This window comes from Gilliamella sp. Gris3-2, assembly GCF_001690345.1.
Lineage (GTDB): Bacteria > Pseudomonadota > Gammaproteobacteria > Enterobacterales > Orbaceae > Gilliamella > Gilliamella bombi.
The window spans coordinates 1-57,671 of record NZ_LZHB01000023.1 but is presented as its reverse complement, the minus strand read 5'-3'; the positions used below and the strand labels follow the sequence as shown (position 1 = coordinate 57,671).

The following is a 57,671-nucleotide window of genomic DNA, read 5'->3' as shown; positions in this document are numbered from 1 at the left end:
TAATGGAACCATCTAATGCTGACATTAGCACCCCTATCAATATGGCCGCAGCTGCAAAATAGCGCCTTGGTACATCAAAACCTTGCTCAAGAATACTGCTATTACTTACCAACGACATATTTACAGGTCCTTTATTATAATGAAATTATGCGCAAAGAATTTTTGTCTCTAAACTTTTGCTTTCGAGAAAGGTCATCATTCCAAGAGTCAATACTTCTTCTGGCCTAGCTATTACTGGATTACGAGGAGCTTTCCATTCCTACTTGCTACCGTTGATACGAATATTTCTGAGAAAGCAGTAAGCGGTGAGGACATAAAATAGATTGTGCATACTTTCACTAATCAGCTGAAGCATACCCGTAATCCCTCCTAAGGTCTTAACCATAGAGATCTATCTATAATGGGAATGCCCTGACTGTTTTTGCTGAATTGCACACTATTCATCAATCTCGAAAAATCGGCATCAGAAGAGGCAGCTATCGCACACCCTATCGAATCTAACAAACAAAAATGTGCCATGCGGATCGCATCATTATCAGAAATTGTTTGCTCGTAGGCATAATCAACCAGATTATTCATTACTCTATCAAACTTAGTGTGCACCATATTTTATCCTATTTACGAGTAGAAAGTTTCAATAATTAGCTGTAATTAACACTAGATAACGTATCAAAGTCTATTCGGTTTATCATGCAACTATTTGATTGTGTCACTATTACGTTATAGAATAGACAAACGTTATTAATGCTAAAATCATAATTCTCAGAATAATAAAAAACCAGTGAATAAAATCGTGATGTACATCGAAAAGATTGATACCCTAATAATATTATGTTGAGACAAGCTCATGGAATAGAGTTGTTAGATATGAAGGTTTATTTTTAGCCTAGTACTATTTTTGCTGCAACTATCCTACAAAAGCCCTCTTCTGATAACTAAAAATATTGTTGAAATATTTATTCAACACTTAGAAGGAGAGTTAAAATGAAGCTAGATGAACTTCTGGCGTTCGTAACAGTTGTAGACACAGGGAATATAACCCAAGCCGCAGAACGCCTAAATCGAGTGCAGTCTAGTATTTCTCATCGAATACGAAGTCTGGAGGAAAAGCTAGATGTTACATTATTAGATAGGAAAATCGAAGGATGTCTACCTACTACACAGGGTAAGATACTTTATGAATACGCACTTAAAATGCTGAACCTAGCGAATGATTGTAAAAATAACATTTCCTACTCCAAAGATGGTCAGTTGACCATAAGAATTGGAATAATTGAGTGCTTACCCCCCTATATAATTACTTCTTTGATTGATTTTGGTGAAGAGTTGGGTTGGAACATCGATATTTCAATAGGAAACACGATCAGTTTGCTCAACGCTTTTGATAAAAACGAATTTGATGCAGTCATCGTTGGAGCAGGTTTTTCTAACAAACGGCATACATGTTTCACATTACTCTCCAGCGAATTAGTGATTGTCACAGAAAAAAATCATTTACCAATCACAAATATATCTAGTCTAGACGGGGAAGTTTTTTTGTTAAGTAGTAAAAAATGTGCCACATCAACTCGCAATTTCAGTGTACTGTTTAATGAAGGTAACATTACGCCTAAACGAGTAATTGAATGTGGATCTTATCCTGTTTTGTTTTCAAACATAGCCACTGGCAAAGGGGTCTCGCTGGTTTTACGTTGCTCAATCAGTAATGAAATTAAGAACAAAATAAAAATTCATCAGCTAGCTAGAGAGTTTAATGATTTTAAAATTGAGCTTATCTACCGTGTTGATTGTCCCTATTTGGATACTGATAAATTCATTGATATGATGATATCAATATTCCAAGATCCTCGGTTGCACGATATCGGTTATTAACTGACCTGCACGCATGATACTAGCTCAGACTATGCTATTGAAATATTTTAACACGCAAACTGTTCCACATTGCTCAGATATTAAAGGAATGGGAGAGTATCTTATTGACACAATCCCTTTCTCTCACAATACTATTATCCAAATTCAGAATATAACATTTATTCCGTTTTCAAGAAGGTGTACGTATATTGACAAAGGTTCTTTCTCGAAACTTTGCCAAAATTATTTTCATCAGAGGGACCTCAAAGTATTTCCTTTAAGCGTTTGATATCCGAAGTTTCCATTCCGCCGTATTTTTCTCGTCATTTATAGAAAGTTGAATTACCCATGCCATATTTACGGCACAGTTCTTTAACCGGAATACCCGCTTCAGCTTTTTTTAAAATAGCGACAATTTGATGTTCAGTCATTTTTTTCATAATTAAATTCCCTTTTCTTTTATCATAGAGAATTTTCTACTTTTTTGCTGTACTATTTTAGGGGATGGTTACAATTGATAGCTTAAAAAATTATTAAATATGATTTGAAAAAACATTAGTTAATTAATCAGTAAGTACAATTTTATATCCTCTTTTAAGCTTTTGAATATAACCAAAACCTTCATATCCAAAATGAATCCCACCAACAAGAATGTGTTTAGAACTCACCATATCAAGGATGCGAATACGGGTTTCCGCTGCCAATTTAGGATCATAATCGAAAGCAATTGAGACATTCGGTTTTAAAAGTTGGATATGTGGAAAGTGGACAATATCACCCCAAATCAATAAACTACTATTTTCTCCCTCGACTTTATAACCAGTATGTCCTGGTGTATGCCCTTTTAATGGTAATGCACGTATACCAGCAAGTACCTCACCTTCATTAACTAACCGCAGATTTTCTTGATACTGTTTTAAAACATTGCGAGCAAAAATAAAATTACCTTTGACACGATCGCTGGAAGAAAAAAACTTTTTGTCATCTTTTAGATAATCATACTCATTTTGACTAATTACTAATTCTGCATTTGGAAATACTGCCTCTCCGTAGGAGTTGATCAAGCCACCTATATGATCGGGATGAGCATGTGTGAGTAATACGGCATCAATATCATTTGGTTTCACCCCAAGTTTAGCCAAATTATTTACTATCCTTCCTCCCCATCCTTTAAAACTACCTGCGCCACTATCAATTAAGATATTTTTACCTTTGTGTTGAACTAAAAAGGCATTAATGTGCACTGAATTAGGTTCATCTTGGCAGGCGTTTTGTTGAATGAAATAACACTCTGTCTCACTAATATTCGCCAGCATTCCAAAATCAACTTTTAAGTAGCCATCACTAACAGCAGTTACTTGTACCTCTCCAAGGTCCTTCATTGGCAATTTATCATTCATACAGTTACCTTTTAGTTTTTTGCGAAAATATTATTGGAATCATAAAGAAAGCAACGAATTCTCGCAATTACGCCGAACTTTTCTCTAATTAATAAATCAACCTGACGTGAGAATTCATTCATGACTGACTCACTACGAAAAACTTCTTGTCTAAGTTTAGCCTCAAAGTATACAGATTCCCCATAACCTACATCCGCAATTAGATAAGCTATATGGATATTATTATCTTTAGCTTTCAGAATCTCTTTGGTAAGTTTGGTCAAAGAAGTAGAAAAATCAGCAAAATCACAAGTTTCTAGGTGATGATCTGATGTTGTATAAATAGTAATACTGGGCATCGAATAACTTTTCCTATATGTAAGTATTTTAGTAATTGTGTGACTATATTATCCTTGATATTAATAAACGCATGCTTTTAATAACATCTAGATACCATTCCGAATTCGGCATCACTACTCCTTAGTTGATCAACATATCCAACCTGACTACCCGATAACGCTCGGTTAATCGCGGCATTTGCAAATCCCATAGGTGCAAATCCGTTCCCAGAAAGTGTAGAAGAATCAGCGTTGTTGCATTTTCAGGACCCTGTACATCATCGATATGCTGAGTTAATTTCAGTGGTCTAATAAACATTTATACCTCCATATAATTATTTTTACTTATATCATGTGGTTCCATATTGTTAATATTATTAGAATAATTTCTTTTCTTACGCTAATGGATAATTTCGATATCCGCATCGAAATGGTTGATGACCGGAAAAGAATTCATTAATTACAGTGGTACTGTCAAATTAATTTTTTTTGACTTTTTTAATAAACAGTTTAGCCGCTTTACTCTCTCTTTTTCTTGTATTAACAAATCAGAAGCAGATAATGTAAGATACTCTAACTGTGTTGATATTGCTGTTGTGCGCTTGAATCTATTGAGTGATGGAAGCATGATACATTACACTTACAAGGAAAAGAGACGGGTGTCGCCGCCAAACAGGACTATTTCATTTGTATGTTTTTTACAAAAAACCACCAAAAAACTAGCCAACTATTTTTAAACGGCTATACTTTTACGGTTATAGGAAAACAAGCTTATTAAATAAGTAAATAATTATAAAAAATCTAAATAAAACAAAACATTAATTGACAGGTGAACAATAATGCATTATCATTTCTGGCACAAGGCACAAGGCACAAGGCACAAGGCACAAGCACTGGCAAACCTACGATTTAAATTTATTAAATAATCCTATTTGCCGAGTTTTTGCACGAAACTCGTTTATATTTTCCAAATTATCTCTCAAATTACCCCGAAAACTCTTGTTGGTGTTGGGCGTGTTATTATTGCCATATTCATGGAGTTTAGAAGCATTAACTAGTAAAAATGGTCGCGTAAATAATCATCGTAGTGATGCCATAATATTACCGTCGTTCGAAAACCCGTGTCTAAAATATGGTACAGACGGAGATGCAGGTTCAGTTGATTTATGGATATGGATATCGAATCCTGATTATTTTGAACCAAGTGCGCCATTGGTTTGTTATGCTCAACCTAATTTATCAAACGATTCCAGTAATAATACTGAATACAAAGATTTAGATGGTCCAGATTGGGTAAAAGGAAAAGGATTTGTACCACAAGATATAAACAATCCACAACGTAATTTCCCATCGACAGGAACAAATAATGTTTATTTTTATTTATTATTAGCAAACGTAACGCCCGAAGAGATTATCTCAGCTAATGGCGCTAGAGTATTTCCGGAATCAGGGAGTGGAGTTAGTTTAGCTTTATCATCTGCAATAACACCAGGTTGGGGAAAAGGCTCACGAGATGTAGCTTTAAAGATAGTACTAAAAGGACCAGTAAACAGTAGTGCTAATAAAAATTTTAGTCCCTCTACATTTAAGCTTTATTCAGATAGAGCCAAAAGTAACGTCTTGTATAGCTTTAAAATTGAAAGATGGTATATAGTACAAGGGGTTGGTATAAATGCTTCAGCTAGTAAGGCAAAAGATTATTGCAATCAAATTGGTTATCGGATGCCGAGTGTTGCAGATTATACTAATGCAAATAATGATGATATTTGGACAGGAGGTATTCCTGGAAGAAATATCAATGGTTATCGCCGTCAATTAAGCTATCGCGGCGGTAATGGCAAGTGGATTGGTGGGCTATTTAATGAATGGGGAACCTTATTTAACAATCCTAATCACTATTTAGGTCTTGACGACTGGGAAACTAAGCATCCTTATGATTGGTATTGGACAATCGATACATACAAGGGAAAATCAATTCGAGTCGATCTAGGGGATGGGGATTTAGGTTATGAATTAACTTTTAACCTATATAGAGCTGCTTGTGTTAAGCCTTAGTTAAATTTGTTTTATCTGTTCTGTAAATAGTTTGACTCCGTAACTTTTTATCGTGCTTATGGTACAAGGCGTCTGCAAGCAGAGCTGAGAAAGCAAGGCATAACCGTATCTCGACGCCGAATAGGTCGAATCATGGCGAAAAATGGCTGGGTTTCGAAATACACCTGTAAAAAATATTGTATTCATACAGAAAAAAGCAATGAATCGCTGGTAGGGAATGAACTGAATCGAGAATTTGATATAGGTCAACCACGAAAGATATTGGTGACCGATTTAACCTATGTAAGGGTTAAACAACGTTGGCACTACCTTTGTGTAATTGTTGATATCAGTAATCGAGAAATAGTGGGGCGAAGTGCTGGCAGGCATAAAACAGCGGCACTGGTCATGCAAGCTATGAGTCAAATTCCAATGAACTTACAGACGATTGAGTTGTTTCATTCTGATAGAGGAAAAGAGTTTGATAATCATTTGATTGATGAAAGTTTAACAGCATTTGGAATTAAACGGTCGTTAAGTCGCAAAGGCTGCCCCTATGATAACGCAATTACAGAAAACACATTTAAAGCAGTGAAAACAGAATTTGTGTCAAATACTATTTTTGATTCACTGGCGCAACTTAAATTGGAATTTAATCACTATGTGGATTGGTTTAATTATAATCGAATTCATTCAACATTAAATTACCAGTCGCCGATTGAATACAAAAGAAATCGATGACCTTATCTTTTTGGTACTAAAAAGTGTGGACATACCAATGATAAATTGTAGTTGCTGTGCCCACGTTTTACGTGCCTTTGTGGGCACTAAAGCTTTTTTATAATTTCTTCCTGCAGCTGGGATTTTAAACTCAGTTCGGCAAACATCTGCTTAAGCTTGCGGTTTTCAGCCTCCAGCTCCTTTAAGCGTTTGATATACGAAGTTTCCATTCCGCCGTATTTTTCCCGCCATTTATAGAAAGTTGAATTACCCATGCCATATTTACGGCACAGTTCTTTAACGGGAATACCCGCTTCAGCTTCTTTTAAAATAGCCACGATTTGAGTTCAGTCATTTTTTTCATAATTAATCCCCTTTACTTTTATCATAGAGAATTTTCTACTTTTTTGCTGTACTCTTTTAGGGGATGGTTACAGTATTTGATGAAAAATACAAAATAATTCAAGTATATTTCGGTGGGCGTTTAAATAGTGGATTTAAGTGGACTTCTATGGACAACTGTGGAATTTGCCACAATAAGAAGATGGCGGAAGCGCAGAGATTCGAACTCTGGGAGGGTCGCCCCTCGCCGGTTTTCAAGACCGGTGCTTTCAACCGCTCAGCCACACTTCCGCAATGGCTGTGAATATTAAAGTAGACTTGCTTATTTGTAAATAGCTATTTTAATTTTTTTTATCGTTTGCTTTAAATTTCATCAAATTTCGAAGAAATTAAACAAACAATAACGTATTCGCCTGCAAAATTAGTGTTGGATTTTGATTAATTGAGTATAATACAACGCAAATAAAATAACGTACTTTGAAAAAATGTTAGAGCAGATAGAAACTGATGAGAAAGGCTATTTAAAAAATTGGCAGGATTGGACTGTTGATTTGGTTCCAGAATTGGCAGCCAAAGAGTCCATTGAATTAACCGATGCCCATTGGGAGGTTATTTTATTTGTTCGTGATTTTTACTTAGAATATAAAACCTCACCAGCTATTCGAGCTTTAGTCAAAGCAATGGAAAAAAAGTTTGGTGCAGAAAAGGGTAATAGTCGTTATTTGTATAAATTATTTCCAGACGGTCCTGCTAAACAAGCAACTAAACTTGCAGGCTTACCAAAACCAGTTAAATGCATATAGATAAAGGATAATACTAAATTCATGAGAAGATGGAAGCTACCTTTATTGTTATTAGCTGTACTGGGTTATCTGCAATATTCTTTATGGTATGGCAAAAATAATGTGTACGATTATCAAGATAATGTAGAAATGTTAGTCAATTTGCGTGCCGATAATGAGAAGTTAAAGACTCGTAACGAACAGATGTTTGCTGAAATTAACGATTTGCAACGTGGCTATGAAGCAATAGAAGAGCGTGCTCGTAGTCATTTGGGTATGGTTAAACCTGATGAATATTTTTATCGAATTATAATTGATTCGGATACTAAAAAACGATAATGCATAACTTGAATAATCTTAATGATATCATTGCTATTGTACCGGCAGCAGGAGTTGGTTGCCGTATGAATAGTCAAATCCCTAAACAATATCTAAAAGTTGGTTCGAAGACCGTTTTAGAACATACTCTAAATAAATTATTAACGCATCCTCAAATCGCTCAAGTTATTGTTGTGATTAGCTCAGAAGATAATATATTTAATACCCTTTCAATTGCTCAGCACGATAAGATTAAAGTTGCTTTAGGTGGCAAAACTCGAGCTGATTCTGTTTTAGCCGGATTAAAATTGCTAAATGATGAACAGTGGGCTTTAGTTCATGATGCGGCAAGACCTTGTGTGACTCATTGTGATATTACTCGGCTGATTGAAACAGTAACAACTAAAAAACAAGGCGGTATATTAGCCACTCGTGTTAGTGATACGATTAAGCGAGCTTGTCAAAATAATGATACCATTATTGATTATTCTGAAGATCGGACTTATTTATGGGGCGCTGCTACTCCTCAACTGTTTAATGCTGGCGAACTAAAATCATGTTTGCAACAAGCTCTAAATGATCATGTTGCCATCACTGACGAAGCTTCAGCCATTGAGTATTGTGGTGGGCATCCTTTATTAATTGAGTGTCGTGGGGATAATATAAAAATAACCCGTCCTGAAGATTTAGCATTGGCTACTTTTTATTTAACTAAGCAGATTCCAAATAGGTAAAAGTATGAGAATAGGTCATGGATTTGATGTTCATAAGTTTGGTGGAGAGGGTCCTATAACTCTTGCTGGGGTAAAAATTCCTTATCAATATGGCCTTGTTGCTCACTCTGATGGTGATGTTGTGTTACATGCAATAACCGATGCTTTAATTGGCGCATTGGCATTAGGTGACATCGGTAAGCTATTTCCTGATACAGATCCTAAATATAAAGGTATAGATAGTCGAATATTATTGAAAGAGGTGTATACCCTTGTTCAAGCTAAAGGTTATGAATTAGTTAATTTAGATACTACTATTATTGCCCAAGAACCTAAAATGCGACCGCATGTTGATCAAATGCGAGTTAATATAGCAGAAGATCTGAAAGTTCATTTTGAACAAATTAGTGTAAAAGCAACAACAACTGAACAATTAGGCTTTACTGGGCGTAAAGAAGGCATTGCTTGCCAAGCGGTAGTGTTATTAAGTAAAAAATCCGAAACAGTTTAAATTATACAATAGGCAATAATAGTGTTAGCACAACTTAATTATTTATATGGCAAACCGACCACTAAAGGACAATACAAGCAACAATACGAAGATTTTAATGTGACAGAAGATCTTGGCTTTGAGTTGACTGGTGAAGGCGAACATGTTTTAGTTTTTTTGCAAAAACGTGATTGTAATACCATTTTCGTGGCTGAGCAGTTGGCTAAATATGTGGGAATTTCAACCAAGCTAGTAAGTTATGCTGGTTTGAAAGATCGCCGAGCGGTGACTGAGCAGTGGTTCAGTTTACATATGCCAGGTCAACAAACACCAGACTTTTCTGCATTTAATTTGGCGGGTTGTAAAATATTAAAAGTCACACGGCATAATAAAAAATTAAAAATTGGCGCATTAAAAGGTAATTATTTTAAAATAATTTTAAAATCGTTAAATAGTCAATCTGAAATTGAATCTAAATTAGCATTAATCAAACAGCATGGCGTGCCTAATTATTTTGGTGAGCAGCGTTTTGGTCGTGATGAAAATAATATTACTCAGGCTATAAAATGGGCCAATGGCGAAATTTCGGTTAAGGATCGAAAAAAACGTAGCTTTTATCTTTCCGCGGCGCGAAGTGCGATTTTTAATAATATTGTCAGTCAACGCATTACCCAAAGTTTGCATCAAACCGTGCTCAATGGCGATATATTACAATTAGCGCATCGTGGTAGCTGGTTTATTGCTCAAGCAGACGAATTAGTTCAGTTACAAATGCGTTTAGAACAAGGCGAGATCAATATTACTGCACCAATGGTGGGGGATTCACCACTAGGTACATTATTTGATGCGCTGGAGTTTGAGCAAAAATGTTTAGAAAGTTGGTCTGAATTTAATGATCTATTTAAAAAAGAGCGAGTAGAAACAGCAAGACGGTCAATATTGTTACGAGCAGAGCAGCTTAATTGGCAATGGTTAGATGAGCATAGTCTCGAACTCAATTTTTATTTGCCATCAGGTTGTTATGCAACAAGTGTGATACGTGAACTAATAATAGAAAATGAGTAGCCCAAATGCAAAATCTAAAAATGCAATCCCTAATTGAATTCTTACGGCAACAAGGAATAAAAGACGAGCGCGTTTTAGATGCTATTGCGTCAATTCCTCGTGAACATTTTGTTGATGAGGCGCTTTCGCATCAAGCTTACGATAATCGTCCATTGCCAATAGGAAGCGGTCAAACTATTTCTCAGCCTTATATCGTAGCAAAGATGACTGAACTATTAAAATTAGAGCCTAATTCAAAAGTACTTGAAATTGGAACAGGGTCGGGATATCAAACGGCTGTTTTAGCAAAGTTAGTCGAAAATGTCTGCTCGGTAGAACGAATAAAAAGTCTACAATGGAATACTAAACGCCGTTTAAAGCAACTTGATATTCATAACATTGCAACACGCCATGGTGATGGTTGGTTAGGTTGGCCTGAACGTGGACCATTTGATGGCATCATTGTTACAGCCGCCGCATCTGAAGTGCCACAAAGCTTACTAGAACAGTTAGCCGATAAAGGACGTTTAGTTATTCCTGTTGGCGAAAATAAACAGGTTTTACAATTAATTGAGCGTGATGGAGATAATTTTGTAGCTAAAAATATGGGCGAGGTTATATTCGTGCCTTTGGTTAAAGGGGATGTTGAATAATTAGACTGCATCTCAAATAAAAAATAGAAAATAAAGCACTTATTTTCTATTTTTATACTTAAACACAGTCTTTCCTGAAACTTTTTAACAAAATTAGAATATTTACTCTGGCTGCTCAGAGCGTTTCCATTCACAAATTCCATAAATGGCATTAAACAGATAAATTAAATATTGTGTTGCGATAATGATATTGTCGGTATAGATATTTAAACCAATTACCAGTACATTTAATATAACCCATAAATACCAGTTAAACGCATATCGCATCATCAATAATAATTGAGCAACAATGCCTAGACCAAATATAAAACAGTTAGTTATTAGTTGGTAGGTTGTATTAGTTACACCAATTTTATCCGTTAAATAAATATTAATAAAAGCGGCAATAATAAGAAATATGATTGTATATAAAAATGTGGTTTCATTGAGTGAGCGAACTTTAACGTTTTTATTATTATCAAGGTTCTTTTGCCAAGTGAATAAACCATAGATGTGTGAACAAAAATAGTAGACTGGCGGTAGTCCTGCACCAATATTGCCGCCAAGAACATTAGCACAACATTCTGCAACTACGGCAAACATACCTAATACATTTCCCATGTTTTTACGTTTTGCTAATAAGATAACGCATAGCAGACCGCAAAAAGCGCCTATGTAAGAAGTAGCATAGCGTAAATCAAATTCAGTAAATGGGTCAGTGTATAAAAATGCTAGTGTTACACATAATATACAAAAAAATGGATAGAATTTATTACGTCCAATTAAAATGGCAAGATTGCTTAATTTATTCATAATTTATTACTCTTCATCATTAATAAGTTGATTAACTAGTTCAATGCAGCGTAAATAACGTTCTTCGTAATCGGGAGATTCTATTTCTATATATTTGATATTATTTTTTTCTAATAACGTTATTAATAGTTTTTGAAAATCTTTACGTTGTTTTGGACTGCCTAAATGACGTAAACCATCAGCGACCCATGGCGTGTTATTACCGAGTAAAATCACTAAATCAAAACGATAGTTATTGATCATAGCTTGTAAAAATGGATGTTCTTTACCTTCATATTTTTTACAAAAAGCTTGAGTTGTCACAAAATCGGTATCAATAAACGAAACTTTATTGGCATGTTTTATGGCAAAATCGATATATTGTGCATGCCCTAATGCGATTTTATCGTAGTCAGCATACTGTAATGCGCGTTCGTCCCCGCCAAGTTGAGAAAATACATAATCCCGACCATATTCCCATGCACTGGTTGTGTTAAATACGTTTGCGAGTTTATTAACTAAAGTTGATTTACCACTAGATTCTCCCCCTAAAATGGCAACTGTTCTAACAAAAAAAGGTCTAACTTCGGTTGGAATGTATTGCCAGTTTTTCAGCGGTGCTTGACGGATTTGAGTACCACTTATTTGCATAAATTGTCGTTTTGGATCAATTAAGACTGTTTCTAGATCAAACAAATCTTTATACATAGCGACATCTTGCGGTTCACTTGAATAAACATAATCTGGTTTTATGCCTTTTTCTTGAAATAGTTTCTTTACTCGTTCACTCCATTCATGCCAGCCATTTGGGTAAGCTGGAATACCGTCTTCTTCTAATAATTCAATGTGGATATTTTTTTGATATTTAAAAGTTTGCAGTAGCCAACGAATTCTATCATTAATAGTTGGTTGGCGAGACATAGCACTTTGTTTAAAAAGCGCTTCGTCGCGTTGTGTATCAGAGCAAAGAATAACATATAACTCATCAACCTGACTAATTGCTCGCTGAATAAGATAAATATGCCCAGTATGTAAAGGATAAAATTTGCCAAAAATCACACCCACTTTTTTATTTTTGGTTGGTTCTTCAATTTGTAAATATTGATGAAGTGATTGTAATTTTTGTGCGCTCGGATTTTTAATTTTATCATTAATGAGTTGACTAAGATAACCTTTAGTCATTTGGCAAGCATCAGCTACAGTTTGTAAAGATATATTCTTACGTTTGATTGCTTTTTTTAGATAACTGAAGTTACTCATAGAGCCCCCTTATTTTGTTTTTTATTTTAAACAAAATATAAATCATTTTTATTTTTTGTTCAATATATTAAACGAAAAATAATTTATTTTTTTTACAACTATGCTAAAATTAATAGCAATTAAACAGATAGAATAATTACTTTATTACCATTGTTAGAGAGAATCATGTGCCATTTAACTTATAACATAATTATTTTTAAATAGTTATGAATTAGTTTTTATTTCAAAGGAACTATATGAAAATTCAGGAATTAGCTTTTTTAATTGCATTTGCTTCTAGCAGTGTTTTTGCAAACAATAATGTAACACTTAATAAAGTCACGCTTTTTTTGCAAGGTGCAGAATTACAAGGGCAATCAACAGTGTCGTTGACCAAAGGGGAAAATGAAATTTTATTGACTGGAATTGCTGATGGTGTCAAGGCTAATTCAATTAATGTGGGATTTGGTAATGATGCTAATGTGAAAGTATTGTCAACGTCATTAGATGATAGTTATGAAGGTGATAATAAAGAAAGTGAAGATATTAAGCCTTTACTTAATGAGTTAAAACAGTTACAAGAAAAACTTGATACCACTGGAGTGCAATTAAAAGCCGTATCTGAACAAGTTAACCTTTTGCAAGGCAATCGTTTGGATCAATTGGTTAAAAATGCAAATGATAATTTTAGTGAAATGAAAAATACTTTGGATTTTGTCAAGAGCAATTTAGTTTCGACATTAAACGAACAAAACAGACTCCAAAAAGAAGTCAATCAAATAGAAGAGCAAATAGCACAATGCCAAGATAAGATCGATAAACAGAAAGCTTTGATAAAAAACACAACCAATGCAATTATCGTGAAAATTTATTCTGATAAAGATGTTACACTGCCAGTTACCTTGTCCTATGTTACGAATAAAGCTGGTTGGGCGCCGATTTATGATGTACGTGTTACTGATGTCAGTGCTCCGTTACAACTAACATATAAAGCCGATATTTATCAAAATAGTGGTTTAGATTGGCAAAATATTGATTTCAGTTTATCAACTTCTAAGCCAAGTGAAGGCATAACTGCTCCAAATTTAAACCCTTGGTATATTGACATGTATATTGAAAAAGGTGGGTTTTTCTTCTCTAAGAGTGAGAAAGATTATGATGAAATCAGTGCAAGAAAGTCAAGATCAGTTTACGCTAATGATGATAATGCATTAACCAATACATTGGGTATTAATACCCGTTTTGAGGTTAAATTACCTTATACCATTAAATCCAATAGTAAGAATAATATCCTTACATTACAAAATAAAGAAGTTCAAGCAGAATATCATTATATTGCTATTCCTAAATTAGATAACAGTGTGTACTTACAAGCACAAATTATTGATTGGGATAAGCTTAATCTTTTACCAGGAAGGTCGACAGTCTTTTTTAATGGTAATTATGTTGGCGAAAGCTTTATTACCACTAAAGATCTAAAAGAGACACTCGATATATCTTTAGGAAAAGATAAAAATATTTTTATTTCACGTGACCGTAATGTTAATGAAACATCAAAACCTTCGTTATTTGGTAATGATATTTCACAAAAATATGCTTATACCATTGATGTAAAAAATGCCAAAACACTGCCTATTGATATTGTTGTTTATGATCAACTACCAACGATAGTCAATAAATCAGTTTCACTTGATGATGCAAAATATGACGGTGCAAGCTACAATAAAGAAACAGGCGAATTAGCATGGAAATTTAAGTTAAACCCAAGTGAAAATAAAAATCTTAACTTAAGTTTTAAACTGACTTATCCAAAAGATAAAGTTAACGATATAATTGGTTTATAAGTTAATAACAGAAATAGAATATGTTAAACGAGTGGTTAAACCAATTTAAACAAGATAGCCAAAGTAGTTTGCTTGATATTCATTTGGCAACGTTTTTAACACATAAAGCAAGGTTAAATGATGATATTACTACCAAACGTTTTAGTTTTTTGGTTCTATCACTAAGTAAAGAGGTTAGATCGGGTCATGTTTGTCTAGATCTTGCTTATTTAGATGCATCAACGATTGAATCACAGCTTTGGTTACAATTAGATTCGCCAAATGTGCAAGATTGGAAAATTGCTCTTGAACAAGCTTATGATAGTCAGGTTGTGAGTGATGGAACAAATTTGTCTCCGCTTATTTTTATTGAAAATAAACTTTATTTTCAAAGAATGTGGTTAGATGAACAAAATGTAGCTCAATATTTCAATCATACAGCTTTAGATAAAGAACTTAGCTACAATACTGATTTAACCACTGTACTTAATCAACTTTTTATTCAGAATCAAACCGAAATTGATTGGCAAAAAGTAGCAGTTGCTGCTGCGTTAACGCGCAAAGTTGCTATTATTTCTGGTGGACCAGGTACGGGTAAAACAACTACTGTTGCCAAAATTTTAGCCGGAATTTTGTTAACCAATCCGCATGCTCGAATTATTACATCGGCACCTACAGGAAAAGCGGCATCAAGGTTAACCGAATCACTGAGTCGCACAATCGAACAACTCGATTTTGCATCACTAAATATAAAAGCAGAAGCAATCACTTTACATCGTTTATTAGGTGCAAAAGCAGATAATCGTTCATTTAAGCATGATAAGAATAATCCATTGCATGTCGATGTGTTAGTCATTGATGAAGCATCTATGGTTGATTTAAATATGATGGCAAGAGTAATTGAAGCATTACCTAATTCTGCTCGTTTAATTTTGTTAGGTGATAAAGATCAACTCTCATCAGTTGAAGCGGGAGCTGTGTTTGGTGACCTTTGTACCTTTATTTCGCATGGTTATAGCAAAGCACGGGCAAAAGAGCTAAGTCAATTGACTGGTTATGATGTACCAGCTTGCCAGCAAACAGCAAAAATTACTGATAGCATTTGTTTATTACAAAAAAGTTATCGTTTTAACGAATCATCTGGTATTGGCTTGTTGGCTAATGCGGTCAAAGCTGGGTGCTCAACTTCTGTTAAAAAATTATTATTAGATGAATCATTGAGTGATATTCAGTATCATGCTCTTTCTTCACAACAGGCTTATGAAGATGTTTTACACGAGAGTATTAATCATTATAAGCATTATTTAAATGCGATTAAGCAGAATGGTACTGATGATATAGCGTTGGTTTTATCTAAATTTGCTGAATATCGCTTACTTTGTGCTGTCAGAGAAGGACATTTTGGTGTCGAAGGTTTAAATAAACAAATTGAATTACTTTTAGCCAAAAATAAATTAATTTATTTGAAAAATAAAGAAGCATGGTATGTTGGTCGACCCATCATGATATTACGTAATAGTGCTTCATTAGGGCTATATAATGGTGATATTGGCATTACATTAAAAGCCGAGCATGATAGTTCAAAATTGCGTGTTTATTTCCCTTTTGCTGATGGATCTATTAAAGGATTTTCTCCATTCCGATTACCCGAACATGAAACGGCTTATGCCATGACAATTCATAAATCACAAGGTTCAGAATTCGATGATGTAAATATTATTTTACCAACTGATAATTCGCCGTTACTTAATCGTTCTTTACTTTATACTGCTATTACCCGTGCTAAAAAAACGGTTTCAATTTATGCGACTGAAGCTATCTTGTTACAAGCAATTAAATCACAAACGCAAAGACATAGTGGTTTAGTCAGTTTATTGCAAAATAATAGCTGATTCTGTTTTGATAAGCATATTTGAGTTTATTTTTTGAAAGATGATGTGTAATTCGAGGAAGAAATAATAAAACAGGGCTAAAAGCCCTGTAATAATTAAATTAATGGATAATTTTAGCTAAGAAGTCTTTAGCACGATCTGATTGTGGATTAGTAAAGAACTGCTCTTTTGAGGTATCTTCAATAATTTCACCAGCATCCATAAAGATAACTCGGTGGGCTACCTTACGCGCAAAGCCCATTTCATGAGTAACCACCATCATAGTCATACCTTCATAAGCCAGTTCAACCATAACATCTAGCACCTCGTTTACCATTTCAGGATCTAGTGCTGAGGTTGGTTCATCAAACAACATAACAATAGGATCCATACATAACGCACGAGCGATCGCTACACGTTGTTGTTGACCACCAGAGAGCTGAGCAGGGTATTTATCTGCATGGGCAAGTAAACCAACACGCTCTAAAAGATTAAGCGCTTTTTCTCGAGCTTCTTCGTCTGTTCGACCTAACACTTTAATTTGTGCAAGTGTTAGATTTTTTAAAATAGTTAAATGTGGAAACAGTTCAAAGTGTTGAAATACCATACCTACTTTGGAGCGTAATTTAGCTAAGTTAGTCGCTTTATTTGTAACTTCTGTTCCATCAATAATAATTTTGCCTTTTTGTACAGGCTCTAAACAATTTACAGTTTTTATCAGGGTTGATTTTCCTGAACCTGAAGGACCACAAACAACAACAACTTCGCCTTTACCAACTCGAGTGGTGCAGTTTTTTAATACCTGAAATTGTCCATACCATTTTGAAATATTTTCTAAGGAGATCATCGAGTAATCCTTTTCTTAAAATAATTAACTAGACGTGAAACGGTGAAGCAAATAACAAAATAAACTGCCCCTGTAAATAATACCATTTCAACAATTAAACCATCTCTATTGCCTACAATATTAACCGCACGATAGAAGAAATCCGCTAAATTTAATGTATAAATAAGCGTTGTATCTTGGAATAATATAATCCCCTGCGTTAATAATAATGGTGCCATAATACGAAATGCTTGCGGTAAAATCACCATTCTTAATGCCTGACCTTTAGTCATGCCTAGTGCTAATGATGCACTGATTTGTCCTTTAGATACACTTTGAATACCAGCCCGAATAATTTCTGAATAGTAAGCTGCTTCAAATAATGCAAAAGCGATCAATGCTGACACAAAACGTATATCTGTTGTAGGCGGAAGATTTAAAATTTTTTCTAATAGTTGAGGCACAAGCAAATAAAACCAGAGCAAAACCATCATTAATGGAATTGAACGGAATATATTTACATAGCATAAAGCAAACCAATGTAGCACTTTAATCGAAGAAAGTCGCATAATGGCAAGTAGCGTTCCCCAAATAATACCAAAAATTACAGCGGTAAGTGTTATCTCTAAAGTTAATAACATACCTCTCATGATATAAGGTAAATTAGGTAGGATTTGTCCCCATTCTAAATCCATCATGATTTACCTCCTAATACGCCAGGAAGTCGTACTTTTTTCTCAATATATTGCATAGTAAACATTATAACGACATTGATAAGTACATACCCAAATGTAATAGCTATGAATGATTCATAAGGTTGACCTGCATGTTCAAGCAATTGGTTTGCTTGTTTGGTTAATTCGACGTAACCAACAGTTGAAGCAACAGCCGAGTTTTTAACCATATTTAATATTTCAGATGTTAACGGCGGTAGAACACGTCGATAAGCGTTTGGTAATAAAATATATAAATAGGTTTGTTTTAGGGTTAATCCTAATGCAATTCCTGCACTTTTCTGACCTGTAGGGATTGACTGAATAGCAGCTCTCACTTGTTCACAAATACGTGCACCTGTGAATAATCCTAATCCTATGGTTGACATTAATAAAGTAAATATCATAGGGTCAAGACTATATAACCAGTCACGGATAGATTCTGGTACCAACGCTGGTACAACTTCAATCCAAAAGAATAAGTGAATGATTAACGGGATATTCCTAAAAACTTCAACATAACATGTACCTAAGCCAGATAAAAAGCGGTTAGGTAATGTTCTCAGCACACCAAATAGCGAACCAACCAAAAAGGCAACAGTTCCTGATGTAATAACTAGCAATATGGTCATTTGGAAACCTAACCACAACCAGCCTAGATACGTTGTATCCCCAAATGGTGCTGGTTGAAGAAAAATCCCCCAATTCCAACTTGTTGTCATAAATACTCCAACATGTAAAAAAAATGTAAATAGTACTAAATAAAATGATGGACGCAGTTACCTACGTCCTTATGGGAAAATATCTGCGTATTAATCTAATGCTTTATCATTAGGATGAGCGAAAAGTTCTTTCATCTCAGAAGACATATCAAAGTTCATATTTAACCCTTTTGGTGGAATAGGTTGTTTAAACCAACGGTTATATGACTTTTCGGCGACACCTGATGTTTGTGCTTCTGAAATAGTTTTATCGACTAAAGCTTTAAATTGTGGGTCTTGTTTACGCAACATACAACCATAGGCTTCATAAGATAATGGTGTACCTACAATTTCCCATTGTTCAGTTTTTTTTGCTTTGGAGCGTTCACCTGCTAATAATGCATCATCGATAAGAAATGCTGCTGCTCGTCCACTTTCAAGTGTGCGAAATGCATCACCATGATCTTTGGTTGCAATAATACGAATATTTAACCCTTTTTCAGTATTGATTTTGTTGAGCATAACTTCGGATGTTGTACCTGAAGTTACGACCACATTTTTACCTTTCAGATCGTCAATATCTTTAATATTGCTACTAGTTTTAACTAAAAAACGAGTGCCAACAATAAAGATCGTATTTGAAAAATCAACTTGTTGTTGACGAGAAAGATTATTGGTTGTTGAACCACATTCAAAATCGTAAGAACCATTTTGTAACAGTGGAATACGGTTTTGAGAAGTCAGCGGTAAGTATTTAACTTGCAAGTTAGGCATGTTTAACTCTTTTTTTACCGCATTAATAATAAGATCTGAGTAATCTTGAGAATAACCAACAACTGTTTGGTTATCACCATAATATGAGAATGGGACTGATGATTCTCTATGTCCTACGACAATCACACCATTTTCTTTTACTTTAGCTAGTGTACCAGTTAATTCATCGGCAAATGCGGTACTACTTACTAGACCTAACATTGCAAATGATAACACTAGTTTGGTTAATTTTGTCTTTTTGTTCATACTCATCTCCTACTGTTTATTTTGTATCATATTAAATAATTTTAACATTTTTACAAAGGGCATATATTATAACTTATTTTTTAGCATAAAAGTACTTTTTACTGTTTATTTATCTATTATTGGAGCTAGATGTAACCAGCAATTAACGCAATATTAGATTACTTGATTACATCAAGACTTATTAAAACCCAATTATATTTAAGCAATAATTATGCCAGTATAGTGAACTATAAACGTTTTTTTATAAAAAGTGAGATAAACATTAATGACATCACAACTAAATAAGGCCAATTCCCCCATATAGCATAAGGCGTTAGGCCAGTTGTTGGTGATACAGATGCAGATAATGCGCCTGTTTCAAATTGCGGTAATTTTTTAACAATATTACCATGTGGATCAATGATTGCTGTAATCCCTGTATTAGTACTACGAATTAAAGGTCTACCAAATTCAAGCGCTCTAGCTTGCGCCATTTGTAAATGTTGTTTAGGTCCAATACTATCACCAAACCAAGCATCGTTTGAAACAGTAAGTAAAAAATCTGTATCTGGAGAAAAATTTTGCCATATTAAATTAGATAAAATCACTTCATAACAAATGGCTGGGGTAAATTTAAAGCCTTTTATTTGTAATTGAGGTTGTTTTGTTTCGCCAGATTTCATTGAGGACATAGGAATGTTGAGCAATTCAGCAATTGGTTCAAGTACTGATTCTAACGGTGTAAACTCCCCAAAGGGCACTAGATGGTGTTTTTTATAACGGTTGATAGTTGGATATTGATAAGGCTCCTTTTCTCCTAATACTAATAAAGTATTGTAGATATATCCATTAGATTGATAACCTTCTTTACCAAAGCGATAATCAATAATACCAACAGCTATTTCAGAATCATGGGCTCGGGCTTCGTTATCTAGATATTGTAAAAAAGATTGTTGATTTATTTCGTAATCGGTGATGCTAGCCTCTGACCAAATGATAATTTTATCTTTACCAAAGTTTTTTTTAGTCAGTTTTGTATAGGTTTGTAGTGTGTTGTTAAGTTGTTCTCTTGTCCAACGAATTGACTGCGAAATATTTCCTTGAATTAAAACAAAATTAGCTGAACGAGTGTCATTAACTTTAGTCCAATTAATATTATTGAATAAAATTGGTGCAAATAAGATCGCAAGTAGTGCAATAAATGCACCAAGCGTGTGCCTTTTTGGCGTTTTGCTATTTATTGTCTTTATGCAATAAACAAATAATCCGCATAAAATTGTTAGCAGTAAATTAACACCATCAATCCCCAATATAGGAAAATAGCCTTTTAACGGACTATCTAGTTGGCTATAACCGAGTTGCAACCAAGCAAATCCGGTTAAAATATACCCTCGTAAGAATTCGGTTAATTGCCAAAGCACAGGAGCAAGAAATATAAGTTGTTTAAATGAAAATTGTCCAGCAAAACGATTTGCCATCCTTAATAGAAAAGCAAATAGCATAGGATAGAGTGACAAGTATAGGATTAAAAAACCTAAAATGATAATAGCAATGGGAGCGGGTAACTCTCCATATTGCTTAATACTGATATAAACCCAATGGATCCCAGCGGCAAAATAGCCAATGCCCCAACTTAATCCCAGTAACATAGCTTGTTTTTTAGAGCTATCGGCAATCAGCCATAAAAGACCGGCAAACGATACAAAAGCTAAAGGCCAAATATGAAATGGAGCATAACTAAAAACTGCTATACCACCAAAAATTAGGCTTAATAATATTTTTTTAAGCATTTTCAGGTAACTCTAAATTAGGCACGGTAGCCCCATCAGGAATAGTCACATGCAATTGAATGATTCGTCTTCGATCTGCAATGGTAACTTTAAATTGATAGCCGTCAATGGTAATGATTTCACCGCGTAAGGGTAAGCGTCCAAAATGTTGCATTACCAGTCCTCCAATGGTATCCATCTCATCATCACTAAAATCAGTTGAAAATATTTCATTAAAATCTTCCACTGGAGTGAGGGCTCGCACAGTATAAACCGATTGCGTTAAGCGACGAATATCGCGATCTTCAACTTCATCATACTCATCTTCAATATCGCCCACGATGAGTTCTAAAATATCTTCAATAGTCACAAGCCCCGAAACACCACCAAATTCATCAATAGCCATTGCCATATGATAGCGCTGCATACGAAACTCTTTTAACATATGATCGACACGTTTACTTTCGGGAACAACAACGGTTGGTCTGAGAATTTTTTTAAGATCGAAATTATCAATACCTTGGCGAATAAAAATCAAAAGATCTTTAGCCAATAAAATGCCTTCTATGTGATCTCTATCTTCACTAATAACAGGATAACGAGAATGCCCATGTTCAGAAATAATATCTAGACACTCATCAAGTGAATAATTGTCTTTTATGGTAACAATTTGAGAGCGGGGAATCATAATATCGCGAACGCGTTGTTCTGCTATATCCATTACCCCTTCAATCATATCCAAGGTATCAGGATCAATAAGTTCGTTTTCTTCCGCTTCGCGAATTACTTCGATCAATTCTTCTTTATCTTTGGGTTCTGAATGAAATAACTGACTTAACCATAATGCAAACCCTTTTTTAGGTCTCCGGTGATTATCATCACTCATTTGTGCTTTTCCTTTCTTACTTTATTATTAATTTACTATTTTTGGCTTAGTTTACTTAATTTACTTACTAAAAAAGTTTGCAAAATAGCATATAACTAAACGACCTATCGTACATTTCTATTCATCAATGGGTTGATAAGGATCTTCAAACCCCAACTGCAGCATAATATCAATTTCGATATTTTCCATTTCTTCAGCTTCTTCGTCAAGAATATGATCATAACCGAGTAAATGCAAACAACCATGCACAATCATATGTGCCCAGTGCGAAGTTAATGATTTATGTTGTTGCTCAGCTTCAGCTTCAACCACTTGCTTACAAATAATTAGATCACCCAATAAAGGAACATCGATCTCGATTGGGGATTCAAACGGAAAAGATAAAACGTTAGTTGGTTTATCTTTATGACGATAGGTACAATTTAATTGCTGACTTTCTTGTTTATCGACAATACGGATAGTGAGCTCGGCGTTATCCATAAACTGAGGTAAAATAACCTCTAACCATTGCATAATTTGCGCTTCGGTAGGCAAATTCTGGTTATCTTCTGTAGCAATTTGCAAATCTAAAATAATTGCGCTCATCATATTTACCTTACTTTATTATTCACGATGATAAGGATGATTAGTGGTTAAACTCCATGCACGGTAAAGGCTTTCAGCTACAATAACCCGCACTAAAGGATGAGGTAGGGTAAGTGGCGACAGTGACCAACTCTGTTCCGCCGCCGCTTTGCAAGAAGGAGATAACCCCTCAGGTCCACCAATTAATAAACTCACATCACGGCCATCTACTTTCCAACGTTCTAATTGTTCAGCTAAATTATGCGTTGTGTAAGGTTTACCTGGAATATCAAGAGTCACAATGCGATTGCCTTTACTACAGGCACTTAACATTGCTTCGCCTTCTTTATCTAAGATCCGTACAATATCTGCATTTTTGGTACGTTTTCCAGCGGGGATTTCAATAAGCTCTAAAGGCATATCTTTAGGAAATCGTGATTGATAATCATTAAAAGCAGTGGTAACCCAGTTTGCCATTTTATTGCCAACAGCAATAAGCTGTATCTTCACGTGATTAACTCCAAAGCTTCTCAAGTTCGTAAAGCTGACGGCTTTCTTCTTGCATTATATGTACAATGACCGCATCCATATCAACTACGACCCAATCGGCATCATTTTTACCTTCGCTACCTAACACCAAATGACCTTGTTTTTTTGCTTCATCAAGTAAATGGTTAGCAATAGAGGAAACATGACGGTTTGAAGTGCCAGTACAAATAATCATATAATCGGTAATACTTGATTTGCCACGAACATCAAGGGTAACAATGTCTTTTCCTTTTAGATCATCAATCTTATCAATAATAAAATCTTGTAACGACTGTTGCAAAATAATCTCTCTAATTAATATGCTTAAATTAAGTTGGTATTATAACATAATTTATTAAAATTATAGTTATGATAAAAACGAATTGAAAAGAACCCAAGCTATTTAAATAATGAAATATGTTTTAATTATAAAGAAATAAATATGTGTTATTTGTATTGTTAAGTTTTAGATGTATGATTTAATTAAGGTAACTAAAATGTAGATTATTTTAACATTAGTTTGGTTTGTTGTTCTAATCCTTAATTTCTTTACAAGTTTAATCTAGGTTAAAAAAATAAAAACTTTAATAAAATTAATTCTAAATCTGAGGTGTTTTTAGTCAAAGCCCACGGGCAAGTAAAATTGCTCACGTGGGTTTATTTCAGTTACGTACAATCTTATTTATATAGATCTATAAAAACAGTTTGTGCAGTGCTTGCGGGGTTAGATGATACTTCTTTTACATAATAAAAGTGCGCACCATTAGCAACTGCATGTTTTTGTGCGGCGGCACTGATTTCTGCTGTATTGTTAAATACACCATGGAAGCTAATAGTACTAAATGGCGTCATGTGTTTAAATGCTTCGCTACTAATTTCGTAGGCATCTTGACCTGCTATTGCTGTTGTGACGATATAATCCCTAACGGGTGCGTCTTGTTTGTATAAAGCAACTTCGATATTTTCTGCTTGGTTTCTAATATCATCAGATGAAATTGAATCGATATAAAACGCATAGGCATTTTTTTCAGCGGCTAATTTACTTGCAGCTTCGGTAATTTCGGAAGTGTTATTGTAATTACCTTTAAATTTAACAACATCAAATGGTAAATAGTAAAGAGCTTTTGAACGTTCATAAGAAACCACGCCATTATAAATAGTTTCATTTTTCTGTACGGCTATTGGTGCGTTAGATTTGTAAATATTGGCATAAACAATCGCACGATCTGAAGAAGTTCCATTAGCTGGACTTTCCATTGCAGTAATATAGTAATATTTAGCACCTGCTTCATCGGCAGCGCGAGAAATATCTTTAGCAGCATTTTCGGCTTGTAAATAACTTCCAGTTACTGAAATTTCTTTTAATGGTACTAAATGACTACTTTCTTTAGCAGTTAATGGCTCAGCAGCATAAAGACTAGCAACAGGTAATGATAACAATACGGCTAATGCAATAGAGGATTTGGTAAAACGTTTCATAATATATTCCTTCATTTTTGAATTATTAAAATAGAAAATCGTTGTTTAACGCTTATTTTATTTGCAAATACATTTATTGATATTACTTCGAAAGTATTCGAACTGGCAGAGCTCCTGATGTGTTGTCCTTGTCTACTTGTAAAAAGCGTTAAGACATTAATAGTTGTTTTGGTAGGAAAAAATAGTAAAACAACTTGTTATTGTTATAAAACGTTCAGTAATAATCCTCAAGTTCTTTTAATCAAATAGAAGGGTGCCTAGCATTAATTGTTTAAAATGAAATGAATTGTCAAAAAAAGAGTTAATTTGAGCTAATTAAGAATGTTAATATTTTCTAAATTATATTTTTCCTACAGATTATTCTCTAATTCTTTCAATAAAGAATTTAAGGATTTGTGCAGTTAATCCCCAAATAACCCGATTGTGATACTGATAATAATAGACAGAATACTCAGCTCTTTTTTGCCATTTAGGTGATCGGTTTACAATGATATCAAAAGGGAAATCATCAGAAGGTTTATGCCCGACAAACATTGTTGCACGCTGAGGGGGATTTTGAATAAACCACTCAATAGGAACGGTAAAAATCTGTTCGACTTCATCATGATTTAGTTTCAGATCATCAAGTGAATTGATTGTGCCAACAAATGGATAAATAGCCATACCTAATGTTGCAATAAACTTGGGTAATGCTCCTAAAATTGTTATGTGCTTAAAGGGGATACCCAATTCTTCAACTGTTTCACGTTTAGCTGTGTATTCGGGATTGGTATCAGATAATTCCACACGCCCACCAGGAAAGCAAATATCTCCAGGTTGCCATTTTAATTTTCTAGATCTAATTTGAAATAAAAGATGCAATTGATGATCAATATCAATAATCGGCAATAATACTGCAGCTTTATTATCGATAAATTTTGTGTTTTCTTTTTTTTGCATCTGTTTAGCAATATTTTCAATTGTTATCATAATTATTCATTTTATTTAGGGTTTAAATTTTTGTTCTATTTACCTTACACAAATAACATGCTAGATTTAATAGTAGCGTTAAATTAATACGCGTGTTTTATCTAATTGAAGCCATGCAATATTATATCAATAACATAAAAAAAGAGCTTGAAGATCTTGCCAAATTGAAACGTGAGCGTGCTATCATTGGTATGTCTCCTGAATTTCAGCAGGTATTTTTATTACTTCCTGCGCTTTTTCATTATCACACACCTAAATTACCAGGATATATGGAAGGCGATATACCTTCAGGTATTGCTTGCTATCAATTGTCGGATGATGTAAGTAAACGGCTTAAAACTGAATTCGATTTTATTCCATCCACTAACGAAAATAAAATAATTAACATCCCAGCCATATCCGCTTTATATACAATGGGAAGTACCTGTTCTATTGGACAGTCAATTCAATCTGATCTTGATATCTGGATATGCATTGAAAACAATTTAACAGATCAACAAAAAGAAGCCTTACAACAAAAATGCCGTTTGATCGAAGACTGGGCAGCAAATTTGCAAGTCAAATTAACGTTATTTGTGGTAGATGCTGATCGTTTTATTAATAAACATCATGAATGCCTAATGGGCGAAAATTGCGGAACTGCACAGCATATTTTGTTACTTGAGGAGTTTTACCGTTCCGCAAGTTTATTAGCTGGCAAATACTTGTTGTGGTTTGCAATACCTTATAATTTCACCGTAAATAACCTTACTTATCCTACTTATGAAAAGTGCGTTCAAGCGATGGTTGATCTTAATTTAATCGAGCGAGAGCAATGGATTGATTTTGGTCCACTAACTGGATTATCAGCTCAAGAGTATTTTGGCGCAAGTTTATGGCAACTTTATAAAAGTATTGATTCACCTTTTAAAGCGGTACTTAAAACCCTATTATTAGAAGCGTATTCATGGATTTACCCACAAAATAAACCAGTTGCTTATCAAATGAGGGAACTGATTCAAAAAGGCGAAATTCATAAAGGGATGTACCTAGATTCTTATTACATGCTGTTAGACAGAATTAGTAAATACCTCATTGAAATTAATGATTATGAACGACTTGAATTAATTCGTAATTGCTTTTATTTGAAAGTGAACGAAAAACTTTCTATCCCAACACAATTGCCGTCATGGCGACGCTCTATTTTAAGTGAGTTAGTTAAAAGTTGGGGATGGGATGGTCAACAAATTGCAAAATTAGACGCAAGTCAAGCTTGGAAAATAGGGCAAGTCCGAGAAATACACGAAATCTTATTACACACTATGATGTCAGGCTATCGAAATTTACTCAATTTTGGTCGTCGTAATAATTTAGACTCATTAATTAGTCCTCAAGATCTGGCAATATTAACACGTAAGCTCTATGCTGCTTTTGAAGTATTACCGGGAAAGATTACAACGTTAAAGCTCAATATATCTGATAATTTACAAGAGGAAGCCTTAACTTTTATTCATGTTGCAGAAGATCGCATCAATCGAGCAGGATGGTACGTTTACAATCAAAAACCCATGTTGCACTCAATTATTGGCCATCAATATCTTGAATATAGCAAATACTTAGTAAAACTTGTAGGTTGGTGTTATTTTAATGGCTTAATTGCTGATAGCACTCACTTTTATTATCATGATGGTGCAAACAGAAATAATTCGAAAATTAATAAATTGATCGCAGATCTAAAAAATTACTTTCCTACTGATGTGCCAGCAGCAACTGAAGAACAGTTATATGGACCATGCGAAATTCGTCACTTAGCTATTATTTTAAATTTAGAAAACGATCCGACCGCTAACATTGAATTAGACGATGAAGTGACCAATAGTGTACTTAATTATGGTAAAAACGAAATCAGCTTAGTGGGATCAATTGATCTTCTATATCGCAATTCGTGGAACGAAATTCGTGTTCTCCATTTCAGCGGTGCACTATCAGTGCTTCAGGCGATTAAGGAATTACTAAATCGAATGCATAAAGATGCTGATTTACCCAATTTTCTCAAAATCTTTTGTTATAGTGAATACCTGAGCGACGAAATCAAACAACAAATGAAAAAGTTAATGGATGAATGTATTGATTTACGTTTAACTACCACACAAAATAACTCAACGCAAGTAAAACCATTAAGGATCGGTGGAGCTTCATGGTATCTATTTTTTGAGCGATTAGGGGTATCATGTCATCAATTTGAAAATGCGATTGATTTTTATGGTGCAGTATCAAATAACAAAATACAAGGTAGGCCACTAAACATTTTAGACGAAACAAATGAACTACCAAAAGAAATTGATAGCGTGGCTTATGCCGGGATCATACAATTCTTTTTTGAAAATACTGATTCAGGTTTTGATCTTTACATTCTAAATGAACATAACCAAGTTGAAATATACCGTAATTGCAACGGTTCAATAGATAATATGGTTAAAGATATTAACGAATTTTATATCTTATCTGACGATCGTTTTTCATTTACTACCAGTAGCTCAGTTAATTTTAATCTACCTCAATTTTATCAAATTACTTATAATGAGCATGATGAAAGACAGATTATCCCGCTTAATTAAAAGATCGGCAAACGATCTAACTTGGATGTAATCATGTCAAAAAGTTTCAGGTAACTATGTGTTTTAGTATAAAAATAATAAAAGTTTACAATTAATAAGTAAAATAATTAAATTTCTATTAAAATAATGGGAACTTTTTTCTAATTTAAGAATCTAACTGTATGTCTGCACAACTTTGGGCCGATTGACAGTTATTAACAAAATAAGGAAAGGCCTTTAATGGGGGAGCAAGTAACAGACCAAGTATTAGTAGATCGCGTTCTTAATGGAGACAAAAACGCATTTAATTTACTTGTTGTTCGTTATCAAAACAAACTGGCTCATTTGGTTTCTCGTTATGTATTAGCGTCCGAAGTTCCTGATGTTGTGCAAGAGACTTTTATTAAGGCATATCGATCATTAAGTCTTTTTAAAGGTGAAAGTGTTTTTTACACATGGCTGTATCGAATTGCAGTCAATACAGCAAAGAACTACTTAACGTCTCAAGGACGACGGCCACCATCATCAGATATAGATGCTAGTGAAGCCGAAAGTTACGAAGGTGCAGATTCATTAAGAGATCTTGATAATCCTGAAAATTTAGCACTTTCAGACGAAGTAAAAAAAACAGTATTTGCAACGATCGAAGCATTACCTGATGATTTAAAAACCGCAATTACATTGCGCGAAATCGAAGGTTTAAGCTACGAAGAAATCGCTCAAATCATGGATGTACCAGTTGGCACAGTGAGATCACGTATTTTTAGAGCTCGTGATGCAATTGATGAAAAAATTAAACCATTACTCAGTTAATGGCTACAAACAAATGAATAAAGAGTAGTCATAAATTTAAGGTATTTACTATGCAAATAGAACAGAAAGAGCAACTTTCATTACTTATGGATGGTGAGTTTACAAACGACCATATTGTTGATGAAGTATTAAATGATGAAAGTTTGCAATCATGCTGGCATCGTTACCATATTATCAGAGATACAATGCGAGGTGAATTACACAGTAATTCATTAAATCATAGTAGTTCATTAAATTTAGATATCTCTAGTCAAATTGCTCAAGCGATAGCAACTGAAGATTTATACAATCAACCTATTGATCAACCTAATATTGACACAACCACGCCTCCAAAAGCTGAAAACCTAATTTGGATCCACGTTAAAGACTTTATAGGCAAAGTGAGCCAAGTTGGACTTGCAGCTTGTGTCACTCTTGGAGTTATTGCAGGTGTACAATATAATCAAGGACAAACAGATAGTACCAGTGCAAGCCCTACATTAAATACAGTACCCGTTGGTGTAAGTGTGGCTCCTGTAGGTGGCATTCATCAACAAAACGATCAACAATTACTTGAAAAACGACAATACGACAAGATCAGATTGCTTGTACAAGATTATGAATTGCAAAAAAGATTAAATGCACACTAATTTTAAATGAAATCATCAAATTATTTTATCAAACATTTTATAAAACAGAGCCGAAAAATAATATTCGCTCTGTTTTTTGCATTTTATTCAGTATCGATTTATGCTAACGATACAGAAGATGCTTTTGCGTTATTAACTAAAATGAATCACGCTGTACAAACGCAAGATTACCGCATTTACTTCGTATCTCAAGATAAAAATCAATATGCAACCACATTCGAATATAGCCATATAGGAGCGCCTGTAAAAGAAGATATTAATGCCTACTTGCGCTATCTAGAAGGCTCTGATAAAGAGATCATCTTACATAAAGGCATAACCAGTTACTTTCAACCTAATAGTTCATCGTTTTCTATCACTAGCTCACGAATTATCGAAGCTTTCCCTGACGTTGTTTATAATAATTTTAATGACCTTAAAGAAGTTTACGATTTTATTTTCCTAGGGAAATCAAGAACAGCTAATCGAAGCGCTAAATTAGTTAAAATCATAGCCAAAGAACAGGACCGTTATAGCTATGTAATTTGGATTGATGATGAAAACAGTTTACCAATTAGGATCGATTTATTAGATCAAAATAGCGACATCATTAATCAAATAAAAGTAATACAGCTAGATAAAAATTTTGATAAAAAAGAGCAACTAGATTATATCAACAGCCGAACTTACCCAATCTTATTATCGATCGAAAAACAAAATAATGCCCTTGACCAATGGCGACTAGCGTGGTTACCTAAAGGATTTAAAGAAGTAGCTGCTTATAATTTGAATTTTTACAATTCTGACATTGCTACTAAATTGTTTTCAGATGGCGTATTTTCATTTACAGTTAATATCTCATCTGATCAAGCTAAACAAGCTAATCAAATTATTCAACAAGGTGGAAGGACTATTTTTTCAACCAACTTAGGTCATAAAAATATTATCATCATAGGTAATTTACCGCGTACTACAGTTGAACGTATTGCACAAAACATTGTTCAGAAATAAACGCAAAGTTCTCGATAACGCTATGCTTAGTAGTGATAAAAGTGTAAAATGCTTCTCTTTCTGACTATGTAATTATTAGCAATATTGGTCATAACCAAAAGCATTTTAGATAGTTAACCATTAATAACCAAGATACTAATTATAATTTATTAATATGAATAAAAATATCCGCAATTTTTCAATTATTGCCCATATTGACCATGGTAAATCAACGCTTTCAGACCGCATAATACAAATTTGTGGTGGGCTTTCAGATCGTGAAATGGAAGCTCAAGTACTTGATTCAATGGATCTTGAGCGTGAACGTGGCATCACAATCAAAGCACAAAGTGTAACCCTTGATTATCATGCTAAAAATGGCGAAACATACCAGCTCAATTTTATTGACACACCAGGTCATGTTGATTTTTCTTATGAAGTGTCACGCTCGCTAGCTGCTTGTGAAGGGGCGTTATTAGTTGTGGATGCGGGGCAAGGTGTTGAAGCACAAACGCTGGCAAACTGCTACACCGCGTTAGATATGGATCTTGAAGTTGTACCAGTTCTAAACAAAATTGACTTACCAGCGGCTGAACCAGAGCGCGTTGCAGCCGAAATCGAAGATATTGTAGGTATTGATGCTAGCAATGCAGTGCGTTGCTCGGCAAAAACTGGCGTTGGCGTTGTTGATGTACTTGAGCAATTGGTCAGCGATATTCCACCACCAGAAGGTGACTCGACAGCACCATTGCAAGCACTTATTATCGATTCATGGTTTGATAATTATTTAGGTGTAGTTTCATTAATTCGCATTAAAAATGGCGAATTAAACAAAGGTGATAAGATCAAAGTAATGAGCACAGGTATGACTTATAACGTTGATCGACTTGGTATTTTTACCCCTAAGCAAATTGACAAACAATGCCTGCATTGTGGTGAAGTGGGTTGGGTTGTTTGTGCGATCAAAGATATACTAGGCGCGCCAGTGGGCGACACCTTAACTTTAGCAAAAGCGCCTGCGCAAAATCCATTACCTGGTTTCAAAAAGGTCAAACCACAAGTTTATGCTGGATTATTCCCAACCAGTTCTGACGATTACGAAGCTTTTCGTGATGCCCTTGGCAAATTAAGTCTAAATGATGCCTCATTGTTTTATGAGCCAGAAAATTCTGGAGCTTTAGGATTTGGATTCCGTTGTGGTTTCCTTGGCTTATTACATATGGAAATCATTCAAGAACGCTTAGAGCGTGAATATAACCTTGATTTGATAACCACTGCACCGACGGTTGTTTATGAAGTACTAACTACATCAAATGACATTATCTACGTTGATAGCCCTGCCAAGTTACCAGCAGTAAATAACATTCAAGAATTACGCGAACCAATAGCAGAATGTAACATATTAGTTCCGCAAACTTATTTAGGCAACGTCATCACACTTTGTGTTGAAAAACGTGGTGTGCAAACCAATATGGTTTATCATGGCAATCAAGTTGCTTTAACGTACGAAATCCCAATGACCGAAGTTGTATTAGACTTTTTTGACAAACTAAAATCGACTTCGCGTGGGTATGCATCATTAGATTACAGTTTTAAACGATTCCAAGCTGCCGACATGGTAAGGTTAGATGTATTAATTAATGGTGAACGTGTTGACGCATTAGCCTTAATTACCCACAAAGACAATGCACCATATCGTGGACGAGAATTAGTTGAAAAAATGAAAGATCTTATTCCTCGTCAACTATTTGATATTGCCATACAAGCGGCTATCGGTAATCATGTCATAGCAAGATCAACGGTCAAACAACTACGCAAAAATGTATTAGCCAAATGTTATGGTGGCGATGTGAGTCGTAAAAAGAAACTTTTACAGAAGCAAAAAGAAGGTAAAAAGCGCATGAAACAAATAGGTAATGTGGAATTACCGCAAGAAGCCTTTTTAGCCATTTTGCATGTAGGAAAAGATTAACCAATTAAAAACAAATCAATAAAAAGATTTATTTAAAGAGGGAAAAAAATGGCTGGAACATTTGCCATCATATTAACACTAGCAACACTCATTACTGGTATCTTTTGGTTTTTAGAAAAATTCAAATGGAAACCAGCAAGACAACGTAAAGTTGAAGAAATCCGTATTCAAAGCAATGGCGAAGTTGATGGAAAGATACTAGCTCAAGTGGGTAAACCCAAAGGTTGGGTTGAAAATTTGGCATCGTTTTTTCCGGTATTGTTTGTCGTGTTTGTTATTCGTTCATTCATCTATGAACCGTTTCAAATTCCATCAGGATCAATGATGCAAACATTACTAATTGGCGACTTTATTGCTGTTGAAAAATTTTCTTATGGCGTGCGTGATCCTATTACTAACACCGTCATCATACCGACAGGACAACCAAAACGAGGTGATGTTGCCGTATTTAAACACCCAAATGTGCCTCAAATGGATCTTATAAAGCGTGTTGTCGGCTTACCAGGTGACAAAATAGTCTATTTGGTAAAAGAAAAGCAAATCTTAATCTATCCTGCTTGCCAAGCAACAGATGCAAATTGCGAAGGGCAACAATCACAGCCGCTCAATTTGCATTACAGCGAACCAAGGCCAAGTAACTGGAAAGAGGTGCATGAACAGTTCAAATCAAACCCTAATTTTTACACGCTAGAACAATATGCGGATAAAGGTATTGTTGATTCTCAGTCTATCATGACATTAAATATGAATATTCAACAAGAAACTCTTGGTGACACACCGCATGATATTCTAACCACTCAAGGTTCACAAGAAAAACCTAGCTATTTTTATCATCAGGATGGACAACCGATAGCCACTTGGGTTGTACCACAAGGTCATTACTTTATGATGGGTGACAACCGTGACAACAGCGGTGACAGTCGATACTTTGGCTTTGTACCCGAAGATAATTTTGTGGGTAAAGCAACTGCGATTTGGATCAGCTTTGAAAAACAACCAAACGAATGGCCAACAGGAATCCGCTTTAGTCGTATTGGCGGTATACACTAATAGCTATAATTATGAAAAAATTTAGTCAAATTCAACAATCAATCGGCTATATGTTTCAAGATACATCCCTACTTGAATTAGCCCTTACTCATCGAAGTGCTAATAAATTGCATAACGAGCGTTTAGAGTTTTTAGGGGATTCTATTTTAAGTCTTGTCATAGCCGATGAACTTTATCACCGTTTTGTCAAACAAGATGAAGGCGATCTAAGCCAAATGCGCGCAACACTTGTTTGCGGGCAAACACTTGCCGAAATTGGTAAGGATTTTAAATTGGGCGATCACCTTATTTTAGGACAAGGTGAACTCAAAAGTGGTGGTTTTCGTCGCGAATCGATTATTTCTGATGCTGTAGAAGCTATAATTGGTGCCATTTATCTAGATAGCAACCTCGATACAGTTCGTTCACTAATCTTATCATGGTACCAAATCCGCTTGACCCAAATTCAACCTGGTATTAAACAAAAAGATGCCAAAACAAGATTGCAAGAATACTTACAAGGAATTCATCGTCCGCGCCCATGTTATTTAATTCTTGAAGTAACTGGCGATAACCACGAACAAGAATTCTTAATTCAATGCAAAATTGACAATGATAGCCATGAATATTTAGGTCGTGGCTTAAGTCGCCGAAAAGCAGAACAAGCTGCCGCACAAGAAGCTCTCAACCAATTAGGTATAAAATGACAGAAACAACACAACATTGTGGATTTGTCGCCATTGTCGGGCGACCAAATGTAGGTAAATCAACGCTACTAAACCAATTGCTTGGTCAAAAAATTTCGATTACATCACGCAAAGCGCAAACGACCCGTCACCGAATTGTGGGTATTGACACGCAGGATAGTGACCAAATTATCTATATCGATACTCCCGGACTTCATATTGAAGAAAAAAGAGCCATAAACCGCTTAATGAATCGTGCTGCAAGCAGCTCAATAGGGGATGTTGAACTCGTTATTTTTGTGGTTGAAGGTACCCATTGGAATGACGACGACGAAATGGTCGCCAACAAACTCAAAGATTGCAAAAGCCCAGTTCTGTTAGTGATTAATAAAATTGACAACGTCACCGACAAAACACAATTATTACCGCATATTCAAGCGATAAGCCAAAAAATTAACTTCCTTGATGTTGTGCCAATTAGCGCTGAAAAAGGAGAAGGTGTAGATATTATAAAAGATATCGTCAAAAAACACTTACCAGAAGGTGAACACCATTTTCCTGAAGATTATATTACCGACCGCTCGCAACGTTTTATGGCATCGGAAATCATCCGCGAAAAACTTATGCGCTTTTTGGGTGACGAATTACCTTACTCGGTAACTGTCGAAATTGAACAATTCAAAGTTGATGAACGTAACGGAATGTATCGAATTAACGGATTAATCTTAGTTGAACGTGAAGGACAAAAGAAAATGGTCATCGGCAACAAAGGTGAAAAAATCAAAAAAATTGGTATTGAAGCGCGCAAAGACATGCAATCATTTTTCGACAACAAAGTCCATCTAGAGCTTTGGGTAAAAGTCAAAGCAGGCTGGGCTGATGATGAACGAGCGTTGCGGAGTTTGGGTTATAGTGATGATTAAAGATCTTACTTGATTTTAGTTATTCATCAGGCATAAATATGCCTGATTTTTTAATTTTATTTCCCTCTTTTCGATGTTGTAAACAAAAGACTTAAGAATATTTATTTATCGCATTGAAAACTTTTCATATGATCTTTATGCGAGTATTTATCTAGATAGCCCCTAATTTAGCTCAATCCTACTTTTACAAAACGATGTGTTAGCCTAATATCCTTACAGCACTGAATGTATTTATTCTGGTAATTGATGAGAATATCAAGCCACAGGCGAACACCTATTTATTATAATGTGTAATAGCCATCGTATTAATCAAAATACCCGAAACTAGTAAATCCTACAAATTATGAATAATAACAATTCACTAAAAGTTTTTATGGGACGTTGCTGTTGGAGTTCATTATTTTTCGAACATATAATTAAAATTTTATTGCTTATAATAGTTTTATAATAATAGTAAAATAGTTAAAATAAAAGACCATAATAATTATAGTGTTATAAGGAGTAGTGATGAAATGTACTTGTGTAAATAAAGAATGTAGTAAAGAATTTGATGCAGATCCAGATATTAAGTGTCCACACTGCCATAAAACACAAAAAATTAACGAAAGTCTTATAGGTCGTTTAGTTTTTGTCTGTTTAGCTGGTATAGGAGGATATCAAGTCAACAATTTGATATCTCCTAATATTGAGAACAGGTATCCAACAAAGGTTGAATATAGCATCATAAATATATGTTTGAATGATAATAAATTGATACATAGTGATTATTATAAAAAAAAATTTAGCAAATGTGTTTCTGCACTTGAACAAACTAGAGCTGAAATTGATTACTCTAACTATCAAAAGAACCCAGATAGATTTAACAAAAAATTTAAGCATTTTTTTAAACAATGAATAAAATAAAAACTAATACAGAATATGAAAAGCTTATATGTGAGTTTGAAAAATATTTAGATTTATGTCAATGGACATTACGTAATTTTTTTGATGAATTCTATGATAATTCAATTCATATAAGTGGCGAAAGGTTAAATCCAGAAGAAATCAAGCAAAAGTATGACGCTTTTAGAAAAGCCAAATCAAGAAATAAAATTAATATATACGATTTAAAAGAGTATATCAAATTTATGCAAAATCATGATGTCATAAAAAAGAAAGGATATGTTTATGCTAATTACATTCCTTTAGGTGATGACATTAAACCAAGCACGAAGAAAATGTTTGAAGAATTGTCTAAAGAATATACTAATAAGGTTATGAGTGAATTAGATTAAAACTATTGCAACAAAAAAATATATGTCGCAATAGTTTTATTTCAATTATTATTTTTTCGGTGGGTTATTATCTCGTCCACCACCAGATGGGTTACCTGTTTTACTTGGCCAACCGGCTGAATTTGACATATTAATTCTCCTTATAGTATTTGTTAATAAAACCATGATTTCATGGTGTTTATATATTAAATGATTCTTATGTGACCAAATGTGACATTTGGTTTAAAAAACAACCATAGAACTCTTTTTTTAATTATTTTTGTTAGTGGCTGTTGATCTTTGCTGTACACAAATCACTCAACAATACATTGGCAGCCACATTAACATAAATGCCAGTGATACCATACTGGCATAATTCCTTTCTAACTTATCGTATCTAGTTGATATTGAACGATATTGCTTGATTCTAGCAAAGGCATTCTCGACTAAATGACGATAGCGATAAAGGCACCTATCCATACTGCTTTTATCTATATCCTTACCATAATTACGTTTAGTAATCACCGTTCGTCCGTCTTTTTGACGAACAAAGCACCGAAAAGGCTCGCTGTCATAACCTTTATCGGCTATCACTGTATTGACTTCATCGAGCCTTTCAACTAGATTTTCTGCATAAGTGATATCATGTCGTTGTTCTTCAGAAAGCTCAAAACAAATAGGCAAACCACCACTATCAACCGCAAGATGAATTTTAGTTGAATGACCACCACAGCTGTGACCTATTTGCTCACAATGCTCCGTTGCAGCGCCTGTACTATGTTGATGAGCCCTGATAATCGAGCTGTAACTATCCCCTAAAATAGTACAGCAAAAAAGTAGAAAATTCTCTATGATAAAAGTAAAGGGGATTTAATTATGAATAAAATGACTGAACACCTAGATTACACCATGAAGTGCAATTTGTCTTAACTCCTTCGAATAAAAGGAGCTGGAGGCTGAAAACCGCAAGCTTAAGCAGATGTTTGCCGAACTGAGTTTGTAATCCCAGCTGCAGGAAGAAATAATAAAAAAGCTTTAGTGCCCACAAAGGCACGTAAAACGTGGGCACAGCAACTACAACAAAATCATTCAGTTACTATTGCTATGAGTTGTGCCATTGTTGGCTTAAGCCGTTGTGTTTACTATTATCAACCTAAGTTACAGGATGATTCGGTGATTGTTTCGATGTTGAATGCTATCACAGAACGGCATTTACGCTGGGGCTTTCCTAAATGCTTTAATCGTATCAAAAAGCTCGGCTATAAATGGAATCATAAACGGGTGTATCGGGTGTATTGCCAATTAAAGCTTAATCTCAGGATAAAGCGTAAACAGCGCATTCCTCCACGAAGCCCAGAAAGGCTATCAGCACCCAATAAACAAGGTGAATGTTGGTCAATGGATTTTATGAGTGACAGTAGTCGTAATCAACGCCGGTTTAGAACTTTCAATGTCATCGATGGCTTTAATCGTGAGGCGCTAGGCATTGATATTGCAGTAAGCTTACCGGCAGGGAGAGCTACCCGTTACTTAGATAAATTGGCTGAATATCATGGGTATCCATTAAAAATACGGGTCGATAATGGGCCAGAATTTACAGGAAAAACCTTTATAAACTGGGCTAAATTACATGATATAACCATTGATTATATCCAGCCCGGTAGTCCTTATCAAAATGGCTTTATTGAACGATTTAATCAGTACCTATCGTACTGAAGTACTCGATTTATATCTTTTTAACAACTTAGCACAAGCAAGGAGAATAACCGAAGAATGGTTAACGATTTATAACACCGAAAGACCGCGTGAGGCATTAAATAAAATGACACCGATTGAGTATAAAACACTAAAACAAGCAGCTTAATTTTCTACGTGAGTTGTGTACTAAGTTTGGGGTATTTACAGAGCCATCTAGGAACACCCATTCAAAATCCGCTAGTTGTGATAAATGTTTGAAAATATCAACTAATATTTCTTTTTTAGACCACAAATTAAATCGTCTATAGACGGTGCTCCATTCACCAAACTCTTCTGGCAAATCTCGCCAAGGAATACCGGTTCTCATTCGGAAAAGGCTCCCTTCAAACGTCATCCGGTGCTCGGATTTATTATAAACTGGGCCGGTATTTTTCATTATTTGTAGTAGCTTTTCCCACCGTTTATCTGTTAGCATTGTTCTTGGCATGATGAATCGAGTTATGGTTGTTTTTGGCTGAATTATTATAACTCACATCATGCCGTCTAAAAAATAATCACGAAAGATCAACACGCCCTAGTAATTATATTATTTTATAGACGATAATATATTCGATGAATGTGCTATTTTACTATTACCATTTTAAATTTTCAGCCATCAAAATTAATTTATGAGGGGGGATGTGATATGCCATATAAAACACGTGAAGATTTACCTGATTCAGTACGCCATGTCTTGCCTGAACATGCGCAAGATATTTTTAAAGAAGCATTTAATAGTGCAATTAAGGAATATCAAGATCCGCATAAACGGCGTGATAACAGTGCACCAGAAACGATTGCTTTTAAAGTAGCTTGGGCTGCTGTCGAAAAGGTTTATCACAAAGGTGAAGATGGTAAATGGGTAGCTAAATAGATATTTAAATGGTTTAAGTTGAGCAACACAGCTTAATATTTTGAAAAATTTATTTTTTGTATATTTATTAAGGATCTATATTATGTTTATTTATACACTTACTTATGTAAAACCCATTACTGAAGTAGAAAAATATTTGTCACAGCATATTGATTATCTTGAGGACTATTACCGAACGGGACATTTTATTGCATCAGGTCCAAAAGTCCCTCGTACAGGTGGTGTGATTATTTGTCGTGCTGAGAATAAAGAGCAAGCGCTAGCAATATTACAAAAAGATCCGTTTTATATTCATCACATTGCTCAATATGAGATTATCGAGTTTGTGCCATCAAAATATACTGATGGGTTTGAAGAATTTATTTAAAAGTTAACTTCAAATATTTAAAGTTTATTATTCATTTTTGTGATATTTATCACATTTCGGTAAATATCACAAAAAGCTGCACATTTCACTAATCACCTGTCCTCTCCAGATATACTTATATTTTTCCTGATCAATAAGGAAAAAGTTGGTTAGTAATTCTATTTTTTTCCTTTTATACTAAATTTGAATTATCAATAAACACAGGTACTTAATTATGAAAAATAGAGGTTTACCAAAAGATTTTTTGTGGGGTGGTGCTGTTGCTGCTCATCAATTAGAAGGTGCTTGGCAAGTTGGTGGAAAAGGAATAAGTGTCGCTGATGTGATGACTGTTGGTTCACCAAAAAGTTATCGTAAAATTACTGAAGGTGTTATTGAAGGTGAATATTATCCTAATCATGAAGCTATTGATTTTTATCATCATTATAAAGATGATATTAAGTTATTTGCTGAAATGGGTTTTAAATGTTTTCGTACTTCTATTGCTTGGACTCGTATCTTTCCAAAAGGTGATGAACTTGCACCAAATGAAGAAGGGTTAAAATTTTATGATGATCTTTTTGATGAATGCTTAAAATACAATATTGAGCCAGTTGTTACACTTTCTCATTTTGAATTACCTTATTACCTTGTTACTGAATATGGAGGATTCCGTAATCGTAAATTAATTGATTTTTTTGTCCGTTTTGCCGAGGTATGTTTTGATCGTTATAAGAATAAAGTCAAATATTGGATGACTTTTAACGAAATCAATAATCAAGCTAACTTTAATGAAGATTTTGCACCGTTTACTAACTCAGGTATTTTCTATAAACAAAGCGACGATCGCGAGCAGATTATGTATCAAGCTGCACATTATGAATTAGTTGCTAGTGCTAAAGCGGTACAAATTGGTCATGCTATTAATCCTGATTTTGAAATAGGCTGTATGTTGGCGATGATCCCTATCTATCCAGAGACTTGTAAACCAGGTGATATTCTAATGGCACAAAAGGCGATGGAGCGTAAATATTTTTTTGGTGATGTTCATGTCCATGGTCAGTATCCAAACCATATTAAAAATTATTGGCAACGTAAAGATTTTAAACTTGATATCACCAATCAAGATCTTGAGATCTTGAAAAATGGAACAGTTGATTACATTGGCTTTAGCTATTACATGTCTAATGCAATTAGGAAAAAAGAAGATAATGAAAGCTATGAATATAACGAAAAAACCGATCTGATCGGCAATCAATATGTTAAAAAATCAGATTGGGGTTGGCAAATCGATCCTGAGGGACTTCGTTATACACTTAATTGGTTAACTGATATGTATCGTTTACCGCTTTTCATAGTTGAAAATGGTTTTGGCGCCTACGATAAAGTTGAAGCTGATGGTAGCGTGCACGATGCTTACCGTATTGATTATCTGCGTGAACATATTAAACAAATGAAACTTGCTGTTGAAGAAGATGGTGTTGATTTGATGGGATACACTCCTTGGGGATGTATTGATCTTGTTTCAGCAGGGACAGGTGAAATGGAAAAACGTTATGGATTTATCTATGTTGATAAAGATAACAAAGGTAACGGTTCACTAAAACGTAGCCGCAAAGCCTCATTCGCATGGTTTAAAAGAGTGATTGAGTCTAATGGTGAAGTCTTATAAAGCATAACTATTTTTAGGGGAATTTATGAAAAAAGCATTAATCATTTGTGCGGCAGGTATGTCATCATCATTAATGGCTAAAAAAGTAACAGAATATTTTGCTAGCAAAGATAAAACAATTTTGGTTGATGCAGTCTCGGCAACCGAAGGTGGAAATATGATTCAAAATAGTGATTTTTCACTCTTTTTAATTAGCCCGCAAACTATGATGATGCTTGATAAATTTAAAAAATTGGGGGAAGAAGTCGGTAAGCCTGTTGTGAGTATTCCTTTTCAGGCTTATATACCCGTTCAATCAGGCATTGAACAATTGGCTAAGTTAGTAGAGGAGAATATAAACTAATTTAAATCAATATATATCGGCTTTAGCGATATGATTTGGCGTTGTGAATAGATTAATAAAATAGCAGCGCCTTACTATCTTACGTTGGTGTGTGGTGTACTTATGTAATAGTTAAAAGTATTCACTATATTATTAATAATATGGTTTTAGTTGACACAGGTATGGATGATAGTGATTAAAAATAAACAGCGTGACCTTATTAGTTTATTGGTTCGTTCTAAAGATCTATTCAAAAGCAGTGCATTACTAGCGAATGAGTTAGCATTATCAGATCGTACTGTTCGCACTTATCTTAATGATTTGAAATCGTTAATTGAAAGTCACGGTGGATCTATTATTAGTAAACAAGGTTATGGTTACAAATTACAAATTAAAGATAGAACAGCTTTCAATTTATTTTTAATTGAGCATCATTTATTAGATCGCAATGTAGAACAAGCAAATTGTCGAGAAGTATGTCAGAGAAAACACCATATTCTTAATTTATTATTATTAGAAAGCCAAAAAATCGATATAGAAGAATTAGCTGAACAATTATTTATTAGCTCTTCTCAACTAAATAAAGATATTTTAGAAATCAAACACCAGCTCCAACCTTATGGGATTACTATTAAAAAAAGTCAATCTCTGTTTTATGTTGAAGGTGAGGAAAAAGCAAAACGACATTTTATTTTGAGCTATTTTTTTCATGAAGAATCGATTAATTTTCTGCAGCATCTAACTTATTTAAACAAGTTCAATGATGTAATTGGCTTAGATACGTTAACCATTATTATTTTAGATGAGTGTCGTGAGGCAAAAATAAAATTATCTGATGTAATGATACAAAATATCGTCTTGCATTTATCATTAAGTATCAAACGGTTACAGTTAGGGCTTTCTATTCAAAATCTTGATATGCCACAATCTACTAAAAAGAAATTGGAATATCAAGTCGCTAAAAAAATCATCAATAGAGTAGAAAAAGTGATTGGTTTTTGTTTTCCTAAAGAAGAACAAATGTATTTAACATTGCATTTGATTAGTAAATCAAATTTTATTCAGAATGATTTTAACTCCGAGCTGTATTTATCTTTGACTAATTTATTATTTAGAATACAGCAAGAAACTGGATATTTATTTTTAAACGATGAGCAATTGAAAAACGGAATTATTCAGCACCTAAAACCGATGATTGTCCGCTTAGAACAGCATATAAAATTGAAAAACCCATTGCTTGATGAAATTAAAACAAACTCTCCAGAATTGTTTGAGTTAGTTAAAAAATACCTTAACCAACTTCCTGAACTTAAAAAATTTACGATTCCTGATGATGAATGGGGTTATTTGACTTTGCACTTTTTAGCTTCGATAGAAAAGTTAAAAAATGAACAAAAGGCTAAAGTGTTAATTATTTGTGCAACTGGGCAGGGTAGTGCTCAACTACTAAAAAATCGCGTTGAATGCGAGTTTAATGAAAGAATCAAAATCGTTGCAACGCAAGGCTATTATGAAATTGAACCCAAAGTATTGGATAAGGTTGATTTTATTATCTCGTCAGTTGATCTATCATCAAAAGTATTTAAAGTCCCTGTTTTTCACGTCTCTGTATTTTTTACAGAAGATGATATACAAAAAATTCGTCGTCATTTATCGTCACCAATTATGCTTATCTCGACACATACAGAGCCAATATCAACATTTGCATCATCAAATACTTTAGATCATCTTAGTAATGTTGGACAAATGGTAGATGAACTATCCGCTGATTATTTCTACCAATGCAGTGGTACCCAAAGTAAAGAACAAGTTTTAGATGGTTTGCTTGATCTTTTAGTACTAAATGAAGATAACAATTATAAGCAAAAGATGATAGCACAAATGGAAAATCGTATGCTATTAGGTGATATTTTCTTTAGCCCAACTATCGTAGTACCACATCCAGCAATGCCTGTGGGAAAATTGTCTAAAATTGGTATTGCAATTATTCCTGATGGATTATTTTGGGATCACAATTATCCAAAAATTCACTTTATCTTTATGATTTCACCATCTATTTATCAAAACCCGACTTTATCAATGATGACAAAAGCTATTGTCAAATTGATTGACGATTTAGAAATGCAAACAAAACTGTTAAAAGCACAAAACTTTAACCAATTTAAACGACTTTTTATCCAACTTATTGAAAAAGAGGTATAGCAATGAATAAAGAAATGAGCTCAGAGGATATTCAACTTATTGCTTTTAATATTATTTTGTATAGTGGTAATGCTAAAACTAAAATCCACGAGGCTTTTAAGACGATGAGACAAGCTGATTTTATTGGCGCAAATCAGCTTCTTGAAGAAGCGAATAAAGAAATCTTACAAGCACACCATTCCCAAACAGAACTACTGCAAAATTATGCCAAAGGTACCAAAATCACAATGGAAATTATTATGGTACATGCACAAGATCACTTAATGACAACCATGAGCTTTCGAGAAATGGCAATTGAAATGTTACATCTATATGAAAAACATCATGAGTTAGAAATAAAACTAAAAAGCTAAATAAGGAGTGGCATAATGACAGAAGATCTAACAATGCATAAAAAAATCAGCCTAACTAATCTCTATTTTAATCGATTTTTAGTTATTCGCTATACCACTGCATTTTTTTTATTTTTGAATCTTTATTGGGCAACCTTTCTAATAGGTTCATTGTCAATAGTCGCTATTTTACCGCTTACTCTTTTTGTTTTGGGCATACTTACCACATGGGAACAAATTAAGCTTTATCGTAATCATTGCAACAAATTGCCTTATGCAAGATTATTTTATCGTACTTTAGCAATAGTCTTTACGGCACTCATTATTACTCTCTATACCCCTTTGTATCAAATTTTCTATCCATTTTTAAAACAGACGCAAGATACATTACATGTATTGGCGATATTACAGGTATTGAGTTTAATTATTACGTTTTTAATGCTTAAAAAAATAAATAATATTCAACATAATCGGGATCAGCATTTTAAAAGAATCCAAGCTTACGAAAAATTTATTAATTAAAAGAGGACAATAAAATGAATACGGGATTTGTTATTTTGCAGAAATATCTGATGACGCCCATGGCTAAAATATCGCAATTCAAAATTGTTCGAGCCGTAATGGCTGCGGGGATGGCGTCTGTACCTTTTTCTATTGTAGGTTCAATGTTTTTAGTATTTAACACATTGCCAATGACATTTACGGGATTAGAAGTTTTTTTTGAAAATACTTTTTTTAGAGTGAGTGATCTTTATATGATTGCTAACACGGCGACAATCGGTATTTTGGCTCTTTATTTTAACTTTGTTGTTGGTTATGAACTAACTAAAATCGAAGCAGAAGAAACAGGCCTTAAAGTTAATGCTCTTAATGGTGCGATGTTATCTGTTTTTGCCTTTTTCATGACTTTGCCTGAACTGATCATGCAAAATGGGGTTATTACCTTACTTAATGATCAAAATAATTTAGTCTTTAATGGGCTACGCTTACAACCCTTTATCTTTCGCTTGGGTACATCAGGTATATTTATTGCAATAGTTATGGCCATTGTGGCAACTAACCTCTATTTTTTATGTGTTAGACGAAATTGGGTTGTAAAAATGCCTGAAACAGTGCCATTAGGTGTTTCGCGATCTTTTACCGCACTGATCCCAACTTTTGTAATTGCCTTTTTTGTGATCATTGTTAATGGTATTTTCATCTATTTTGGTACTGATATTTTCAATATTATAGCTGTACCGTTTGCTTTTGTAACCAATCTTACCAAAAGCTGGTTGGGTATTATGGTTATCCTGTTTTTAATTCATGCGCTATGGGTAGTTGGGATCCATGGTGCCAGTATTATTGGAGCATTTATTACCCCTATTATGTTAACTAATATGACTGAAAATACAGCGGGAGCACATATTCCTTTTGCTGGTGAATTTAATAATTCACTCGTGATTTTAGGGGGATCAGGTTCTACTTTATTAATGACATTTTTTATTGCGTTTTTTGCTAAGTCTAGCCAACTAAAAATCTTAGGGCGAGCATCTGCAGTACCTGCAATATTCAATATCAACGAACCAGTTATTTTTGGTATGCCGATTGTATACAATCCTTATTTAGCTCTCCCTTTTTTCTTAGCGCCTATGGCTTGCGGAACATTAGGTTATTTGGCTATTAATACTGGTTTTATTCATCCAATCATCGCATTAATTCCATGGCCATCCCCAATGGGATTAGGGGCATTTATTAGTACTGGCGGTGATTATAAAGCGGCTATTGTTGCCATATTCTCGGCTATTTTAGCTTTGCTAATCTATATTCCTTTTGTCAAATTATATGACAATAAATTGTATAAAGATGAGCAAGGTAAGTCAGAAAACCAAATTCAAACAGCTTAATTTTTTATATAAGGGCGTATACATTTCATTAAAGATTACGCTCTTTTTTAGCTAAAATCATAAATATCAATTATGCTTATTTTCTCTGAGATTTAAGAAATCATCCCTACTAAATTCACTACTGTTTTATACTCAAATTTATACTCAAACGTAGTGTTTCCTGAAAGTTTTTAACAAAAATCAGTTTTATTTAGACGGAGAAGATTTTATTCGCTAACTGTGTTAAGAAAATACATCATTGTTGACATTTTCAGTTAATTTTGTAAAAAATTTTTTACACCAAACGAAAGTATTTTTTAAAACTTCTAGATGAAATTTTATAACAAATTTTAATTATCATCGATTGCATTTCACATTTAGTCATCAGTCTCTATTGAGTAAATTATAATTGCGTTAATTATTTTTTAGTTCTAGTAATCTTTGCTACTCCATTAAAATGGTAAATTAGAGTAAATATGTACTATATAACTGATCAATATTCGATCAGTATTTTTGTTTTCTATGCTATATTGATGGTTACCCTTAACTTATTGTTGCATGATCTATTAATGCGCTTTATGTATTTGGGGATTATGTGAGTACGATAAATGATACTTTAATTTGGAGGTACAAAATGTTTTCTCTTAAACGTAAATTGATAAAGTATTGCTACTTTATGGTATTTTTACTGATAAGCCAACAAGTACTAGCTGTCGAAAACGTAACACAAAAATTAACAGCTGCCGCAGTTGCTTCGCCCGATTATTATGGTGCAAAGGCAGCCGAAGAAGTGCTCGAAAAAGGTGGAAATGCAGCCGATGCTGCGGTGGCCACCGCATTTGCTCTTGCTGTTACTTATCCTGAAGCGGGTAACATTGGTGGGGGTGGTTTTATGACTCTTTGGATGGACGGTAAGCCTTATTTTATTGATTATCGTGAAGTTGCACCAAGTAAAGCTGATAAAGATATGTATCTTGATGATCATAAAAATGTGATTCCTAATTTGAGTTTATATTCTTACAAAGCATCGGGAGTGCCTGGAACTGTTGCTGGTATGTGGGCGGTTCATCAGCGTTTTGGTAAATTACCTTGGAAAGAGGTTATAGCACCAGCTATTCGATTTGCCAATGAAGGATTTGTTGTAGACAAACAACTAGTTAAACGTTATCAAGAGGCACAAGAACTTGCGCCTGCTAATGGTCACTTTAAGCAATACTTTGGTTCAATGCAAGAAGGGAAAATATTTAAACAACCTGAGCTTGGTAAAGTTTTAGATCGTATTGCCCAGCAAGGTAGCGATGGATTTTATAAAGGTGAAACGGCTAAATTAATTGCACAACAGATGGAGAAAAATGAAGGTTTAATTACTGAAAATGATTTAGCAAATTATAAGGTTAAATGGCGAGATCCTTTAATTGCTAACTGGCATGATATGCAGATTGTTACTGCTCCACCGCCAAGCTCAGGAGGTGTTGGTTTAATTCAATTATTATTAATGAAACAATATTTAGCGAATGATTTCAAAGAGGTAAAAGTAAATTCAGCGCAATATATTCACTTGTTAGCAGAAATAGAAAAACGTGTTTTTGCCGATCGAGCCGAATATATGGGAGATCCTGATTTTATCTCTGTACCTGTCACTGAATTGATTGATACTAATTATTTAGCGCAGAGAGCGAAACAAGTTAATCCAAAAGCGATTTCGATTACTGAAAAAGTTAAACCAGGTTTAGATAATAATCGTGAAAAGTTACAGACTACACATTTTTCGATTGTGGATAAATGGGGCAATGCCGCATCGAATACTTACACACTTAATGGTTGGTTTGGATCTGCTGTTGTAATAGAAGGCACTGGTATCATTCTAAATAATGAAATGGATGATTTTAGTAGTAAACCAGGTGTTGCTAATCAATTTGGTGTCGTGAGCAAAGATGCTAATGCAATAGAACCAAATAAACGTCCTTTATCTTCTATGACACCAAGTATTTTTATTAAAGATAACGAAGTTGCAATGGTCATTGGTACACCAGGTGGTTCAAGAATTTTCACTTCAATCTTTCAAGTTGTGACAAATGTTTTTGATAATCATATGTCATTAAAAGCGGCAATGGATGCTCCGCGTTATCATCATCAACTATTACCAGCGAATCTTATCTTTATTGAGCGTTTTCAAAATAAAGTGCCAGAAAAGTTAAAAGATAAACTTAAACAGATGGGTTATCATTTTAAACAGCAAGATTTTAGCGGTGATATTCAAGCCATAAAAATTACCGACAATAAACCCGAAGCCGTATCAGATATTCGAGGTCGAGGTAAATCAATTATTGTGAAATAGATAATAAAAGACCCGCCATAATGACGGGTCTTTTTGTATTTATTGTTGGATAATTATTCAGGAATAATATCAACAATAAGTTTAGCAAATGCTTCGCTGTGTACTTGGAAGAACACTTCATGTTCACCAGTAGTACGCAGTACACCATTTGGTAAGCGAACTTCGCTTTTTGATACTTGAATACCACGAGCTTTAACAGCATCAGCGATATCACGAGTACCGATTGAACCAAATAATTTGCCTTCATCACCGGCTTTAGAAGTAATAGTTACTTTACCAAGTGCATTGATTTGAGCAACACGCTCTTCAGCTGCTTTCAATGTTTCTGCAAGCTTAGCTTCTAATTCAGCACGACGAGCTTCAAAGAATTCGATATTCTTTTTAGTTGCTGATACAGCTTTACCTTGTGGAATTAAAAAGTTACGTGCGTAACCTGCTTTAACATTAACTTGATCACCTAAGCTGCCTAAATTAGCAACTTTATCGAGTAGAATAATTTGCATTATATGTTCCCTCTGTTGCTAATTACTGATGATTATCAGTATATGGTAATAATGCCAAGTAACGAGCGCGTTTGATTGCGCGAGCTAATTGACGTTGATATTTTGCGCTAGTACCAGTGATACGGCTTGGTACGATTTTACCACTTTCTGTGATATAACTTTTTAATAAAGAAACATCTTTATAATCAATTTCTTTAACGCCTTCTGCAGTAAAACGGCAGAATTTGCGACGACGGAAATAACGTGCCATTTGGCTATTCTCCTAATAGTTTAACTTGGTCAGCATGTAAAACAAGTTGGCTTGTTTGGTTGCGTTTAGTATGTGTGCTTATAAAGCCACTAACTAAAACTTTGCTGCCTTTTTTTATGTAACTTAGCTCTTGTTGTCCACTAACAATCACAGGCATTATGCACCATGCTTGTCTTGTAAGTTCTGCTTCGATTTGTTTAGAAACGTGTTCTAAATAAAATTGACAATGCGAGATCCCACTTGGACTGATTTTTCGTATCGGAGTTTTTTTTACAATACCCGATAACATTAAACGATTATTCGTCGGAATCATCGTCCATGGTTACTTCGTTAAAATCTTCTTCAGAACTACGACGTTCATCTTTGGCTTTTAACATAGGTGAAGCTTCAGTTACAGCGTGTTTTGTGCGCATAATTAAACTGCGAATTACTGCATCATTGAAACGGAAGCTATCTTCAAGCTCGTTAACAGCTTCTTGAGTTGCTTCAACATTCATTAACACGTAATGTGCTTTGTGCAGTTTTTCGATAGGATAGGCTAATTGACGACGACCCCAATCTTCTAAACGATGGATTTTGCCACCATCAGTGGTTAACGTACCAGTATAACGTTCAATCATACTAGGTACTTGTTCACTCTGATCTGGGTGAACCATAAATACTATTTCGTAATGACGCATTATCGCTCCCTACGGATTAATCAGCTTTCTGTCGGGGCAACCGCAACCCATTGAAAGCAAGGAACATGAAAAATAGGCGGTTGAAATCGACGAGGCATTATATATCAAGTTATTGGGTTTGACAAATGAATATGCCAAGATTCTTTGTAAGACAGTGTCACTTTTAGTTGATAGGAAGTATCTGTTTTTATGACTGTTTTTTATGAAATTCTTTTGAAAAACGTCAAAAAAAAGCAGGAAAAACTTCAATAAAATCAATACCTTTCCTGACCGATTTTTGTGGTTGTAAAAATGCATTTTAAAATGTAACGATTTCTATACATTTTTGTTATCAAAATATGCTATGCTTATGAGTACCTATCATTTTTACTTATAGACGTATGTATAAAAGGAGTGTTTGATGGTTCAGGAAACTATTTTTAGCAAAATCATTCGAAAAGAAATCCCAGCTGATATTGTTTTTCAGGACGATAAGGTGACAGCATTTCGTGATATTTCTCCTCAAGCGCCGACTCATGTGTTGATTATCCCAAATAAACTAATTCCAACCGTTAATGATATTAAGGAAGAAGATGAAACCATTATTGGGCATATGATGGTTGTTGCTGCCAAAATTGCAAAACAAGAAGGTATTGATGAAAGTGGATATCGTTTAATCATGAATTGTAATAAAGATGCAGGGCAAGAGGTTTTTCATCTTCATATGCATTTATTAGGCGGTAAAAATTTAGGTAGATTAATAGGTTAATCATGATATGAAACAGATCAAGCGTATATTTGTTGTTAGCTCATTAGCTTTTTTGTTAGCGGGTTGTCATCTTCTTGGAAACTCTCAAAAAACCGAAGTAAAACCGCCTGTTGATGTTAATCAACCTGATGATACCGGTGTGATTGAAATGCCTCCTGAAATTGCTAAACAGACTGATTGGAATTCGGTATTATCACCATTTATCAGTAAATTAGTGAGTTCGTCATCTTTAGACTCAGATAATAAGTTGATTTTAATTAGCGATATTCAAAACCGTAGTGGTGATTATCTTGCCAATAATAAAATTGCTGATGCATTGCATCAATTAATGCACAAACAAAATACGTTCACTGTAGTTGATCAACAAGCGATAATCCAAGCTAAACAATCACTGGGTATTTCGACTGATGATAAGCTTGTGTCACGAGGTAAGATGATTGGTTTAGCTAAGTCGATGAATGCAAATTATGTCCTTTTTACAACAATTTATAAAGTGCCAAGCGAAAGTACTGATGCCGATTTAGCTATGGAATTACTTTCAACGAAAAGTGGCGAAATATTAATTAGAGTTGCGTCGAAAGATTTTCCAAAACCGTCTGATAGCAATAGTAATGCACAATCAAAACAAATTGGAGATAATCAATAATGGGGCCGTTGTTGATTGATGTTGATGGTTTAGCATTAACTGAAGAAGATAAAAAACTGTTGCAAAATCCGTTGATTGCAGGGGTGATTTTATTTAGTCGTAATTATCAAGATCAAGCTCAATTGATGGCATTGATAAAACAGATTCGAGCTGCCTCTTCACAGCGTTTATTAATTTCGGTCGATCATGAAGGTGGGCGAGTTCAGCGATTTAGAGAGGGGTTTACGGCAATTCCTCCTGCGCAATCGTTTGCGGCACTTAATAACCTTGAGCAAGCAAAGTCTTTGGCTTTTGATGCCGGTTGGGTTCTTGCTATGGAACTTATTGCTTTTGATATCGATCTTAGCTATGCGCCAGTTTTAGATTTAGGTCACGATTGTCTTGCTATCGGTACACGTTCTTTTCATCAAGATGTCGATATTGCTTATCAAGTTGCTTCCGCTATGATTGATGGTATGCATGCTGCAGGTATGAAAACTACAGGCAAGCATTTTCCTGGGCATGGTCATGTGATTGCTGATTCACATAAGGAAACGCCTGTAGATCATCGCGAAAAGTCGCTTATTGAACTCGATATGCAAATTTTTGCCAAATTGATTGCGGATAAAAAACTTGATGCAATCATGCCTGCTCATGTTATCTATCCTGCTTTTAATAATAAACCTGCTAGCGGTTCGCCATATTGGCTTAAAACAGTGCTTCGTGAGCAATTACATTTTGATGGTGTAATCTTTTCTGATGATTTATCAATGGAAGGTGCTTCAGTAATGGGGAATCATGCTGAGCGAGCCCAAGCTGCGTTAGCTGCTGGTTGTGATCTGCTTTTGGCTTGTAATAATAGGCAAGGGACATTAGCTATTTTAGACCAATTAGCAGCATTAGATAAGGTTCATTCCTTAACATCAGATAAAGCAAAATGTTTATTAACCAATACAAAAATCACCTATGTAGAATTAACAAAAAGTTCTGAGTGGCAACATCGTCGTGATAATTTATTAAAACTTAATGAAAAGTGGACAGAGTATGCAAGCAGCAATCATTGAAATAGATAATGACCAACTTCTGGTTGCCTATAATCATGTAGCTAGAGCACTATTTGCTCAAAACGATTTAGTATTAAATCAACCCTTTAATTATCAAAAGGTCTTCAATCTTGATAATACAATAAATATAGATGGACAAGATGATACGATTATTGTGTTAGATTCTCAGCACGTTTTATTGCAAAAAGTGATGGAATCATCTAAAACAATATTTATTTTACAACCAATTGAATATTTAAAAAAAAGGTTATCAAAAATAAAGGTTGTTGGTTCTCAAGCTTTTGATATCTTTGCCAGCCAAAGTTTAGTCATGCAAAAACTTATTGCTCAAGCTAAAGCATTCTCAATGCAAAGAGAACCATTGCTTATCTCTGGCGAAACTGGTACAGGTAAAGATTTGCTTGCTAATGCTTGTCATCAATACAGTTCACGTGGCGATCAGGCTTTTCTAGCATTAAATTGTGCAGCTATGCCTGATGAGGTTGTTGAAAGTGAATTATACGGGCATGCAGCTGGCGCTTATCCTGGCGCTATTGAGGGTAAAAAAGGTTTTTTTGAACAAGCAAACGGTGGCTCAGTATTGCTTGATGGCATTGATGAGATGTCTTTTCAAATGCAAACTAAATTATTACGTTTTATCAATGATGGCTATTTCCGCCGTGTGGGTGATGATAATGAAGTTTATGTCGATGTTAGAATTATTTGTGCAACAAAAGTCGATTTAGCTGATTTGGTTGAACAAGGTAAATTTAGAAAAGATCTTTATTATCGACTTAACGTACTATCGCTTAATTTACCTTCTTTGCAACAGCGTAAAGACGATATTGAATCACTTACGCATATTTTTGTAAATGAATATGCCAATAAACAAGGTATCATACCACCAACAATTGATGATAATGTTATTGATAATTTGACCCGTTACTCATGGCCAGGTAATGTAAGACAACTTAAAAACATACTTTATTCGGCATTAGCACAATTGACCTCGCCTAGGTTAACGGTCAAAGACATTGTGTTACCGACTCCAATCACATCGCAATTATCGTGGGTCAACAATATTGAAAATAAAACTCTTGATGAAATAACTAAACAGTTTGAAAAAGAGATCTTATTAAAATTATATGATCAATACCCAAGCTCAAGAAAGCTGGCCAAAAGATTAGGTGTGTCGCATACGGCGATTGCAAATAAGTTGAGAGATTATGGGATAGGGCGGTAAGTTTGTTTAATAGCACTAAAAGAGTTTTAGTAACAGGAGGAGCTGGATTTATTGGTTCTGCTGTCATTCGATATATTATCGAACATACTCAAGATCATGTCATTAATATTGATAAATTAACCTATGCGGCAAATTTGAACTCGCTAGCAATGGCTTCTAGCAGTGAAAGATATATTTTTGAACAAGTTGATATTTGTAATCGACAAGCATTGGATCGTGTATTTCAACAATATCACCCCGATGCTGTGATTCATTTAGCGGCTGAAAGCCATGTAGATAATTCAATAACCAGTCCTATTGCTTTTATTGAAAGTAATATTATAGGAACTTTTACACTTTTAGAAGCTTCTCGAAATTATTGGAATAATTTGTCTGATGAGAATAAAGAGAAATTTCGTTTTATCCATGTATCAACTGATGAAGTTTATGGTGATCTAGGTAGTACGAAATCATTTTTTACAGAGGTGACACCCTACTCACCAAGTAGTCCTTATTCCGCTTCTAAAGCATCAAGTGATCATTTAGTTAAAGCATGGTATCGCACATATGAGTTACCAACTATTATAACACATAGTACCAATAATTATGGACCTTACCAGCATACTGAAAAACTGATTCCATCTGTAATTTTTAAGGCACTGGCAGGCAAGCCCATATCCATTTATGGCAATGGCTTACAAATACGTGATTGGATATATGTAGAAGATAATGTCAAAGCTATATATTCTGTCTTAAAGAAAGGTAAAATTGGCGAGACTTATAATATTGGTGCAAATAGCGAATATACGAACTTAGATACAGTACAAATTATTTGCTCAATGATGGATGAACTTATTCCAAAACACCCAAATGGAATCAAACGATATCAAGATTTAATTCAATTTATATCTGATAGACCAGGCCATGATTATCGATATGCTATCGATTCATCGAAAATTCAAAAACAGTTAGGCTGGAAGCCACAAGAGAAGTTTGAAAGTGGATTGCGAAAAACTATTGAATGGTATTTAAATAATATAGGAACTCAAGGATAACTTATGCTACCTAATGTACCGATTGTCATGCCAGCCTATAATGTGGAAAAATGTTTACAAAAGGGTTTTGAATGGTGTTTTTATATTAGCAATATAAGAATTAATTTTTATTGTATGAATCGCTCGTGCTGTTTACAGTAATTTGAGAAACTACTGTAATGAATATACATAAAAAACAAAACTAACGCCTTATCACAGACAAGAGATATGGTACTTATATCATAAAGAAAAAATAACGGTCACTGATTTGGCAAAACGCTTTATGGTCACTCGGCCTACCATTTATAATGTACTAAAGAAAGCCTGATCGTAGCTTTTTGTGCCTTTAACCAGTAAGAATGAACGTTATAAAACCATTTGTTATGGAATTAAACGTTTGGTTAAGGTTGGAAAGTTCATTGAAGATAAATTAATACGATAAGCATAATATAGTTAAACCCCATAAAGCGATTTCGGGGAAAACGCCTTATGAGTTTCGAGAGAATTATTTTAGCTATGAAGTGAAAACAACCTTGTTTTTTCTACAATTCAAATTATTAAGTGTATTGACTTAAGCTTACTAAGCTCTATAAAATAGAACATCATTTTTTTAAATAAACAACGTCTTTTCTATATTTTTTTAATTTTGGGTTTAATCAGATTAGTAAAGTGTTTAAGTAGGATTAAATATGACATTACTTTCAGTTGTTTTGCCCATGTATAATTCAGAAAATTATGCGTATTCTTGTATAAATAATATACTTTCTCAATCATTTATTGATTACGAATTAATTATAATTGATGATGGAAGTTCTGATTCTACGAAAGCTATTTGTGAGCAGTTTAAGTTTGACTCAAGAATAAAGTATTTTTATCAAATGAATGGGGGATCACATAAAGCAAGAAATTTGGGTATTGATAAAGCAAAAGGTAAATTACTTACATTTATTGACTCTGATGATGTTATACCTAATAATTATTTTGAAGAGCTAATTAAAATGTATAAAGATGGTGTAAATTGCGTATTTTGTGATATTTATCACCAAAAGCACGAAGGATTAACTAAAAGTTTTTTTTTCGAACAGGAGAGTTTATCATTAAATAAAATAAAAGAGATCATACATATGTTGAGTATTGATTCTTTTCCTGCTCCTTATGCTAAATTATATAATTTAAGTGAGATAAGAAGGCTTAACCTTAAATTCCTTGAGTCCGATAATTATTTTGGTTTTGCTGAAGATTTTTATTTTAATTCATTATATTTAATTAATTCTCAAAAGCTAGTTTATACAAAAAAAACATATTATATCTATAATAAACTTAATCAAAATTCACAATGTAATAACCCTGATCCAGAAGTCCAAAGAAGAAATAATATTGATAGAGCTAAAGTAATTTATTCAATATTGCAATATATGTTTAATAAGGGGCTTAATATAAGAAAATATAATGCTATTTTTTTTATGATAAGAAAGCATTTGCAGTGGGGGGGAGATGTCACTAAAGAAGCCTTGTTAAAGTTATTGAAAAATTCAAATTTACCCAAGTCTTACATGAAAAGAATATACTGTTTTTCTTTAAGTATTTTCTTGTTTGGTTATTTTAAAAAATGATGAGGTCTTTTTATTTACTATGATTCCTAGAATAATTCATTACTGTTGGTTTGGTGATAATCCTAAACCCAAAAAAGTTCTTGATAATATAGCTAATTGGAAAAAAAAGCTTCCTGATTATAAATTTGTAGAATGGAATGATAATCATCTTCATTTAGCAAACAACAACCGATATGTAAAAGAAGCTTATCAGGTAAGAAAGTTTGCATTTGTATCTGACTATTTTAGAATATATGCTTTATGGACTGAAGGCGGTATATATTTAGATACTGATATTACCTTATCACAATTTTTTGATTCTTTTGATTCTTTTTTAGAATTGGAGTTCTTTTCTTGTTATGAAAATTGGAGAGGAATAATTCATCCTATTTCAACTGCAACATTAGGGGCATCTAAGAGTAATGATTTTGTTAAAGAAATTTTGGATACTTACGAGCACGATAGGTTTATTAAAAACGGTGAGCTGGATCTTACAACTAATGTTGAGCGAATAACGACGATTTTAAGAAATAAAAATTTGGTTTCTGAACCTTTTGATAAATTTAATACTTTAAAAATTTCTCCTAAAGAAATTATTTTCCCATCATATTACTTTTGCGAAGAAATAGAAGGATACTTAAATTATTGTGTACACCAGTTCTATGTTTCTTGGAAAGATGATACTGATAATGTAATTATTCCAATCAAGGTTAAACAACCATTTAAAGTCAAATTTCGGATTAACAAAAAAATACAATTTGTTAGATTGAATAAAGAAATAATACCAAATAAAATATTAGTTTCTTTTTCCTTTAAGAAAAAGAAATATGCATTTATTATTGTTTAAATAGGATACTCGATGTTGCAACCTAAATTGACTGTTATAGTGCCTGTTTATAATACAGAGAAATTTTTGAAAAAATGTTTGGATAGTCTAATTAACCAGACCTTAAAAGATATTGAAATTATTTGTGTCAATGATGGCTCTAAAGACAATTCACATCTTATTCTAAAAGAATATGCAGATAAAGATTCCCGAGTCAAAATTCTTAATAAAACCAATGGTGGGTTATCATCAGCAAGAAATATGGGAATTGATTATGCTAATGGTTATTTTATTACTTTTCTAGATTCTGATGATTATGTTGAAAATAATGCATATGAGTTAGCTTTATCGAGATTTGTTAGTGATGAAGTAGATTTTGTACATTTTTCAACAAATCTGATAATGGAAGATAATGATTGTGAACGTTATAATCAAGAATATTTTCAACATAAATTTAGTGGTTTAGTTAAATTAACAAGTTACGTTATCCAATTTTTAGACGTTTGTGCATGGAATAAAATATATAAACTTTCGATTATCCAAGATTATCATATAAGATTTCCAGAAGGTAAATTATATGAAGATAATCCTTTTTTCTGGTCATATGCATTAATGTGTGATTCTGCATACTTTATGCCTGAAAAACTTCATCACTATCTAAGCAGAAAAAATTCAATTATGAATTTAACTTTAAAACTTTCTAAATCTAAAATTAATGAATTAAATCATGAGTTAGATCGATTATTGTGTCTCGAAGAACTTCTAACTTTTATTTTTAAATGGAATTTATTTTATAAAGTAGTTTTAA

General features: G+C 34.0%; 62 protein-coding genes, 1 tRNA gene and 5 pseudogenes (1 of these 68 running past the window's edge). 41 read left to right on the top strand and 27 right to left on the bottom strand.

Annotation, left to right across the window (positions count from 1 at the left end; genetic code table 11):
- Both A9G32_RS03670 and A9G32_RS03665 read right to left on the bottom strand, forming a co-directional pair.
- On the bottom strand, positions 1-118 hold the start of the coding sequence (locus A9G32_RS03670) for an MFS transporter (protein WP_065590831.1). 1,268 nt of this gene lie to the left of the window's left edge; 118 of the gene's 1,386 nt are visible here — the first part of the coding sequence; it begins with the start codon at positions 116-118; the stop codon falls past the left edge of the window.
- A 251-nt stretch (positions 119-369) separates the two neighbouring features.
- The gene (locus tag A9G32_RS03665; RefSeq protein WP_065590832.1) at positions 370-606 is read right to left on the bottom strand and encodes a hypothetical protein; all 237 of its coding nucleotides are present in this window, start codon (positions 604-606) and stop codon (positions 370-372) included.
- 378 nt (positions 607-984) lie between these two features.
- On the opposite strand from A9G32_RS03665, the gene A9G32_RS03660 reads away from it, so the two are divergent.
- Positions 985-1,872, top strand: coding sequence for a LysR family transcriptional regulator (locus A9G32_RS03660; protein ID WP_065590833.1), 888 nt, complete (start codon positions 985-987; stop codon positions 1,870-1,872).
- 302 nt (positions 1,873-2,174) lie between these two features.
- On the opposite strand, the gene A9G32_RS13485 is transcribed toward A9G32_RS03660, so the two are convergent.
- The 4 genes and pseudogenes from A9G32_RS13485 to A9G32_RS13555 all read right to left on the bottom strand — a co-directional run.
- Positions 2,175-2,291, bottom strand: coding sequence for a transposase (locus tag A9G32_RS13485; protein WP_141672780.1), 117 nt, complete (start codon positions 2,289-2,291; stop codon positions 2,175-2,177).
- Positions 2,292-2,414: 123 nt separating this feature from the next.
- Positions 2,415-3,251 (bottom strand): MBL fold metallo-hydrolase, encoded by an 837-nt coding sequence (locus A9G32_RS03655; RefSeq protein WP_065590834.1) that lies wholly within the window; start codon positions 3,249-3,251, stop codon positions 2,415-2,417.
- Between the two features lie 11 nt (positions 3,252-3,262).
- Positions 3,263-3,589 carry a hypothetical protein gene (locus A9G32_RS03650; RefSeq protein WP_065590835.1) on the bottom strand — a complete coding sequence of 109 codons (327 nt, stop codon included), beginning with the start codon at positions 3,587-3,589 and terminating at the stop codon, positions 3,263-3,265.
- 133 nt (positions 3,590-3,722) lie between these two features.
- Positions 3,723-3,887, bottom strand: a pseudogene (locus A9G32_RS13555) (alpha/beta fold hydrolase); the annotation flags it as partial.
- A 695-nt stretch (positions 3,888-4,582) separates the two neighbouring features.
- Between A9G32_RS13555 and A9G32_RS03645 the strand changes: the two are divergent.
- Together A9G32_RS03645 and A9G32_RS03640 are read left to right on the top strand one after the other, a co-directional pair.
- Positions 4,583-5,623, top strand: a complete 1,041-nt coding sequence (locus A9G32_RS03645) for a hypothetical protein (protein WP_065590836.1) — start codon at positions 4,583-4,585, stop codon at positions 5,621-5,623.
- 60 nt (positions 5,624-5,683) lie between these two features.
- A pseudogene (locus tag A9G32_RS03640) lies at positions 5,684-6,343 on the top strand (IS3 family transposase); the annotation flags it as partial.
- A 92-nt stretch (positions 6,344-6,435) separates the two neighbouring features.
- On the opposite strand, the pseudogene A9G32_RS03635 reads toward A9G32_RS03640, so the two are convergent.
- Together A9G32_RS03635 and A9G32_RS03630 are read right to left on the bottom strand one after the other, a co-directional pair.
- Positions 6,436-6,663 (bottom strand): annotated as a pseudogene (locus tag A9G32_RS03635) (transposase); the annotation flags it as partial.
- A 204-nt stretch (positions 6,664-6,867) separates the two neighbouring features.
- Positions 6,868-6,955, bottom strand: a tRNA-Ser gene (locus A9G32_RS03630).
- A gap of 194 nt (positions 6,956-7,149) precedes the next feature.
- Between A9G32_RS03630 and A9G32_RS03625 the strand changes: the two genes are divergently transcribed.
- Genes A9G32_RS03625 through A9G32_RS03600 form a run of 6 tightly spaced genes read left to right on the top strand, consistent with a single transcriptional unit; the run spans position 7,150 to position 10,664 of the window.
- Positions 7,150-7,467 (top strand): TusE/DsrC/DsvC family sulfur relay protein, encoded by a 318-nt coding sequence (locus tag A9G32_RS03625; protein ID WP_065560941.1) that lies wholly within the window; start codon positions 7,150-7,152, stop codon positions 7,465-7,467.
- Positions 7,468-7,488: 21 nt separating this feature from the next.
- A complete protein-coding gene (gene ftsB, locus A9G32_RS03620; RefSeq protein ID WP_065590839.1) occupies positions 7,489-7,785 on the top strand; it encodes a cell division protein FtsB in 297 nt (98 codons plus the stop codon).
- Positions 7,785-8,498 (top strand): 2-C-methyl-D-erythritol 4-phosphate cytidylyltransferase, encoded by a 714-nt coding sequence (ispD, locus tag A9G32_RS03615; RefSeq protein WP_065590840.1) that lies wholly within the window; start codon positions 7,785-7,787, stop codon positions 8,496-8,498. The genes ftsB and ispD overlap by 1 nt, the downstream gene beginning before the upstream one ends.
- 4 nt (positions 8,499-8,502) lie before the next feature.
- Entirely contained in the window at positions 8,503-8,988 is a 486-nt protein-coding gene (gene ispF, locus A9G32_RS03610; protein WP_034910022.1) for a 2-C-methyl-D-erythritol 2,4-cyclodiphosphate synthase, read from the top strand.
- An 18-nt stretch (positions 8,989-9,006) separates the two neighbouring features.
- On the top strand, positions 9,007-10,032 hold the full coding sequence (gene truD, locus A9G32_RS03605; RefSeq protein WP_065590841.1) for a tRNA pseudouridine(13) synthase TruD: 1,026 nt from the start codon (positions 9,007-9,009) through the stop codon (positions 10,030-10,032).
- A gap of 5 nt (positions 10,033-10,037) precedes the next feature.
- Complete coding sequence (locus A9G32_RS03600) at positions 10,038-10,664, top strand: protein-L-isoaspartate(D-aspartate) O-methyltransferase (protein WP_065590842.1); 627 nt, start codon at positions 10,038-10,040, stop codon at positions 10,662-10,664.
- Between the two features lie 102 nt (positions 10,665-10,766).
- Here A9G32_RS03600 and pnuC read toward each other — a convergent pair whose 3' ends face one another.
- Both pnuC and nadR read right to left on the bottom strand, forming a co-directional pair.
- Complete coding sequence (pnuC, locus tag A9G32_RS03595; protein WP_065590843.1) at positions 10,767-11,456, bottom strand: nicotinamide riboside transporter PnuC; 690 nt, start codon at positions 11,454-11,456, stop codon at positions 10,767-10,769.
- Positions 11,457-11,462: 6 nt separating this feature from the next.
- Positions 11,463-12,695: a multifunctional transcriptional regulator/nicotinamide-nucleotide adenylyltransferase/ribosylnicotinamide kinase NadR gene (gene nadR, locus A9G32_RS03590; protein ID WP_065560946.1), complete on the bottom strand. Its 1,233-nt coding sequence runs from the start codon at positions 12,693-12,695 to the stop codon at positions 11,463-11,465.
- A gap of 236 nt (positions 12,696-12,931) precedes the next feature.
- Between nadR and A9G32_RS03585 the strand changes: the two genes are divergently transcribed.
- Both A9G32_RS03585 and recD read left to right on the top strand, forming a co-directional pair.
- Positions 12,932-14,518: a DUF4139 domain-containing protein gene (locus A9G32_RS03585; RefSeq protein WP_065590844.1), complete on the top strand. Its 1,587-nt coding sequence runs from the start codon at positions 12,932-12,934 to the stop codon at positions 14,516-14,518.
- A gap of 20 nt (positions 14,519-14,538) precedes the next feature.
- Positions 14,539-16,389: an exodeoxyribonuclease V subunit alpha gene (recD, locus tag A9G32_RS03580; protein ID WP_065590845.1), complete on the top strand. Its 1,851-nt coding sequence runs from the start codon at positions 14,539-14,541 to the stop codon at positions 16,387-16,389.
- 100 nt (positions 16,390-16,489) lie between these two features.
- On the opposite strand, the gene A9G32_RS03575 is transcribed toward recD, so the two are convergent.
- The 11 genes from A9G32_RS03575 to A9G32_RS03525 all read right to left on the bottom strand — a co-directional run bounded on the left by A9G32_RS03575 (position 16,490) and on the right by A9G32_RS03525 (position 25,802).
- Positions 16,490-17,215 carry an amino acid ABC transporter ATP-binding protein gene (locus tag A9G32_RS03575; protein WP_034910011.1) on the bottom strand — a complete coding sequence of 242 codons (726 nt, stop codon included), beginning with the start codon at positions 17,213-17,215 and terminating at the stop codon, positions 16,490-16,492.
- On the bottom strand, positions 17,212-17,892 hold the full coding sequence (gene gltK, locus A9G32_RS03570) for a glutamate/aspartate ABC transporter permease GltK (protein WP_065590846.1): 681 nt from the start codon (positions 17,890-17,892) through the stop codon (positions 17,212-17,214). Before gltK ends, A9G32_RS03575 begins: the two co-directional genes overlap by 4 nt.
- Positions 17,889-18,629: an amino acid ABC transporter permease gene (locus A9G32_RS03565; protein WP_065590847.1), complete on the bottom strand. Its 741-nt coding sequence runs from the start codon at positions 18,627-18,629 to the stop codon at positions 17,889-17,891. The genes gltK and A9G32_RS03565 overlap by 4 nt, the downstream gene beginning before the upstream one ends.
- A gap of 90 nt (positions 18,630-18,719) precedes the next feature.
- A complete protein-coding gene (locus A9G32_RS03560) occupies positions 18,720-19,628 on the bottom strand; it encodes a glutamate/aspartate ABC transporter substrate-binding protein (protein WP_065590848.1) in 909 nt (302 codons plus the stop codon).
- Between the two features lie 227 nt (positions 19,629-19,855).
- Entirely contained in the window at positions 19,856-21,397 is a 1,542-nt protein-coding gene (lnt, locus tag A9G32_RS03555) for an apolipoprotein N-acyltransferase (protein WP_065590849.1), read from the bottom strand.
- Positions 21,390-22,262: a CNNM family magnesium/cobalt transport protein CorC gene (corC, locus tag A9G32_RS03550; protein ID WP_065590850.1), complete on the bottom strand. Its 873-nt coding sequence runs from the start codon at positions 22,260-22,262 to the stop codon at positions 21,390-21,392. The genes lnt and corC overlap by 8 nt, the downstream gene beginning before the upstream one ends.
- Before the next feature lie 117 nt (positions 22,263-22,379).
- Positions 22,380-22,847 (bottom strand): rRNA maturation RNase YbeY, encoded by a 468-nt coding sequence (ybeY, locus tag A9G32_RS03545; protein ID WP_065590851.1) that lies wholly within the window; start codon positions 22,845-22,847, stop codon positions 22,380-22,382.
- An 18-nt stretch (positions 22,848-22,865) separates the two neighbouring features.
- The gene (rlmH, locus tag A9G32_RS03540) at positions 22,866-23,336 is read right to left on the bottom strand and encodes a 23S rRNA (pseudouridine(1915)-N(3))-methyltransferase RlmH (protein WP_065590852.1); all 471 of its coding nucleotides are present in this window, start codon (positions 23,334-23,336) and stop codon (positions 22,866-22,868) included.
- Positions 23,337-23,340: 4 nt separating this feature from the next.
- The gene (gene rsfS, locus A9G32_RS03535; RefSeq protein WP_335339987.1) at positions 23,341-23,655 is read right to left on the bottom strand and encodes a ribosome silencing factor; all 315 of its coding nucleotides are present in this window, start codon (positions 23,653-23,655) and stop codon (positions 23,341-23,343) included.
- A 377-nt stretch (positions 23,656-24,032) separates the two neighbouring features.
- Positions 24,033-24,833 (bottom strand): YdgH/BhsA/McbA-like domain containing protein, encoded by an 801-nt coding sequence (locus A9G32_RS03530; protein WP_065590854.1) that lies wholly within the window; start codon positions 24,831-24,833, stop codon positions 24,033-24,035.
- Between the two features lie 357 nt (positions 24,834-25,190).
- The gene (locus tag A9G32_RS03525; protein ID WP_065590855.1) at positions 25,191-25,802 is read right to left on the bottom strand and encodes an NUDIX hydrolase; all 612 of its coding nucleotides are present in this window, start codon (positions 25,800-25,802) and stop codon (positions 25,191-25,193) included.
- Positions 25,803-25,894: 92 nt separating this feature from the next.
- Here A9G32_RS03525 and A9G32_RS03520 point away from each other — a divergent pair, with 92 nt between their 5' ends.
- From A9G32_RS03520 to A9G32_RS03475, 10 genes are all read left to right on the top strand, one after another.
- Positions 25,895-28,399: a class I adenylate cyclase gene (locus A9G32_RS03520; RefSeq protein WP_141672783.1), complete on the top strand. Its 2,505-nt coding sequence runs from the start codon at positions 25,895-25,897 to the stop codon at positions 28,397-28,399.
- A 219-nt stretch (positions 28,400-28,618) separates the two neighbouring features.
- Complete coding sequence (rpoE, locus tag A9G32_RS03515) at positions 28,619-29,191, top strand: RNA polymerase sigma factor RpoE (RefSeq protein ID WP_034909980.1); 573 nt, start codon at positions 28,619-28,621, stop codon at positions 29,189-29,191.
- A gap of 50 nt (positions 29,192-29,241) precedes the next feature.
- Complete coding sequence (locus A9G32_RS03510) at positions 29,242-29,820, top strand: RseA family anti-sigma factor (RefSeq protein WP_065590857.1); 579 nt, start codon at positions 29,242-29,244, stop codon at positions 29,818-29,820.
- A 6-nt stretch (positions 29,821-29,826) separates the two neighbouring features.
- Positions 29,827-30,810, top strand: a complete 984-nt coding sequence (locus tag A9G32_RS03505; RefSeq protein ID WP_065590858.1) for a MucB/RseB C-terminal domain-containing protein — start codon at positions 29,827-29,829, stop codon at positions 30,808-30,810.
- A gap of 154 nt (positions 30,811-30,964) precedes the next feature.
- Complete coding sequence (gene lepA, locus A9G32_RS03500) at positions 30,965-32,761, top strand: translation elongation factor 4 (protein ID WP_034909972.1); 1,797 nt, start codon at positions 30,965-30,967, stop codon at positions 32,759-32,761.
- A 48-nt stretch (positions 32,762-32,809) separates the two neighbouring features.
- Positions 32,810-33,811, top strand: a complete 1,002-nt coding sequence (lepB, locus tag A9G32_RS03495) for a signal peptidase I (RefSeq protein ID WP_065590859.1) — start codon at positions 32,810-32,812, stop codon at positions 33,809-33,811.
- Between the two features lie 8 nt (positions 33,812-33,819).
- Entirely contained in the window at positions 33,820-34,497 is a 678-nt protein-coding gene (rnc, locus tag A9G32_RS03490; RefSeq protein ID WP_442902824.1) for a ribonuclease III, read from the top strand.
- A complete protein-coding gene (gene era, locus A9G32_RS03485) occupies positions 34,494-35,399 on the top strand; it encodes a GTPase Era (RefSeq protein WP_065590861.1) in 906 nt (301 codons plus the stop codon). Before rnc ends, era begins: the two co-directional genes overlap by 4 nt.
- Positions 35,400-35,906: 507 nt before the next feature.
- Positions 35,907-36,293 carry a hypothetical protein gene (locus A9G32_RS03480; protein ID WP_065590862.1) on the top strand — a complete coding sequence of 129 codons (387 nt, stop codon included), beginning with the start codon at positions 35,907-35,909 and terminating at the stop codon, positions 36,291-36,293.
- Entirely contained in the window at positions 36,290-36,673 is a 384-nt protein-coding gene (locus A9G32_RS03475) for a hypothetical protein (protein WP_065590863.1), read from the top strand. The genes A9G32_RS03480 and A9G32_RS03475 overlap by 4 nt, the downstream gene beginning before the upstream one ends.
- Positions 36,674-36,970: 297 nt before the next feature.
- Here the strand turns inward: A9G32_RS03475 and A9G32_RS03470 are convergent.
- Positions 36,971-37,453 (bottom strand): annotated as a pseudogene (locus A9G32_RS03470) (IS5 family transposase); the annotation flags it as partial.
- 237 nt (positions 37,454-37,690) lie between these two features.
- On the opposite strand from A9G32_RS03470, the gene A9G32_RS03465 reads away from it, so the two are divergent.
- Together A9G32_RS03465 and A9G32_RS12535 are read left to right on the top strand one after the other, a co-directional pair.
- Positions 37,691-38,368: a DDE-type integrase/transposase/recombinase gene (locus tag A9G32_RS03465; protein WP_081296731.1), complete on the top strand. Its 678-nt coding sequence runs from the start codon at positions 37,691-37,693 to the stop codon at positions 38,366-38,368.
- Entirely contained in the window at positions 38,337-38,516 is a 180-nt protein-coding gene (locus A9G32_RS12535; RefSeq protein WP_176701309.1) for an integrase core domain-containing protein, read from the top strand. Before A9G32_RS03465 ends, A9G32_RS12535 begins: the two co-directional genes overlap by 32 nt.
- A 36-nt stretch (positions 38,517-38,552) precedes the next feature.
- Here the strand turns inward: A9G32_RS12535 and A9G32_RS03460 are convergent.
- Positions 38,553-38,837: pseudogene (locus A9G32_RS03460) on the bottom strand (transposase); the annotation flags it as partial.
- Positions 38,838-39,035: 198 nt separating this feature from the next.
- On the opposite strand from A9G32_RS03460, the gene A9G32_RS03455 reads away from it, so the two are divergent.
- From A9G32_RS03455 to ggt, 9 genes are all read left to right on the top strand, one after another.
- Positions 39,036-39,263, top strand: coding sequence for a ChaB family protein (locus tag A9G32_RS03455; RefSeq protein WP_065590864.1), 228 nt, complete (start codon positions 39,036-39,038; stop codon positions 39,261-39,263).
- 82 nt (positions 39,264-39,345) lie between these two features.
- Entirely contained in the window at positions 39,346-39,630 is a 285-nt protein-coding gene (locus tag A9G32_RS03450) for a YciI family protein (RefSeq protein ID WP_065590865.1), read from the top strand.
- 214 nt (positions 39,631-39,844) lie between these two features.
- The gene (locus A9G32_RS03445) at positions 39,845-41,281 is read left to right on the top strand and encodes a 6-phospho-beta-glucosidase (RefSeq protein WP_065590866.1); all 1,437 of its coding nucleotides are present in this window, start codon (positions 39,845-39,847) and stop codon (positions 41,279-41,281) included.
- Between the two features lie 25 nt (positions 41,282-41,306).
- Positions 41,307-41,624: a PTS cellobiose transporter subunit IIB gene (locus A9G32_RS03440; RefSeq protein ID WP_065590867.1), complete on the top strand. Its 318-nt coding sequence runs from the start codon at positions 41,307-41,309 to the stop codon at positions 41,622-41,624.
- A gap of 171 nt (positions 41,625-41,795) precedes the next feature.
- On the top strand, positions 41,796-43,805 hold the full coding sequence (locus A9G32_RS03435; protein WP_065590883.1) for a BglG family transcription antiterminator: 2,010 nt from the start codon (positions 41,796-41,798) through the stop codon (positions 43,803-43,805).
- Between the two features lie 14 nt (positions 43,806-43,819).
- Entirely contained in the window at positions 43,820-44,158 is a 339-nt protein-coding gene (locus A9G32_RS03430) for a PTS cellobiose transporter subunit IIA (RefSeq protein ID WP_065590884.1), read from the top strand.
- Positions 44,159-44,173: 15 nt separating this feature from the next.
- The gene (locus A9G32_RS03425; protein WP_065590868.1) at positions 44,174-44,659 is read left to right on the top strand and encodes a hypothetical protein; all 486 of its coding nucleotides are present in this window, start codon (positions 44,174-44,176) and stop codon (positions 44,657-44,659) included.
- A 14-nt stretch (positions 44,660-44,673) separates the two neighbouring features.
- Entirely contained in the window at positions 44,674-46,023 is a 1,350-nt protein-coding gene (gene celB / locus A9G32_RS03420) for a PTS cellobiose transporter subunit IIC (RefSeq protein ID WP_065590869.1), read from the top strand.
- A gap of 655 nt (positions 46,024-46,678) precedes the next feature.
- Positions 46,679-48,340 (top strand): gamma-glutamyltransferase, encoded by a 1,662-nt coding sequence (ggt, locus tag A9G32_RS03415; RefSeq protein WP_442902823.1) that lies wholly within the window; start codon positions 46,679-46,681, stop codon positions 48,338-48,340.
- A 53-nt stretch (positions 48,341-48,393) separates the two neighbouring features.
- Here the strand turns inward: ggt and rplI are convergent, their stop codons facing one another.
- Genes rplI through rpsF form a run of 4 tightly spaced genes read right to left on the bottom strand, consistent with a single transcriptional unit; the run spans position 48,394 to position 49,773 of the window.
- A complete protein-coding gene (gene rplI, locus A9G32_RS03410; protein ID WP_065590871.1) occupies positions 48,394-48,843 on the bottom strand; it encodes a 50S ribosomal protein L9 in 450 nt (149 codons plus the stop codon).
- Between the two features lie 22 nt (positions 48,844-48,865).
- Positions 48,866-49,093 carry a 30S ribosomal protein S18 gene (gene rpsR, locus A9G32_RS03405; protein WP_025314965.1) on the bottom strand — a complete coding sequence of 76 codons (228 nt, stop codon included), beginning with the start codon at positions 49,091-49,093 and terminating at the stop codon, positions 48,866-48,868.
- Between the two features lie 4 nt (positions 49,094-49,097).
- Positions 49,098-49,406, bottom strand: coding sequence for a primosomal replication protein N (gene priB / locus A9G32_RS03400; RefSeq protein WP_065560729.1), 309 nt, complete (start codon positions 49,404-49,406; stop codon positions 49,098-49,100).
- Positions 49,390-49,773: a 30S ribosomal protein S6 gene (rpsF, locus tag A9G32_RS03395; protein WP_065590872.1), complete on the bottom strand. Its 384-nt coding sequence runs from the start codon at positions 49,771-49,773 to the stop codon at positions 49,390-49,392. Before rpsF ends, priB begins: the two co-directional genes overlap by 17 nt.
- A gap of 400 nt (positions 49,774-50,173) precedes the next feature.
- On the opposite strand from rpsF, the gene A9G32_RS03390 reads away from it, so the two are divergent.
- The 9 genes from A9G32_RS03390 to A9G32_RS03355 all read left to right on the top strand — a co-directional run.
- Positions 50,174-50,521 (top strand): HIT domain-containing protein, encoded by a 348-nt coding sequence (locus A9G32_RS03390; protein WP_065590873.1) that lies wholly within the window; start codon positions 50,174-50,176, stop codon positions 50,519-50,521.
- A gap of 7 nt (positions 50,522-50,528) precedes the next feature.
- The gene (locus A9G32_RS03385; protein WP_065590874.1) at positions 50,529-51,167 is read left to right on the top strand and encodes a hypothetical protein; all 639 of its coding nucleotides are present in this window, start codon (positions 50,529-50,531) and stop codon (positions 51,165-51,167) included.
- A complete protein-coding gene (nagZ, locus tag A9G32_RS03380; RefSeq protein ID WP_065590875.1) occupies positions 51,167-52,210 on the top strand; it encodes a beta-N-acetylhexosaminidase in 1,044 nt (347 codons plus the stop codon). The genes A9G32_RS03385 and nagZ overlap by 1 nt, the downstream gene beginning before the upstream one ends.
- Positions 52,191-53,432, top strand: coding sequence for a sigma 54-interacting transcriptional regulator (locus tag A9G32_RS03375; RefSeq protein ID WP_065590876.1), 1,242 nt, complete (start codon positions 52,191-52,193; stop codon positions 53,430-53,432). The genes nagZ and A9G32_RS03375 overlap by 20 nt, the downstream gene beginning before the upstream one ends.
- A 2-nt stretch (positions 53,433-53,434) precedes the next feature.
- Positions 53,435-54,466, top strand: a complete 1,032-nt coding sequence (gene rfbB / locus A9G32_RS03370) for a dTDP-glucose 4,6-dehydratase (protein WP_065590877.1) — start codon at positions 53,435-53,437, stop codon at positions 54,464-54,466.
- Positions 54,467-54,671: 205 nt separating this feature from the next.
- Positions 54,672-54,773, top strand: a complete 102-nt coding sequence (locus A9G32_RS13550) for an HTH domain-containing protein (protein ID WP_081296745.1) — start codon at positions 54,672-54,674, stop codon at positions 54,771-54,773.
- Between the two features lie 361 nt (positions 54,774-55,134).
- A complete protein-coding gene (locus A9G32_RS03365) occupies positions 55,135-56,058 on the top strand; it encodes a glycosyltransferase family 2 protein (RefSeq protein ID WP_051634312.1) in 924 nt (307 codons plus the stop codon).
- A 19-nt stretch (positions 56,059-56,077) separates the two neighbouring features.
- The gene (locus tag A9G32_RS03360) at positions 56,078-56,884 is read left to right on the top strand and encodes a glycosyltransferase family 32 protein (RefSeq protein WP_141672784.1); all 807 of its coding nucleotides are present in this window, start codon (positions 56,078-56,080) and stop codon (positions 56,882-56,884) included.
- 12 nt (positions 56,885-56,896) lie between these two features.
- A partial coding sequence (locus tag A9G32_RS03355; RefSeq protein ID WP_141672873.1) for a glycosyltransferase family 2 protein occupies positions 56,897-57,671 on the top strand: 775 nt, incomplete at its 3' end.

Coding starts and splice junctions, on each gene's coding strand:
- A9G32_RS13485 (WP_141672780.1), bottom strand. CDS start 2,291: ATGAAAAAAATGACTGAACATCAAATTGTCGCTATTTTAAAAAAAGCT.
- A9G32_RS03560 (WP_065590848.1), bottom strand. CDS start 19,628: ATGAACAAAAAGACAAAATTAACCAAACTAGTGTTATCATTTGCAATG.
- pnuC (WP_065590843.1), bottom strand. CDS start 11,456: ATGAATAAATTAAGCAATCTTGCCATTTTAATTGGACGTAATAAATTC.
- A9G32_RS03655 (WP_065590834.1), bottom strand. CDS start 3,251: ATGAATGATAAATTGCCAATGAAGGACCTTGGAGAGGTACAAGTAACT.
- ftsB (WP_065590839.1), top strand. CDS start 7,489: ATGAGAAGATGGAAGCTACCTTTATTGTTATTAGCTGTACTGGGTTAT.
- A9G32_RS03575 (WP_034910011.1), bottom strand. CDS start 17,215: ATGATCTCCTTAGAAAATATTTCAAAATGGTATGGACAATTTCAGGTA.
- A9G32_RS03365 (WP_051634312.1), top strand. CDS start 55,135: ATGACATTACTTTCAGTTGTTTTGCCCATGTATAATTCAGAAAATTAT.
- A9G32_RS03650 (WP_065590835.1), bottom strand. CDS start 3,589: ATGCCCAGTATTACTATTTATACAACATCAGATCATCACCTAGAAACT.
- A9G32_RS03360 (WP_141672784.1), top strand. CDS start 56,078: ATGATTCCTAGAATAATTCATTACTGTTGGTTTGGTGATAATCCTAAA.
- rpsR (WP_025314965.1), bottom strand. CDS start 49,093: ATGGCACGTTATTTCCGTCGTCGCAAATTCTGCCGTTTTACTGCAGAA.
- A9G32_RS03585 (WP_065590844.1), top strand. CDS start 12,932: ATGAAAATTCAGGAATTAGCTTTTTTAATTGCATTTGCTTCTAGCAGT.
- corC (WP_065590850.1), bottom strand. CDS start 22,262: ATGAGTGATGATAATCACCGGAGACCTAAAAAAGGGTTTGCATTATGG.
- A9G32_RS03530 (WP_065590854.1), bottom strand. CDS start 24,833: ATGAAACGTTTTACCAAATCCTCTATTGCATTAGCCGTATTGTTATCA.
- A9G32_RS03445 (WP_065590866.1), top strand. CDS start 39,845: ATGAAAAATAGAGGTTTACCAAAAGATTTTTTGTGGGGTGGTGCTGTT.
- nagZ (WP_065590875.1), top strand. CDS start 51,167: ATGGGGCCGTTGTTGATTGATGTTGATGGTTTAGCATTAACTGAAGAA.
- A9G32_RS03665 (WP_065590832.1), bottom strand. CDS start 606: ATGGTGCACACTAAGTTTGATAGAGTAATGAATAATCTGGTTGATTAT.
- A9G32_RS03390 (WP_065590873.1), top strand. CDS start 50,174: ATGGTTCAGGAAACTATTTTTAGCAAAATCATTCGAAAAGAAATCCCA.
- lepB (WP_065590859.1), top strand. CDS start 32,810: ATGGCTGGAACATTTGCCATCATATTAACACTAGCAACACTCATTACT.
- A9G32_RS03385 (WP_065590874.1), top strand. CDS start 50,529: ATGAAACAGATCAAGCGTATATTTGTTGTTAGCTCATTAGCTTTTTTG.
- A9G32_RS03430 (WP_065590884.1), top strand. CDS start 43,820: ATGAGCTCAGAGGATATTCAACTTATTGCTTTTAATATTATTTTGTAT.
- A9G32_RS03600 (WP_065590842.1), top strand. CDS start 10,038: ATGCAAAATCTAAAAATGCAATCCCTAATTGAATTCTTACGGCAACAA.
- A9G32_RS03480 (WP_065590862.1), top strand. CDS start 35,907: ATGAAATGTACTTGTGTAAATAAAGAATGTAGTAAAGAATTTGATGCA.
- A9G32_RS03660 (WP_065590833.1), top strand. CDS start 985: ATGAAGCTAGATGAACTTCTGGCGTTCGTAACAGTTGTAGACACAGGG.
- nadR (WP_065560946.1), bottom strand. CDS start 12,695: ATGAGTAACTTCAGTTATCTAAAAAAAGCAATCAAACGTAAGAATATA.
- A9G32_RS03505 (WP_065590858.1), top strand. CDS start 29,827: ATGAAATCATCAAATTATTTTATCAAACATTTTATAAAACAGAGCCGA.
- A9G32_RS03375 (WP_065590876.1), top strand. CDS start 52,191: ATGCAAGCAGCAATCATTGAAATAGATAATGACCAACTTCTGGTTGCC.
- celB (WP_065590869.1), top strand. CDS start 44,674: ATGAATACGGGATTTGTTATTTTGCAGAAATATCTGATGACGCCCATG.
- ispF (WP_034910022.1), top strand. CDS start 8,503: ATGAGAATAGGTCATGGATTTGATGTTCATAAGTTTGGTGGAGAGGGT.
- rpsF (WP_065590872.1), bottom strand. CDS start 49,773: ATGCGTCATTACGAAATAGTATTTATGGTTCACCCAGATCAGAGTGAA.
- A9G32_RS03510 (WP_065590857.1), top strand. CDS start 29,242: ATGCAAATAGAACAGAAAGAGCAACTTTCATTACTTATGGATGGTGAG.
- ggt (WP_442902823.1), top strand. CDS start 46,679: ATGGTATTTTTACTGATAAGCCAACAAGTACTAGCTGTCGAAAACGTA.
- rpoE (WP_034909980.1), top strand. CDS start 28,619: ATGGGGGAGCAAGTAACAGACCAAGTATTAGTAGATCGCGTTCTTAAT.
- A9G32_RS03450 (WP_065590865.1), top strand. CDS start 39,346: ATGTTTATTTATACACTTACTTATGTAAAACCCATTACTGAAGTAGAA.
- A9G32_RS03565 (WP_065590847.1), bottom strand. CDS start 18,629: ATGACAACAAGTTGGAATTGGGGGATTTTTCTTCAACCAGCACCATTT.
- A9G32_RS03525 (WP_065590855.1), bottom strand. CDS start 25,802: ATGATAACAATTGAAAATATTGCTAAACAGATGCAAAAAAAAGAAAAC.
- A9G32_RS03440 (WP_065590867.1), top strand. CDS start 41,307: ATGAAAAAAGCATTAATCATTTGTGCGGCAGGTATGTCATCATCATTA.
- gltK (WP_065590846.1), bottom strand. CDS start 17,892: ATGATGGATTTAGAATGGGGACAAATCCTACCTAATTTACCTTATATC.
- lepA (WP_034909972.1), top strand. CDS start 30,965: ATGAATAAAAATATCCGCAATTTTTCAATTATTGCCCATATTGACCAT.
- A9G32_RS03625 (WP_065560941.1), top strand. CDS start 7,150: ATGTTAGAGCAGATAGAAACTGATGAGAAAGGCTATTTAAAAAATTGG.
- rplI (WP_065590871.1), bottom strand. CDS start 48,843: ATGCAAATTATTCTACTCGATAAAGTTGCTAATTTAGGCAGCTTAGGT.
- lnt (WP_065590849.1), bottom strand. CDS start 21,397: ATGCTTAAAAAAATATTATTAAGCCTAATTTTTGGTGGTATAGCAGTT.
- recD (WP_065590845.1), top strand. CDS start 14,539: ATGTTAAACGAGTGGTTAAACCAATTTAAACAAGATAGCCAAAGTAGT.
- priB (WP_065560729.1), bottom strand. CDS start 49,406: ATGATTCCGACGAATAATCGTTTAATGTTATCGGGTATTGTAAAAAAA.
- A9G32_RS03455 (WP_065590864.1), top strand. CDS start 39,036: ATGCCATATAAAACACGTGAAGATTTACCTGATTCAGTACGCCATGTC.
- ispD (WP_065590840.1), top strand. CDS start 7,785: ATGCATAACTTGAATAATCTTAATGATATCATTGCTATTGTACCGGCA.
- A9G32_RS03475 (WP_065590863.1), top strand. CDS start 36,290: ATGAATAAAATAAAAACTAATACAGAATATGAAAAGCTTATATGTGAG.
- era (WP_065590861.1), top strand. CDS start 34,494: ATGACAGAAACAACACAACATTGTGGATTTGTCGCCATTGTCGGGCGA.
- A9G32_RS03425 (WP_065590868.1), top strand. CDS start 44,174: ATGACAGAAGATCTAACAATGCATAAAAAAATCAGCCTAACTAATCTC.
- ybeY (WP_065590851.1), bottom strand. CDS start 22,847: ATGAGCGCAATTATTTTAGATTTGCAAATTGCTACAGAAGATAACCAG.